Consider the following 57,142-nt stretch of genomic DNA (forward strand, 5'->3'; position numbering starts at 1 on the left):
TTGAACTCCAAATGGTTGGAGTATCAAAAAAACGGTGGGTACTTCAGACCTTCCCTAGGGAAATGGATTTTTTTCATTTGTTTTATATTCAGTATTCCAAGTCACTTCGTGATGACTTCAGCAACCACAGAACCATTCTGGGAGCTGACAAAACGCTCAATATTCGAGTACTACTCCTGGTTTCTCGGCGTACCACTCCTATGCTGGGCAATCGGCTCAATAGTCGTAAAACACTTCCCCAGTCTCTGGATAAAAGCCTCCCGAGGCCCCATCTGGGAACTAAACCGTCGCACCGGCCTGGTCACCGTCTTCGACTACAAAAACAACGGTGAATATAAAAAAAACGGCACCATCGGTGAACTCACCGCCCCGTTCTACGAGTTCGACGCCTACATCGCCACGTCCCCAGACAGTCAGGGCATGCCGATGAACGTGCTCTATCTCGCCCATCGCTACCGCAACATCATGATCAACTTCGGCGCCCTGCTCTGCCCCGGCCCCGAGTCTCAACCCGCGTGCGCCCTGTGGGATTTCATCCAGAACTACATGGATGTCAGCCGCCCACTCCCGGACCTGCCCCAATACGAGGAATACCGCCACCTCGATCCGACCACCGCCGAATACGACCGCCTCGTCGGCCGCAACCCGCGCTTCTGGATCGACATGGACGATGCAACGTTTAAACAAGCGGTCAAGGAGATGCATCAACGCGTCGCCAACATTGACACGTTTCGACGGCCAAACTTGATGGCGGCATATGTGACGTATGTCGATTGATCGCAGTGTTGGAGCTTTTCTGGTTAACCCGCCAACGGATCGCACGCCATTTGATAAGTCCTACAAAAAACCAAACTTCGACAGCGTGGGCGAACTTCATTGGACTGACGAATTTACCAATAAATCGCGGAACAGCAACTAATGACTCACGATTCTTATTACGCAGAGACTGCTTATGGAGTTAGCGAAGTACCTCAGCAAGAGCGATCATCTGAACGATCTTGGATTATGCGCTTTGCTAAGATCAGGTTACCTTGGGGCAACACCGATGAAGTATGCCCTATTAGTTTTGTTGAGGATTACTCGCCAAACGATCTTCGACATCAAGAAAAAATCGAAAGAGAGCGCGATGAGCAAATAGCCGCAGGAACCTATTCGTCCAGCCCTTACGAGCTTATTGATTTTCACATGAAGGACGACCACGAGCGCTTTAGGTACGCACTTCTCCCGGCAAGCTCTCATTTCTGGATATACATGTCCGGCGTAGGACGTGTTTTATTTTTTCTATTTTTTATAGTCAGCATTCCTACTTATTTTTTAGGAATCTCAACAGGAAATGAACCTGTATGGGAATCCACCAAAACCATGTTTAACGTTTTCTTTTTCTGGATTCTAGGCCTACCACTCCTATGCTGGGCAATCGGCTCAATAGTCATCAAACACTTCTCCAGTCTCTGGCTAAAACCCTCCCGAGGCCCCATCTAGGAACTCAACCGCCGCACCGGCCTGGTCACCGTCTTCGACTACAAAAACAACGGTGAATATAAAAAGAACGGCACCATCGGTGAACTCACCGCCCCGTTCTACGAGTTCGACGCCTACATCGCCACGTCCCCGGACAGTCAGGGCATGCCGATGAACGTGCTTTACCTCGCCCATCGCTACCGCAACATCATGATCAACTTCGGGGCATTACTCTGCCCCGGCCCCGAGTCTCAACCCGCGTGCGCCCTGTGGGATTTCATCCAGAACTACATGGATGTCAGCCGTCCACTCCCGGACCTGCCCCAATACGAGGAATACCGTCACCTCGACCCCACCACCGCCGAATACGACCGTCTCGTCGGCCGTAATCCGCGTTTCTGGATCGACATGGACGATGCGACGTTCAAGCAGGTGGTCAAGGAGATGCATCAACGCGTCGCCAACATTGACACGTTTCGACGGCCTAATTTGATGGCCGCATATGTAACGTATGTCGATTAATCACCCGCCACCCGACAACGCGGCGCTGCTCACTGATAATCCGCATGTGCCCGCAAGCACCAACGATTACGCAATCATCAACGTGCGCCACAAGAAGTCTGGAGCCATGGCTTCGCGGGTGTCGTTGTACCGGGAAGGCGTCATGAAAGTACGCAAGGAGTTTGATCCGCCATGGCCGTGAGAGTCCGGCGCGAGTCGCCACCGCTGAGCAGCGTGAAACCTGATTGCCGGGTACAACTGAATGAATGCAGGGGGCCGCTTCGCGACCCAACGGGGGCAAGCCCCCTCGTCACAAAAAGCCCCTGACCACCGGGGATGGGCCTGACTGAAGAGCTTTTAGCTGTTACTCAATCCCCACCTGATTACGCCCATTGTTCTTCGCCAGATACAGCCCCTTGTCCGCCGCCGAGATCAGTTGCCGGCAATCACTGCCCTGCTGCGGGGTGATGGTCGACAGGCCGATGCTGATGGTCAGGTTCGAACCTTCGGCCGGGAACACGTGGGGAATCTTCAACCCGGCCACGGTCTGGCGGAGTTTTTCCGCCACCAACCGCGCGCCGCCCGGGGAGGTGTTGGGCAGGACCAGGGCAAATTCTTCGCCGCCGTAACGGGCCGGCAGGTCTGAAGGTCGGGCGCTGGCGTCGCGGATCGCGGTGGCGACTTTGCGCAGGGCTTCGTCGCCTTCGAGGTGGCCGAAGCTGTCGTTGTAGGACTTGAAGTAGTCCACGTCGATCATCAGCAACGACAGTTGAGTCTGGTCCCGCAATGAACGTCGCCACTCCAATTCCAGGTATTCGTCGAAGTGCCGACGGTTCGACAGGCCGGTGAGGCCGTCGGAGTTCATCAGGCGCTGCAAGACCAGGTTGGTATCGAGCAACTGCTGCTGGCTGACCCGCAACGCGCGATACGCGGCGTCCCGTTGCAGCAACGTCATGTAGGAGCGCGAGTGATAGCGGATGCGCGCCACCAGTTCGATGTTGTCCGGCAGCTTGACCAGGTAATCGTTGGCCCCGGCCGCGAACGCCGCGCTTTTGATCAACGGGTCTTCCTTGGTCGACAGGACGATGATCGGAATGTCTTTGGTCGCCGGGTGATTACGGTACTCACGCACCAGGGTCAGCCCGTCCAGGCCGGGCATCACCAGGTCCTGGAGGATCACCGTCGGCTTGATCCGGATCGCCTGGGCAATGGCCTGGTGCGGGTCGGCGCAGAAGTGGAAGTCGATGTTTTCTTCGTTCGACAGACCGCGCCGAACCGCCTCGCCGATCATCGCCTGATCGTCTACCAACAACACCATGGCGGCGTTTTCGTCGGTTTTGAAGTCGTCGAGCTGTAAGTCATTCATGTGCGGTCACCTGAGTACTGCCGGGGCCAGGATTGCTGTGAAAAGAGTTCATTTAGGGAAAATCTCCAGCAATCGTGGCGCTATCTTGTCCAGTGGGCGAATTTCCACGGCGGCGTCGATGGCCGCAGCCGCTTTCGGCATGCCGTACACCGCACTGCTGTTCTGGTCCTGAGCGATGGTCAGGTAACCCTGTTGGCGCATGAGTTTAAGCCCCTGCGCGCCATCGCGCCCCATACCGGTCAGCAAAACGCCCACGGCGTCGCCGTTCCAGTAGCTGGCCACACTCTCGAAAAACACATCGATCGAGGGCCGGTAGATCTCGTTGACCGGTTCGGCGGTGTACGCCAGCGTCCCGTTTTTCAACAAGCGAATATGGTGGTTGGTGCCGGCCAGCAACACCGTGCCGGCCTGGGGCGGCTCGCCTTCCTGGGCCAGGCGCACGTTGAGGCCGCTGGCGCTGCTGAGCCATTCGGCCATGCCGGCGGCGAACACCTGGTCAACGTGTTGCACCAGCACAATGGCCGCCGAAAAATCCTGCGGCAAGCCCTTGAGCAACACTTCCAGCGCCGCCGGCCCGCCCGCAGAGGAACCGATAGCGACCAGTTTTTGCCGGGAGCCCGAATTGCGCGCCGGACTCGGCGCCGCGCGCACCCGGTTGCCCTTGTCGCCGATCAGCCAACCGATGTTGAGAATCTTGCGCAGCAACGGCGCCGCCGCCTCTGCCGGATTGCCGGCCCCGATCGCCGGTGTATCGACCACGTCCAGCGCACCGTGGCCCATGGCTTCGAACACCCGGTGCACGTTCTGCTGACGGTCGACGGTGACGATCACGATAGCGCACGGGGTTTCGGCCATGATCCGCCGGGTCGCCTCCACGCCATCCATCACCGGCATGATCAGGTCCATCAGGATCAGGTCCGGGGTGTTCTCGGCGCACAGTTGCACCGCCTCGGCGCCATTGTTGGCGACCCAGATCACCTGATGCGCCGGCTCGAATGCCAGGGCGCGGCGCAGGGCCTCCACGGCCATAGGCATGTCGTTGACGATAGCGATTTTCATGCCCGTGCTCCTCCGATGAGCTCAACCACTGCATCAAGCAGGGCATCGTCATGAAAACTGGCTTTGGCTAGATAATAGTCGGCTCCGGCGTCCAGTCCACGACGACGGTCTTCTTCGCGATCCTTGTAGGACACCACCATAACCGGCAGCGATTGCAAACGGTTGTCCCGGCGCAATAAAGACACCAGTTCGATGCCGTCCATGCGCGGCATGTCGATGTCGGTGATCAACAGGTCGAAATCCTCCGAACGCAAGGCGTTCCAGCCATCCATGCCGTCCACCGCCACCGCCACGTCGTAACCGCGATTGAGCAGCAGCTTGCGCTGCAACTCGCGCACGGTCAGGGAATCGTCCACCACCAGAATCCGCTTGCGCGCCACTTCGGCGGCCTGGTTGCTGTGCCGGGCAATACGCTCCAGACGCCCGGTGTTGAGCAATTTGTCCACCGAACGCAGCATGTCTTCGACGTCGACGATCAACACCACCGAACCGTCGTCGAGCAACGCCCCGGCGGAAATATCCTGAATCTTGCCCAGCCGCTCATCCAGCGGCAAGACAACCAGCGTGCGCTCGCCGATAAAGCGTTCGACCGCCACGCCGTAGATCGCGTCACGCTCGCGAATCACCACGACTTTAAGGGTTTGCTGGCTTCCCTGACTCACCGGGCGCTGCAACAACTGGCTGGCCGCCACTAGCCCGACGTGCCGGCCCTCGTGCCAGAAATGCTGGCGACCTTCGAGCTGGACGATGTCCTCGGGCTCCAGGTCGCACATGCGCTCGATGTGGGCCAGCGGGAAAGCGTAGGCCTCGTCGCCGACTTCCACCACCAGGCTGCGCACCACCGACAGGGTCAGCGGCACTTCCAGATGAAAGCGACTGCCCTCACCCGCCGTCTGCTCCAGCACCACTGCGCCGCGCAACTGCCGGACCATGTGCTGAACCGCGTCGAGGCCCACGCCACGCCCGGAGACCTCGGTGACCTTGTCCCGCAAGCTGAAACCCGGCAGGAACAGGAACGTCAGCAACTCTTCTTCGCTCAACTGCGCCGCCGTTTCCGCTGGGGATAACTGCCGCTCGATGATGCTGCGGCGGACCTTCTCCAGATCGACGCCGTTGCCGTCATCACTCAGTTCCAGCACCAGCAGACCGGCCTGGTGGGACGCGCGCAGACGGATCAGACCTTCCGCCGGTTTGCCGGCCAATAGCCGTTGTTCCGGGGTTTCGATGCCGTGGTCCACGGCGTTGCGCAGCAGATGCGTCAACGGCGCTTCGAGTTTTTCCAGGACGTCGCGATCCACCTGGGTCTTCTCGCCTTCGATCTCCAGACGCACCTGTTTGCCCAAGTCGCGACCGAGGTCGCGGACCATCCGCACTTGCCCGGTCAGCACGTCGGCAAATGGCCGCATGCGACAGGCCAGGGCCGTGTCGTACAACACCTGTGCGCGCTGACTGGCGTGCCAGGCGAATTCATCCAGTTCGGCGTTTTTTTCCACCAGCAGTTGCTGGGATTCGGCCAACAATCGACGGGCATCGTCCAGCGCTTCCTGGGCTTCCAGGCTCAAGGCATGGTCCTTGAGGTGGACGTTGAGGTTTTCCAGGGCGCGCAGGCCGTTGCTCTGGGTGCGTTTGAGGCGCTGCATGGTGGCCAGGTGCGGCTTGAGCCGCAGGGTTTCCACCAGGGATTTGCTCGACAGGTCGAGCAGGCTGTTCAGTCGTTCGGCGGTGACCCGCAGCACCCGCTCGCCGTTTTCGGTGGTGCGTTTGGTCTTGCGCGGCGGTTCGACAGGCGCGACGGTTACCGGTTCGACGACCGGGACCGGCACCTCGACTGTTGGCGGCTCAAGTTGAAGTTCGGCCATGAACGGCGCGATGGGCGTACTGATCGGTGGCGCGAGCGCCATCGGATCGAGCAAGCGCCCCATCAATGCAACATAAGCGTCGATCTCGACAGCCGACGGTGCATTGCTCGGCGTCGCGATACGCATCAACAGGTCAGTGCCCTGCAACAACGCATCGATGTGCTCGGGCCGCAGATAAAGCCGCCCTTCCTGAGCGCTGACCAGGCAATCCTCCATCACATGGGACACGCTGACCCCGGCATCCACACCGACAATCCGCGCCGCGCCCTTGAGCGAGTGCGCCGCGCGCATGCACGATTCCAGGTGATCGGCCTGGGTCGGGTCGCGTTCAAGGGCCAACAGGCCGGCGCTCAGCACTTGGGTCTGGGCCTCGGCTTCGAGGCTGAACAGCTCCAGCAAAGAGGCGTCGCGCATTTGCTCGGGGGTCATGTGAGGCTCCGGGTCACGGCGGACAGCAGCTGTTCTTCATCCAGCCAACGCAGGCTCCGACCTTTGAATGGCAACACGCCCCGGGTGTATTTGGCGCTGGCCTGGGCACCAGACTGTGACGCGGCATCGAGGAGGCGTTGGTCGATGGCGTGAATCCCGTCCACCTCGTCCACCGGAACCACCACCGGACCGCCCCGGGCGGCGATGATCAACATGCGCGGCATCACCCGCGCCCCGGTGGCCACGTTGTTGGTGGCATCGAGGCCGAGCAATTCCACCAGCGACAGGCACGCCACCAGAGCGCCGCGCACATTCGCCACGCCGAGCAAGGCCCGGGAGCGCTGGTGCGGCAAGGAATGAATGGTTTGCAGCGGAGCCACTTCCACCAGGCTGCGAGTGGCCAGGCCCAGCCATTCTTCGCCAAGACGAAACATCAGCAACGAACGGGTTTTGACGTCGGCCTCGACCACTGCCGAGACTTGCCCGCGATCTTCCTGCTGCAAGGCATAGCGGTCGAGCAAACGGGTGGCGGCGGCCGAATACACCGCGCAATTACGGCAGTGAATGTGCTCGCTCAGCAGCGGGCAGGACTTGTCGCCGTGGATACCGATGCGGTTCCAGCAGTCGTCGATGGCCTGGGCATCTTCATGGGTGACGCTCAAAGTGTCGGAGGCGTTCATCGTTTACGCTCACTGTCGGCGGCGCGCTCGCTGCGGGCGGCGCGTTCCTGCAATCGTCTGGCGCCCGCCGTGTCGCCCTGGGATTGCAGCAACGCGGCCAGGTGCATCAACGCGTCGGGGTGTTGCGGTTCGAGGTACAACGCCTTGCGATAAAAGCCCTGGGCCTCAAGCGCGCTGCCGGCGACATCGCTGAGCAGCCCCAGCCAATAAAACACCTGGGCCACCGGTTCATGGCTGCGCAAATAACTGTCGCACGCGGCCCGGGCTTCGGCACTTTTACCTTCGTTGGCCAACGCGGCGATGTTCGCCAGCAATTTCGCGGCGTCGGGGTTGGCCGATTTAAGGGTTGTGGGCAGCGGCGCGACGCTGGCAAACGGGCGACTGCGCACCGGTGGCGGGGTCACGCTGCGCACCGGTTGGCGCACCGGCAGCGGCGTCGGGACGAAGGTCGGAAATGGCTCGGGCTCCGGCGCACTTTGACGGCTGAACGCAAATGACTGCGGGATGCCGATCGAGCGCATGCCGAAACGCCCGAGCAAACTGCCCTCGGCCGGGCCGATGAACAGCACGCCATCGACGTGGGTCAGGCGCTTGAGCACTTCGAAGACTTGTTGCTGGGTCGGCTGGTCGAAATAGATCAGCAGGTTGCGACAGAACACAAAATCATAGGGCGCCTCACCGGCCAGCAAGGCCGGGTCCAGCAGGTTGCCGACCTGCAAACGCACCTGTTCCAGCACCCGTTCGCTGAGTCGATAGCCTTCGTCTTCGGCGCTGAAATGCCGTTCACGAAACGCGATGTCCTGACCGCGAAAGGAGTTCTTGCCATACACCGCACGCTTGGCTTTTTCTACCGAGAGCGGACTGACATCCATGCCGTCGACCTTGAACTGGTGCGGTTTTAGCCCCGCATCCAGCAACGCCATGGCGATGGAATAGGGTTCTTCGCCAGTGGAACACGGCAAGCTGAGAATCCGCAGAGCGCGCATGTTATTGATGTCGGCCAGGCGTTTGGCCGCCAGTTTAGCCAAGGTAGCGAAGGATTCCGGGTAACGGAAAAACCAGGTTTCCGGGACGATCACCCCTTCGATCAGTGCCTGCTGCTCGTCTCTCGAGCCTTGCAGTGTGTGCCAGTACTCATCGGCCGAAAGTGCAGCGGAGGCTGTCATGCGCTGACGCACCGCGCGCTCGATAATCGCCGGCCCCACGGACGCGACGTCGAGGCCGATGCGATCCTTGAGGAAATCGAAAAACCGCTGATCGCTGCTCATGGCCGCTCCTCAAGCAGCGTCAGGTCCAGGGGTTGCGCGGGGAACAGCAGCGCCCGCACTTGATCGTCGAGCAGATCGGCGACCCGCACCCATTGCAGCAAACCTTGGGCATCCTTGCGCACCGGACCGAGGTACGGTGCCTGGGGGTTGTCCAGGCCATAAGGCTGAAAATCCTCCGGGTTGCAGCGCAGGGTATCGGTGGCCTGTTCCAGGATCAGCCCGAGCAACTGCGCGGGCGCCGCCTCGTTCGGGCGATAGTGCACCAGCACCAGCCGCGTACTGGTGCGGGCCTGGGCCGGCTGGCCGAAGGTCAGCGCACTGAGGTCGATCACCGGCACCACCGCGCCGCGATAGGCGAACACGCCGGCCACCCAGGCCGGCGCCCGGGCGATCGGCTTCAAGGGCAGGCGCGGCAGCACTTCCGCCACTTCGATGGCTTGCAGGGCGTAACGTTCGTTGCCGATGCGAAACACCAGGTAAAGCGCGTGCTTGGCCGGTGTCACGGCGGTGCGCTTGGCCGCGAGGTCGCTCATCAGACTTTGAATCGCGAGACGCCGCCACGCAGCCCGACGGCCACCTGGCTCAGTTCGTCGATGGCGAAACTGGCCTGGCGCAGGGATTCGACGGTCTGGCTGCTGGCATCGCCCAATTGCACCAGCGCATGGTTGATCTGTTCGGCGCCAGTGGCCTGGGCCTGCATGCCTTCGTTGACCATCAACACCCGTGGCGCCAAGGCCTGGACCTGATGAATGATCTGCGACAGTTGCTCACCGACCTGCTGCACTTCGGACATGCCGCGACGCACTTCTTCGGAGAACTTGTCCATGCCCATGACCCCCGCCGACACCGCCGACTGGATCTCGCGCACCATCTGTTCGATGTCATAAGTCGCGACGGCGGTCTGATCCGCCAGACGTCGTACTTCGGTTGCGACCACGGCAAACCCGCGACCGTACTCACCGGCCTTCTCGGCCTCAATCGCGGCGTTGAGCGACAGCAGGTTGGTCTGGTCGGCTACCTTGACGATAGTCACCACCACTTGGTTGATGTTGCCGGCCTTCTCGTTGAGGATCGCCAGTTTGGCGTTGACCAGATCGGCCGCGCCCATCACCGAGTGCATGGTCTCTTCCATGCGCGCCAGGCCTTGCTGCCCGGAACCGGCCAGCACCGAAGCCTGATCGGCGGCGGTGGAGACTTCGGTCATGGTGCGCACCAGGTCACGGGACGTGGCAGCGATTTCACGGGACGTCGCACCGATTTCGGTGGTGGTGGCGGCGGTTTCAGTGGCGGTGGCTTGTTGTTGCTTGGAGGTGGCGGCGATTTCGGTGACCGACGTAGTGACCTGTACCGAGGAGCGTTGCGCCTGGGATACCAGCGCCGTCAGCTCGGTCATCATGTCGTTGAAGCCGGTTTCCACGGCACCGAATTCGTCTTTGCGGTCCAGGTTCAAGCGACCGCTGAGATCACCGGTGCGCATGATTTCAAGGATCTGCACGATGCGATTCATCGGTGCCATGATCGCCCGCATCAGCAGCAAACCGCAGAAGCCGGCGGCCAACACCGCGATCAACAGGGAAACGCCCATGCTGACTTTCGCCGCCGTCACGGCGTCGCCGATGGCCAGGGTGGAGTTCTGGGCCAGGTCGCGATTGCGTTCGATTATTTCGTTGAGCTGTGCGCGACCCCGTTCCCAGGCAGGCCCCAGGTCTTGCAGTAACAACAGGCGGGCCTGTTCGAACTCTTTACGCTGATAAAGATCGAGAACCTTGCTCATTACCTGGTTGTAGGCTTGATGACGGGCTTCAAACTCGTCAAATGATTGCTGATCGACCGAATCGAAAATGGTGGTGCGGTAATTGGCCATTTCGTCGTCCAAGTGCTTTTCGAAGCCCTTGTAAGCCGCCAATTGTTCCGGGGTGATGTCTTGATGCGCGGACAGCCCGACGATTTTCTGCGTCAGGACATAACCGTCGACCCAGGCACTGCGAATCATCGAACTGAAATACACCCCTGGCACAGCGTCAGTGCGAACCTTTTCCTCGCTGGATTCGACCTTCAGCAGGCGTGAATACGAGACGACAACCATCAGCAACATGATGGCGATAATGACCGCAAAGCTCGCCAAGATGCGTTGGCGCAACGTCCAGTTCTTCACAGTATGTCCTCGGGGCCATTTTCAAATGCTGGGGAGTATAGCTGAGGGCGGTGTTTCATTTATAAGACGGATGCTCGCCACCCAACATCCAGCGGTAAATAACCCGGATGGGCTCTGGGAAGGGACTTTCCGCTAGATGTGGGGCGGGTTGCCAGTGGTGATTTGGCAGAAAGGGACGGTGGATTGGTCATTGGGAAGATGTGGCGGAGCGAATGACGCCTTCGCGGGCAAGCCTCGCTCCTGCGGGATTTGAATTGATCTCCGATTCGGTGAACGACATTAATCCTGTAGGAGCGAGGCTTGCCCGCGAAGGCGATCGAAGGGATTACACCGAAGCCTGGCGCACCTGCTTCTCCAATTCAGCCTTCAAACCCGGCTCAAGCTTGAGCTGGCGCGCCAGTTCATCGAGGTAGGCCTTCTCCATGAAGTTCTCCTCGTCCACCAGCATCACGCTGGCGATGTACATCTCGGCGGCCATTTCCGGGGTGCTGGCGGCGCGGGCGACATCGGTCGGGTCCAGGGGTTTGTTGAGTTCGGCGTGCAGCCATTGCTGCAACTCCCGGTCGTTATCGAGCTTGGTGAATTCGCCCTCGATCAACGCACGCTCACGCTCATCGACATGCCCGTCAGCCTTGGCTGCCGCCACCAAGGCCTTGAGAATCGCCTGGCTGTGTTGTTCAACCTGCGCCGCCGGCAAGCGGTCGATGGTTTGCGGTTCGTGCTTCGGCGCCGTGCCCTGCTGGGCCTGCCAGTTGCCGTAAGCCTTGTAGGCAATCACGCCCAGCGCCGCGAGGCCGCCGTAGGTCAGCACTTTGCCGCCGACACTGCGGCCCTTCTTGCTCCCCAGCAACAGGCCCATCGCGCCGGCCGCCAGAGCACCGCCGCCGGCGCCCGAGAGCAAGCCACCGAGGCCGCCCGAGCCGCCACTGCCGCCGAGCAAGCCACCCAACCCACCGCCGGAAGCCTTGTTCTGATGGCTACCAGTCTTGTTCTGCAACAAGTCCTGACCGGACTTGAGTAGCTGATCGAGCAAACCACGGGTGTTCATTTACTGCCTCCACGCATTCGGGGTAACCGGGTCATTAAGGCCACCAGCCTAGTTCGAAAGTGCCCGGCGCCTGCTCGCGAGAGTGCTTCCAGATGTTGCTCGCCGTTTGGAGCCCGGCACGGCCCCTCAGAAAAAAAGATATACACTCGAACAAATCTATAAAAACCGCCCACCGGGTACTTTCCCCATGATGACCTTGCGTCAGATCCGTCATTTCATCGCCGTGGCCGAGACCGGTTCGATCTCCGCCGCCGCGCAAACCGCGTTCATTTCCCAATCGACCCTGACCCTGGCCATCCAGCAACTGGAGCAGGAAATCGGCGTCAGCCTGTTCAACCGACACGCCAAGGGCATGACGCTTACGCATCAGGGCCACCAATTCCTGCGCCAGGCGCACCTGATTCTGGCGACGGTGGACAACGCCAAACGCAGCCTCCAGCAAAGCACCGATCAAGTCGCCGGGCAGTTGATCGTCGGTGTAACCAGTCTCGTCGCCGGTTATTACCTGGCGGATTTGCTCACCCGTTTTCAGCGCGCCTACCCCAACGTCGAAATCCGCGTGATGGAGGACGAGCGCCCGTACATCGAGCATTTGCTGGTCAGCGGCGAGATCGATGTCGGCGTGCTGATCCTCTCCAACCTTGAAGACCGCCACGCCTTGCAAACCGAAGTGCTGACCCATTCGCCCCATCGTTTGTGGCTGCCGGCCCAGCACCCGCTGCTGGAACACGACAGCATCAACCTCGCTGACGTGACCCGCGAGCCGTTGATTCAACTGAACGTCGATGAAATGGACCGCAACGCCCAGCGCATGTGGTCGGCGGCGTCGCTGCAACCGCGCATCACGCTGAGAACCGCGTCGACGGAAGCCGTACGAAGTCTTGTTGCGGCCGGATTGGGCGTGTCGATCCAGCCCGACATGACCTATCGCCCCTGGTCATTGGAGGGCGACATCATCGAAGCGCGACCGATTGCCGACCTCAGCCAGACCCTCGACGTCGGCCTGGCCTGGCGCCGTGGCACCGCCCGGCCGGCGCTGGTGGACCCGTTCCTGACCGTCGCCCGCGAGCAGCCCCACGGCGGACGCAAGCCATCTATTTAATCGAACGCCACCTTCAGTATTTAGTATTTGTCGACCTCGGGCCTGCGCACTAGTCTTGTTACATCTATATAAGACGGCCGGGCCCCTGTCACTGGGAGCACCATGGCCACACAAGAAAAGAGAACCCGAAAAATGGCTGGCGCGCAGACTCCGTTGTTCACCGCGTTGTTGATCGATGGCGAATTGGTCGCGGGCCAGGGCTTTGTCGAACCGATCCTCAACCCCGCCACCGGTGAAGTGCTGACCCACATCGCCGAAGCCAGCACCGAGCAAGTCGAAGCCGCGATTCTCGCCGCCCACCACGCCTTCGCCAGTTGGTCACGAACCACGCCGCAGCAACGCTCCAACCTGTTGCTGGAGATCGCCAACGCCATCGAAAAAAACGCCGACCTGCTCGCCCGCCTCGAATCCCTGAACTGCGGCAAGCCGTTGCACCTGGCCCGTCAGGACGATTTGAGCGCCACGGTTGATGTGTTCCGCTTCTTCGCCGGCGCCGTGCGTTGCCAGACAGGCCAACTCAGCGGTGAATACCTGCCGGGCTACACCAGCATGGTCCGCCGCGATCCGATTGGCGTCGTCGCCTCCATCGCACCGTGGAACTACCCGATCATGATGGCCGCGTGGAAAATCGCCCCGGCCCTGGCCGCCGGCAACACCCTGGTGTTCAAACCGTCCGAACACACGCCGCTTTCGATTCTGGCCCTGGCGCCCGCGCTGGCCGAAATCCTGCCACGCGGGGTGATCAACATCATCTGCGGTGGCGGCGAAGGCGTTGGCAGTCATTTGGTCAGTCACCCGAAAATCCGCATGGTCTCGCTGACCGGCGATATCGTCACCGGGCAAAAAATCCTTCAGGCCGCCGCGAAAACCCTCAAGCGCACGCACCTCGAACTCGGCGGCAAAGCCCCGGTGATCGTCTGCAATGACGCGGACATTCAGTCCGTGGTCGAAGGCGTGCGCACTTACGGCTATTACAACGCCGGTCAGGACTGCACGGCGGCGTGCCGGATTTATGCACAGGCCGGGATTCACGACCGCTTGGTGGCAGAACTCGGCGCGGCGGTCAGCAGCCTGCGCTTCGCCGGCAAACGCGACGCCGACAACGAGATCGGCCCACTGATCAGCACCCGCCAGCGCGACCGCGTGGCCAGTTTTGTCGAACGCGCCCTCGGTCAGCCGCACATCGAACGCGTCACCGGCGCCGCCGTGCATTCGGGCGCCGGTTTCTATTACCAGCCGACCTTGCTCGCCGGTTGCAAGCAGAGCGACGAAATCGTCCAGCGCGAAGTGTTCGGGCCGGTGGTCACCGTGACCCGCTTCGATGAACTGTCACAAGCGGTGGACTGGGCCAACGACTCGGAATACGGCCTCGCCTCGTCGGTCTGGACCCAGAACCTCGACAAAGCCATGCAGGTGGCGGCGCGCTTGCAGTACGGCTGCACCTGGATCAACAGCCATTTCATGCTGGTCAGCGAAATGCCCCATGGCGGCCTGAAGCGCTCGGGCTACGGCAAAGACTTATCCAGCGATTCGCTTCAGGACTACAGCGTGGTGCGGCACATCATGGCCCGCCACGGCCAGCATCTCTGACTACGCTAATAACAAGCCGCTAACGGCATGCTTCACCACGTTCACAACTGCCCCGACCATAATTAAAGAAGAGGGAAACCCCATGTTCGTGCACAAGACCGCACTGCTCAGTGCAATCACCACCGCGCTGCTGGCCAGTGCCAGTATCCAGGCCGCCGAACCGCTGAAAGCCGTCGGTGCCGGCGAAGGTCAGTTGGATATCGTCGCCTGGCCGGGCTACATCGAACGTGGCGAGAGCGACAAGGCCTACGACTGGGTCACCGGTTTCGAGAAGGAAACCGGCTGCAAGGTCAATGTGAAAACCGCCGCCACCTCCGATGAAATGGTCAGCCTGATGGCCAAGGGCGGTTACGACCTGGTGACCGCGTCCGGCGATGCGTCGCTGCGTTTGATCGTCGGCAAACGTGTGCAACCGATCAACACCGCGTTGATCCCGAACTGGAAAGGCCTCGACCCGCGCCTCAAAGATGCGCCGTGGTACGTGGTCAACAAGCAGACTTACGGCACCCCATACCAGTGGGGCCCGAACGTGCTGATGTACAACACCAACGTGTTCAAAACCGCGCCGACCAGTTGGAACGTGGTGTTTGACGCGCAAAACCTGCCGGACGGCAAGCCGAACAAGGGCCGCGTGCAGGCCTATGACGGCCCGATCTACATCGCCGACGCCGCGCTGTACCTGAAAACCACCAAGCCGGAACTGGGTATCCAGAGCCCGTACGAGCTGACCGAAACCCAGTACAAAGCCGTGCTCGATATGCTGCGCGCCCAGCAACCGTTGATCCATCGCTACTGGCACGACACCACCGTGCAGATGAGTGACTTCAAAAACGAAGGCGTGGTGGCGTCCAGTGCCTGGCCGTATCAGGTCAACGGCCTGATGAACGAGAAGCAGCCGATCGCGTCGACCATCCCGAAAGAAGGCGCCACCGGGTGGGCCGACACCACGATGCTGCACGCCGAGGCCAAGCACCCGAACTGCGCCTACAAGTGGATGGATTGGTCGCTGCAACCGAAGGTCCAGGGTGACGTCGCGGCGTGGTTCGGCTCGTTGCCAGCGGTGCCGGCGGCGTGCACTGGCAGTGAATTGCTCGGCGCCGAGGGTTGCAAGACCAACGGTTTCGACCAGTTCGAGAAAATCGCCTTCTGGAAAACCCCGCAGGCTGAAGGTGGCAAGTTCGTGCCGTACAGCCGCTGGACCCAGGATTACATCGCAATCATGGGCGGTCGTTAAGCCTTCTTAAGATCAAAAGATCGCAGCCTGCGGCAGCTCCTACGCCGACCGCAGGCACCGCCGATCTCGCGCCTTCTGCAAATCCCGTAGGCGCTGCCGAAGGCTGCGATCTTTTCACAGCACACTCGATTCGTTTTGTAGAAAGCGCGCCTTTTTGGAGCACCGCACCATGACGCTTGCAGTCCAGTTCACCAACGTTTCCCGTCAGTTCGGCGAAGTGAAAGCCGTTGACCGGGTTTCCATCGATATCCAGGACGGCGAGTTCTTTTCCATGCTCGGCCCTTCCGGCTCGGGCAAAACCACTTGTTTGCGCCTGATCGCCGGTTTTGAACAACCGAGCGCGGGTTCCATCCGCATTCATGGCGAAGAAGCCGCCGGGCTGCCGCCGTATCAACGTGACGTGAACACCGTTTTCCAGGATTACGCGCTGTTCCCGCACATGAACGTTCGCGACAACGTCGCCTACGGTTTGAAAGTCAAAGGCGTCGGTAAAGCCGAACGCCATAAGCGTGCCGAAGAAGCCCTGGAGATGGTCGCCCTCGGCGGCTATGGCGAGCGCAAACCGGTGCAACTGTCCGGCGGCCAGCGCCAACGGGTGGCCCTGGCCCGCGCCCTGGTCAATCGCCCGCGCGTGTTGCTGCTCGACGAACCGCTCGGGGCGCTGGACTTGAAGCTGCGCGAGCAAATGCAGAGCGAACTGAAGAAGCTGCAACGCCAGCTCGGCATCACCTTCATCTTCGTCACCCACGACCAGACCGAAGCGCTGTCGATGTCCGACCGCGTCGCCGTGTTCAACAAGGGCCGCATCGAACAGGTCGACACCCCGCGCAACCTCTACATGAAACCGGCGACCACATTTGTTGCCGAGTTCGTCGGCACCTCCAACGTGATTCGCGGTGAGCTGGCGCGGCAGTTGAGCGGCAACCCACAGCCGTTTTCGATTCGCCCGGAACACGTGCGCTTCGCCGAGGGTCCGCTGGCCAGTCATGAAATCGAAGTCAGCGGTTTGCTGCACGACATCCAGTACCAGGGCAGCGCCACGCGCTACGAAGTGAAACTGGAAAACGGCCAGACCCTAAACATCAGCCAGGCCAACAGCCAATGGCTGGACACCAGCGCCCAGCACCAGACCGGGCAACGCATCAGCGCACGTTGGGCACGCGAGGCGATGATCCCGTTGCACGACAATGTTGCAGGCGGGGTGTGACATGAACACCTTGGCTATCTCTCCATCGTCAGCCAGCGGTTCGCCGTTGCGCCGGTTTTCCAACCTGCTGTATCGCCGGCCCAACTTCTACCTGTCGCTGCTGCTGGTGCCGCCGCTGCTGTGGTTCGGCGCGATCTACCTCGGCTCGTTGCTGGTGCTGTTGTGGCAGGGTTTCTACACCTTCGATGACTTCACCATGGCGGTCACCCCTGACCTGACCCTGGCGAACTTCGCTGCGCTGTTCCAGCCGTCGAACTTCGACATCATTCTGCGCACGCTGAGCATAGCGATTGTCGTATCGATCGCCAGCGCCATCGTCGCGTTCCCGATTGCCTACTACATGGCGCGCTACACAACCGGCAAGACCAAGGCGTTTTTCTACATCGCGGTGATGATGCCGATGTGGGCCAGTTACATCGTCAAGGCCTACGCCTGGACCTTGCTGCTGGCCAAAGGCGGCGTGGCGCAGTGGTTCGTTCAACACATGGGTTTGGAGCCGGTGTTGCAGTTCGTGCTCGGCATTCCCGGCGTGGGCGGCAGTACCTTGTCGACCTCGCACTTGGGCCGGTTCATGGTGTTTGTCTACATCTGGCTGCCGTTCATGATCCTGCCGATCCAGGCCTCGCTGGAACGCCTGCCGCCGTCGCTGCTGCAAGCCTCTGCCGACCTTGGCGCCAAGCCGCGCCAGACCTTTATGCAGGTGATTTTGCCGCTGTCGATTCCGGGCATTGCCGCTGGTTCGATCTTCACGTTCTCGCTGACGTTGGGCGACTTCATCGTCCCGCAACTGGTGGGCCCGCCGGGCTACTTCGTCGGCAGCATGGTCTACGCCCAGCAAGGTGCAATCGGCAACATGCCGATGGCCGCCGCGTTCACGCTGGTGCCGATTGTGTTGATCGCCATTTACCTGACCATCGTTAAACGCATGGGGGCCTTCGATGCGCTCTAAGCCAATCAAACAGGGCGACCAGGCCTCCCTGGGCCTGAAAATCGCTGCGTGGGGCGGGTTGGTGTTTCTGCACTTCCCGATCCTGATCATCTTCCTGTACGCCTTCAACACCGAAGAGGCGGCGTTCAGCTTTCCGCCCAAGGGCTTCACCCTGCACTGGTTTAGCGTGGCGTTTTCGCGCCCCGACGTACTGGAAGCGATCAAGCTCTCGGCGCAAATCGCCGCCATCGCCACGCTGATTGCGATGGTCCTCGGCACGCTGGCGTCGGCGGCGTTGTACCGCCGGGAATTCTTCGGCAAGCAAGGCATCTCGCTGATGCTGATCCTGCCGATTGCGCTGCCGGGGATCATCACCGGGATCGCGCTGCTGGCGACGTTCAAGACCTTGGGGATCGAACCGGGGATGTTCACCATCATCGTCGGCCACGCGACCTTCTGTGTGGTGATCGTCTACAACAACGTTATCGCCCGGTTGCGCCGCACGTCCCACAGCTTGATCGAGGCCTCGATGGACCTCGGCGCCGATGGCTGGCAGACCTTCCGCTACATCGTCCTGCCCAACCTCGGCTCGGCGTTGCTGGCCGGCGGCATGCTCGCGTTTGCGCTGTCCTTCGACGAAATCATCGTCACCACCTTCACCGCCGGCCATGAACGCACCCTGCCGCTGTGGCTGCTCAACCAGCTCAGCCGCCCACGGGACGTGCCGGTAACCAACGTCGTCGCGATGCTGGTGATGATGGTGACCATGCTGCCGATCCTCGGCGCGTATTACCTGACCCGTGGCGGCGAGAGTGTGGCGGGCAGCGGCGGGAAATAACTGACAACCCCTTTCTCAATGTGGAAACCGAATCCTGTAGGAGCGAGGCTTGCCCGCGAAGCTTTTAGCGCACTTGAGGACGCCTTCGCGGGCAAGCCTCGCTCCTACAAGGGATTCGGTTCTGACAGAAAAATAATAGTTTCGATGAGGACAACGTCATGCAAACCAAACTCTTGATCAACGGCCAACTGATCGACGGCGAAGGCCCCGCCCAACCGGTGTTCAACCCGGCGCTCGGCCGTGTGCTGGTGGAAATCAACGAAGCCAGCGAAGCCCAGGTCGACGCCGCCGTGCGCGCCGCCGACAACGCCTTCGAAGCCTGGTCGCAAACCCCGCCGAAAGACCGCTCGCTGCTGCTGCTCAAACTCGCCGACGCCATCGAAGCCCACGGCGAAGAGCTGGCCAAACTGGAATCGGACAACTGCGGCAAACCCTACAGCGCCGCGCTCAACGACGAGATCCCGGCGATTGCCGACGTGTTCCGCTTCTTCGCCGGCGCCAGCCGTTGCATGAGCGGTTCGGCGGGCGGTGAGTACCTGGCCGGCCACACCTCGATGATCCGCCGCGACCCGGTGGGCGTGATCGCCTCCATCGCGCCGTGGAACTACCCGTTGATGATGGTTGCCTGGAAAATCGCCCCGGCCCTGGCTGCCGGTAATACCGTGGTGCTCAAGCCGTCGGAACAAACCCCGCTGACCGCGTTACGTCTGGTGGAACTGGCGTCGGAAATCTTCCCGGCCGGCGTACTCAATCTGGTGTTCGGTCGTGGTCCTACGGTGGGCAGTCCGCTGGTCACGCACCCGAAAGTGCGCATGGTCTCGCTCACCGGCTCCATCGCTACCGGCGCGAACATCATTTCCAGCACCGCCGACAGCGTCAAACGCATGCACATGGAACTGGGCGGCAAGGCCCCGGTGATCATCTTCGACGACGCCGATATCGACGCTGCCGTGGAAGGTATTCGCACCTTCGGTTTCTACAATGCCGGTCAGGATTGCACCGCTGCCTGCCGCATCTACGCCCAGGCCGGCATCTACGAAAAATTCGTCGAGAAGCTTGGCGCGGCAGTGAGCACCATCAAATACGGTTTGCAGGATGACCCTGAAACCGAGCTCGGTCCGCTGATCACCGCGCAACATCGCGACCGCGTGGCCGGGTTTGTCGAACGTGCCGTGGCGCAGTCGCACATCCGCTTGGTCACGGGCGGCAAGGCTGTGGAAGGCAATGGTTTCTTCTTCGAACCGACGGTGTTGGCCGATGCGCAGCAGGATGACGAAATCGTCCGTCGCGAGGTATTTGGGCCGGTGGTGTCGGTGACGAAATTCAACGATGAAGCGCAGGTATTGGGCTGGGCCAATGATTCGGACTACGGCTTGGCGTCGTCGGTCTGGACTGCGGACGTCGGTCGCGCCCATCGCCTGGCCGCACGTTTGCAATATGGCTGCACCTGGGTGAATACGCACTTCATGCTGGTCAGCGAAATGCCCCACGGCGGTCAGAAATTGTCCGGTTACGGGAAGGACATGTCGATGTACGGGCTGGAGGACTACACCACTGTTCGGCATGTGATGTTTAAACATTAAAAAGCGAAAAGATCGCAGCCTTCGGCAGCTCCTACAGGAGTTGCGTCAGGCGCGATACCTGCGGTGTATGCGGTTGGTGTAGGAGCTGCCGCAGGCTGCGATCTTTTCAGCAGACACACGGAAGTTGTCGGCGATTTACCACAAGGCCTCACCGCAATTCAAAACAATAACCACCGACCCGGGCGGCGCCGTTATGGCTCCGCCACGGTTTCGGACATCCGAAATCTGCCGATTTTCCGGAGCTGACAGACCATGAGTGCATTACCCGAACTCTCCCCCGCCGTTGCCGACAGCGATGCCGAACAACTGCGCAAACTGGGCTACACCTCAAACTTCAATCGCAGCATGAGCCTGTGGGAAAACTTCGCCCTGGGCTTCACTTACCTTTCGCCGGTCGTCGGGGTTTATACCTTGTTCGGCCTGTGCCTGGCCGCTGGCGGGCCACCGATGTTCTGGGCCTATTTACTGGTCGGTTGCGGCCAGTTGCTGGTGTGCCTGATCTTCGGTGAAGTGGTGTCGCAATTCCCGATTTCCGGCGGCGTCTACCCTTGGGCGCGCCGCTTGGTGGGCAAAAAATGGGCGTGGATGGTCGGCTGGATCTACTCCATCGCCCTGTGCGTGACCATCGCCGCCGTGGCCGTCGGCGCCGGTCCGTACCTGGCCGCGATGATGGGTTTTGAACCGAGCAACAACACCAACATCGTCATCGCGTTGTTCCTCACGCTGTTCGCCACCCTGGTCAACCTCAGCGGCACCAAAGTGCTGGCGCGGATCGCCATGTTTGGCTTCCTCTGCGAACTGATCGGCGCGGTCGTCGTGGGTGTGTATCTGCTGGTGTTTGAACGCCATCAACCGATCAGCGTCTTGTTCAACACCTTCGACATCCGCATCGACGGCTCCTACCTTCCGGCGTTCCTCACCGCTTCGCTGGCGGGGATGTTCCTGTACTACGGCTTCGAAGCCTGCGGCGACGTGGCTGAAGAAACCCCAAACCCGAGCAAGCAAATCCCGATTGCCATGCGCATGACGATTTACATCGGCGGCATCTCGGCGATGTTCGCTTGCCTGGCACTGATCCTCGCCGTGCCGGATATGCAAGCGGTGATCAACGGCACCGATAAAGACCCGGTCACCACCATCCTCAACAACGCCTTCGGCCCGGTAGGCTCGAAAGTGGTGATGGGCGTGGTCATGATTTCCTTCATCTCCTGCGTCATCAGCCTGCAAGCGGCGGCGAGTCGTCTGTTGTATTCCTACGCCCGGGATGAAATGGTTATCGGCAGCAAGTTGCTGAAGAAGATTTCGCCTACGACTCAGGTGCCGGTTGCGGCGCTGTTTGTATCAGGTGTCCTACCCGCATTGATCATCGTGCTTGGATTTTTCCTGCAAGATGCGGTGGCGACCATTGTCAGCTTCGCCGCCATCGGCATCTATTTGGCGTTCCAGATGATCGTATTGGCCGCGCTCTACGCACGAATGAAAGGCTGGAAACCAAGTGGCAAATTCACCCTGGGTGCTTGGGGCTTGCCGGTGAACATTGGAGCACTGGTTTATGGCGTTGGCGCGATCATCAACATGGCTTGGCCACGTACGCCGGATGCGGCTTGGTATATCAACTATGCGATGGTGCTGAGTACGGCCATTGTGATTGGGTTGGGGCTGATCTACATGTGGCTTGCCAAGCCTTACGACCACGGGACTGCGCCTGCGGGGGATGCTTGGAAGGTTAGTCGGTAAATGAGGTTGCCCAGCCCGTAGTGATGCGGGCTGGGTTGTTAGATGGGTTGTGGTTTGGAGAGGGTTTCGAATTCGTCCATCAGAAGATGGATTTCGGTGCTGGGGTTGGGTTCGCCGCTTATAGCAACGTCCTCGATAATCTTTGGCGCTAAAGTTCTCGCCTTTTGAAATGGCTCGCCCAATAGTCGTGCGAAATAGTTGGTGTCATTTCCCTTTTCGTATTTTTCCATGCGGGGCTTTTCTCTTAGGCTCTTGGCCACCAAGTCACCTGGAGAATGCTTCCCGACCGCTCGAAATGGCTTTCGATTGAAGCCGAAGTGCAGAAGCAGCCAAAACTCGAAGCACGGGTACGAAGCAATAACTTTTATTTTCGGGTGCGGCTTCGCCAGATTTATTGCCCTCCCAAAACAAAGATGCGTATCGCGATCCAACGCACAAAACACCTTGTCGAAGCCTTTCTGCCGGGCGATGGCTGTTTCGACAATGCCACTTGGGTGTGTGACGCCGCAGTGGGCAATTTCCACTTGAGCATTGGCACGGAAATGAAATGCAGCTTCCTCCAGATATCGTTTTCCTGACTTGCTGTCTTCACAAAGGATCAGCACCTTGGGTTGTGGCTTAAACCGTGGAGCCTTTCGATCAAATAACCGTATCGAACGCGCCATGATCAACCTCGCCTTATCAACGGCAACCCGCGATAACGGCCTTCAAAGTAACGTTTCTCGACGTCCTCCCCTTCCCGTCCTTCAAAATCATGAACAGAAAAAAGACGGGTTGCACCGTTAGCATCTCGCTCAGTGATCCAGAACTGATCGCGCCGAAGCGCTTTGGCGTTCATTAGATGAGTGTCGTGAGTGGTAAAGATCAGTTGAGTATCCGGTCCACTGCCAAGGTGCTTTGCAATCAAGTCATCGACTATTGAGGGGTGAAGGCTGCTGTCCAATTCATCGACAGCCAGTATTCCGCTCCCATCGGCGTGATTGATCATGAACCAGGGTAACCAAAAGCCGATCAGGTTTTTCGTACCGCCGGACTCCTCGGAAAAATCAAACTCGGCTGTGCCTAAAAGACTTGTATGGGTCAGGGTTACTTTGTCTTTTTGCGCCGCAGCGAAGAACGCTTTCAGGGTGAGTTTTTTGGTGCTCTGAACCGACTCGGTGTCTTCGGTGTTGAGTTGAATAGCGGACACCGGAATATCCACGGCTCTTAGAAAGTCTCGTAAATCCTGTGTGCCGTCTGATGCCATCCGAAGGAATCTGATGGATGCAGCGGACAGCCCCATCATGTTGTTCTGCTCGATAACCAGTAGACCGGTTTGGAACCAGCTAAATGGGCTGCACAACTGGGTCAAATCTTCACTGCTGTTCGCGACGGCTTGCGAAATAAAGAGTGTCTTCGGGTTCGTCAAACGCCGCCACGCGTTATGCACATCTTTCCCCCCTTCAAGGCTTGCCCCAAAAACATACTGCTCGCCCTCCTCCACAAAACGACGCTGATACAGCAGTGTCTCCTTGCCTCTGGGATACGAAACCAGATGCTCCTCGATAATCCGCTGCGCAGTCATGCGCAGAACAAATCGATAGCGGAGTCCTCGTTGAATAAAGTTGTATTCAAAGAAGCTCGGTTCATTTTGAAGTTGCGGGTCAAAACGAAAGGGCGAGGCGGGTAGCGGTTGATCGTTCAAGGACGGTGGCGCGGCAAGCAGTTGACCCATGATTCCCATCGCCCGGATAAGCGAAGATTTACCCGATGCATTCGGACCGTAGATTGCAGCCACCTTTAGCAAATCCGGCAGTTTTTCTCCAATCACGGGTGGTGCGAACAGGTTGCGCTTTTTGCTCAAGCGCGGCGTCGCAGCCATGGACAGGGTTTGCTTGTCCCGGAAGGAGCGATAGTTGGATACGGAAAATTCGATCAGCATGCAGCGAACCCGCAGTTCATTCCTGAAAGACCAAAAAATAAAGGAAAAAACAGCCGTTTGGCGCAGTTGCGCTGTAGCTCATGCAAAAACAGGAAATTCCTACAGACCGAGCCTTCCGATAAAAGCTCCAATTCCTACAACACACGGCGCCAGAGTAGACTTGGCGCCGCGAGCGCCTGGACGATAGGCTTTACCTCGTCGCTGCCAAATCAGCGACCCGGGGTCGAAGCCGGAACATTATCAACATGGCGCATCCGCGCCCCCATATGAACTGAGGCGTTTTTTGCCGTTCAGCTTCGCTTATATGGTGGGCCGTGTGGCGCGGGCCTCTCGGCTTACATGTTGATCGAGAATGTTCCGACTTCGAACGCCGCACGGTCCGCCACCCAAATCTGTCGAAGGATTAGTGGCGGCTCCTTTCTCAACATGGAGTCGCAAAATGATTGATCCCAAATTACATCAGCGTGAAATCCATCCGTACTTCACCCCAACCGTCTTCACCCGCCACAACCGCTTCCTCCACACGCTCATGCAAGACAACCAAGCCTGGTTCTGCGTCCAGGACCTCGGTCGGCTAATGGGCCGTCCAATGGACGAACGCCTCACCCTGAAACTCGATCCCGATCAGCGCCGAAACGTTCGGCTGCTGAAAAGCGGCAATCCCGTCGAATCCTTGATGGTCAGCGAATCAGGCATGTACGCCCTTCTCGTCCACCACTTCATCCCGGAAAATCGAAACCTGCGCCAATGGCTGAGCAATGAAGTCATCCCGATGCTGCGTGAGTCGAACGCGGCACCTGTGGATAACATTCCGAGCCTGAGTTCGTTGCAATGGGCCGGCATCTCGGTGCCGCTGCTGCACTGGCAGCATCAGGCCTGGATCAAGTGGCGGGATATGCCTGATCTGATGCAGGTACAACGCCCGTTCAAGATCATGGGTACTTGCAGTTGAAGGTCAGGTAAATGCAAAACCTGTGGGAGCGGGCTTGCTCGCGAATGCGGTGGGTCAATTACTATCAATGTCGACTGACACGCCCTCTTCGCGAGCAAGCCCGCTCCCACAGGGATTCTGGTGTGACAGACAAAATTAAAAAGGGGCAGACTTTGCACTCCGCCCCTTTGGTATCCCCCTCCGCTCAAAACCTCGAAACACTCCTCATCGCATCAACCAGATACCTCATCGCAATCCGATCACTCTCGGACAGCTCCCGATACCGCTCCACCAACTTCATCTCCTCGGAATTGAGCCGGCGCCTGCGCCGCCCCGTGCTCAGGCATGGAAATATCCCTAGCAGTTCGGTGATGCCTTGTACTTTCGACATGGACGATGTCCTTCTAATACGTCAAAGAAAACTTCAGAAAACCGCATCGCCCTCTACTTTTTTCAGCAAACGCTTGGTGCGCGCTGAACCCACCGGCCTGAAGGGCCGAAACCGGCTATGCCCATAGAATAGGAATTAAATCGGCGCTGAAAAGTGGTTTTTAGAGTAATTAGTCGAAAAAGGCACAAATGCCTTATAAAACAGAAAGTGCTGTGGGAAACGTTACCGGACATGTCTTGTTTCATTGCCGCAACATCGTTGTGCTATCAATCATTTTTTCTCAACAACCGAACGGTTTAAGCTATTTGGCATCTGTTTAAAGTCCGTTGCGTTTGGCCGAAGGCATGTCCGAACCTCCATTTCTGATCCAGCACGTGCCAGGAACGGCGCGGGATTGTTCACGACAGGTTGTACCTATGCACCGCAGGAATTTGCTCAAAGCGTCCATGGCCATCGCGGCTTACACCGGTTTATCGGCCACCGGACTCTTGGCCGCCCGAGCCTGGGCCGGCAATGGCGCGGCGGATGGCGACGCCCAGGCGTTCGACTTCGAAGCGCTGAAAATCCAGGCCAAGCAACTCGCCACCAACCGTTATCAGGACACCAAGCAGGTGCTGCCGCCGACCCTGGCAAGCATGACGCCGCAGAACTTCAATGCGATTCAGTACGACGGCAAGCATTCGCTATGGAACGAGCTGAACGGCCAACTGGACGTGCAGTTTTTCCATGTCGGCATGGGCTTCAAGCAACCGGTGCGCATGTACAGCGTCGATCCCAAGACGCGTCAGGCGCGCGAGGTGCATTTCCGCCCGTCGCTGTTCAACTATGAAAAAACCACCGTCGACACCAAGCAGCTCACCGGTGACCTGGGCTTCTCCGGGTTCAAGCTGTTCAAGGCCCCGGAACTGGACAAGCACGACGTGCTGTCTTTCCTTGGCGCCAGCTATTTCCGCGCCGTGGATTCCACTGGCCAATATGGCCTCTCGGCTCGTGGCCTGGCGATCGACACCTACGCCAAGAAACGTGAGGAATTCCCGGACTTCACCAAGTTCTGGTTCGAGACGCCGGACAAGGACAGTACCCGTTTCGTGGTCTACGCCCTGCTCGATTCACCTAGCGCCACCGGGGCCTATCGTTTCGACATCGACTGCCAGGCCAATCAAGTGGTGATGGGCATCGACGCTCATATCAATGCGCGCACTGCCATCGAACAACTGGGCATCGCGCCGATGACCAGCATGTTCAGCTGCGGCACTCATGAGCGGCGCATGTGCGACACCATCCACCCGCAAATCCACGACTCCGATCGCCTGGCCATGTGGCGCGGCAATGGCGAGTGGATCTGCCGTCCGCTGAACAACCCGGCGACCTTGCAGTTCAACGCTTTCGCCGACACCGACCCGAAAGGGTTCGGCCTGGTGCAGACCGATCATGAGTTCGCCAGTTATCAGGACACCGTTGATTGGTACAGCAAGCGCCCGAGCCTGTGGGTAGAACCGACAACCGCGTGGGGCGAAGGCTCTATCGATCTGTTGGAAATTCCTACCACCGGCGAGACCCTGGATAACATCGTCGCGTTCTGGACGCCGAAGAAACCGGTAGCCGCCGGCGACTCGCTGAATTACGGCTACAAGCTGTACTGGAGCGCCCTGCCGCCGGTCGGCACACCGCTGGCGCGGGTCAACGCGACCCGTTCGGGCATGGGCGGTTTCGTTGAAGGCTGGGCACCGGGCGAGCATTACCCGGAAGTCTGGGCCCGCCGGTTTGCGGTGGACTTCACCGGTGGCGGTCTGGACCGCTTGCCAGAGGGTGCGGGGATCGAGCCGGTGGTCACGTGCTCCAACGGCGAGGTGAAGGACTTCAACGTGCTGGTGCTCGATGACATCAAGGGTTACCGGATTACGTTTGACTGGTACCCGACCAATGACAGCGTTGCACCGGTAGAACTGCGGTTGTTTATTCGCACCAACGACCGGACGTTGAGTGAAACCTGGTTGTACCAGTATTTCCCGCCGGCGCCGGATAAGCGTAAGTACACGTGATGTAGCCAAATCAAAAGATCGCAGCCTGCGGCAGCTCCTACATGGGAATCGCATTTCTCTGTAGGAGCTGCCGCAGGCTGCGATCTTTTGACCCTGAAAACGCAAAAGCCCCGACCAAACCGGCCAGGGCTTTTTGTTTTACGGCGTTATTTAGTCCCGCAAATCCGACTCATGAATCGGCTGATCCCGATGGGTCGCACGCTGATACTGCGCCGGCCACACCGCTTTACGCCCACCCAGATCATCATCGGCATGCAGCGGCCAGTACGGATCGCGCAACAACTCCCGAGCCAGGAAGATAATGTCCGCCTGACAGGTCCGCAGAATGTGCTCAGCCTGCGCCGGCTCGGTAATCATTCCTACGGTGCCGGTGGCGATGCCTGACTCCTTGCGCACGCGCTCAGCGAAGCGGGTTTGATACCCCGGGCCTGTAGGAATTTCCGCATTGGCCGCCGTGCCGCCCGACGACACGTCGATCAAATCCACCCCCAGGTCCTTGAGGCGTCGCGCCAGTTCCACGGTTTCATCCGGGTTCCAGCCGTCTTCCACCCAATCGGTGGCCGATACCCGCACAAACAGCGGCAGTTCTTCCGGCCAGACCGCGCGCACCGCTTCGGTGACTTGCAGTACCAACCGAATGCGATTCTCGAACGAACCGCCATATTGATCACGCCGCTGATTGCTCAGGGGCGAGAGAAACTGGTGCAGCAGATAACCGTGCGCGGCGTGGATCTCGACCACTTTGAAACCGGCAACCAGTGAGCGTTTGGCCGCCTCGACAAAGGCCTGAATGACTTCAGCAATCTGCCCTTCATCCAGTTGTTTGGGCGGTGTGTGCTGTGGGTCGAAGGCAATCGGCGAAGGCCCGACCGGAGTCCAGCCGCCATCCTCCGGTTTGACGCTGCCGTGTTTGCCAAGCCACGGCCGATGGGTGCTGGCCTTGCGCCCGGCGTGGGCCAGTTGAATGCCGGCGACCGCACCTTGGGCGGCGATAAACCGGGTGATGCGTTGCAGCGGTTCGATCTGTTCGTCATTCCACAAGCCGAGGTCCTCGGCGGTGATGCGGCCATCGGCGGTGATGGCCGTGGCTTCGGTAAAAATCAGACCGGCCCCGCCGACGGCGCGACTGCCGAGGTGGACCAAATGCCAGTCATTGGCCAGCCCATCGACGCTGGAGTACTGGCACATTGGCGATACGGCAATGCGGTTGAGCAGGGTCAATTGGCGAAGGGTATAGGGTTCAAGCAGCAGACTCATGGGGCACCTCTCGAATCAGTGGGCAGGCTCCAGGGTTCTGTTTGAAAAGTCGACGAGTGACAGGAAAAGGTGCAGCACCCGCCCCCGCGGGCAAAAAATTCGACAAGACGTCACAAGGCCAATCAAGCAGTGCTTAGAGCCTAGTCGACAACGGGGGATGAGGGAGGGTTCCGGGGATATTTGGCGCCGGGGTGATCGCTATCGCGGGCAAGCCTTGCTCCTACAGACGGCGTACAACCTGTAGGAGCGAGGCTTGCCCGCGAAGGGGTCAGCGCGGTTCGATGTGGGCAATCATCAACTGCACGGTCTCGTTGCCGCGAAACTCGTTGAGGTCGAGTTTGTAGGCCAATTCCACCCATTTGATGGTCGGGTTCGGCCAGATATCGCGATCAATCCCGAAAGCGATGCCATCGAGCTTCACCGAGCCACATTCACTTTTCAGCACCACTTTCAGGTGCCGCTCGCCGACCACGCGTTGCTCGACCAACTGGAACACACCGTGGAACAGCGGCTCAGGGAAGTGCTGCCCCCAAGGACCGGCGTGGCGCAAGGCACGAGCCAGTTCCAGGTGAAATTCCTCGACCGCCAACGTGCCATCCGACAGCAGGCGTCCGGTCAGGTCTTCTTCGCGCAATTGCCGACGCACTTCAGCGTCAAAGGCTTCGGCGAACAGCGGAAAATTCGCTTCCGGCAACGTCAGACCCGCCGCCATCGCATGGCCGCCGTACTTACTGATCAGGTTCGGATGCTGCGCCGCGACCACGCTCAAGGCGTCGCGAATATGGAAGCCCTGGACCGAGCGCCCCGAGCCCTTGAGCATGCCCTCGCCCGCATCGGCAAAGGCAATGGTCGGGCGGAAATAGCGTTCTTTCATCCGCGAGGCGAGGATGCCGATAACGCCCTGGTGCCACTCGGGATCGAACAGGCACAAGCCGAACGGCATCGATTCCACCGGCAAGTCCTTGAGCTGGGCCAGCGCTTCACGCTGCATGCCCTGCTCGATGGATTTGCGGTCCTGGTTCATGCCGTCGAGCTGGGCCGCCATTTCCCGGGCGCCCGCCGCGTCTTCGGTGAGCAGGCATTCGATGCCCAGGCTCATGTCATCCAGGCGCCCCGCCGCGTTCAGGCGCGGGCCGACGATAAAACCCAAATCCGTGGAAGTGATGCGCGTGTGGTCACGCTTGGCAACTTCGAGGATCGCCTTGATCCCCGGCCGGGCGCGACCGGCGCGAATCCGTTCCAGGCCTTGGTGCACCAGGATACGGTTGTTGGCATCCAGCGGCACCACGTCGGCGACGCTGCCCAGCGCCACCAGATCAAGCAATTCGCCGATGTTCGGCTGCGGCTTGCTCTCGTACCAACCGAGGCTGCGCAAGCGTGCGCGCAGGGCCATCAGCACGTAGAAGATCACGCCGACGCCGGCCAGCGCCTTGCTCGGAAACTCACAACCTGGCTGGTTCGGGTTGACGATGGCATCGGCCAGCGGCAGTTCATCGCCGGGCAAGTGGTGATCGGTGACCAACACCTTGAGCCCGGCCTTTTTCGCCGCAGCCACGCCTTCGACGCTGGAAATGCCGTTGTCCACGGTAATCAGCAGGTGCGGCGTGCGGGTCAGCGCCACTTCGACGATTTCCGGGGTCAGGCCATAGCCGTACTCGAAACGGTTCGGCACCAGATAGTCGACGTGGGCTGCGCCGAGCAACTGCAAACCGAGCATGCCGACGGTACTGGCCGTCGCGCCATCGGCGTCGAAGTCGCCGACGATCAGAATCCGCTGACGCTGCTCCAGCGCCGTTACCAGCAAATCCACCGCCGCATCGATGCCCTTGAGCTGCTGGAACGGAATCAGCCGCGCCAGGCTCTTGTCCAGTTCAGCCTCGCTCTGCACACCACGCGCCGCGTACAAACGGGTCAGCAGCGGTGGCAGATCACCGAGGAATGGCAGGGTATCGGGCAACAGGCGAGGTTCGATGCGCATGGGGTGACAGGTGCTTCTCTGGAATACGTAGGATAAAACCGGATGAAACGTGAGAACGGCGAATAATCAGCCGCGTTCGCCGCTCAGCCACTGCAACTGGACTTCGTGTTGACCACGGTCGTCGGTGACGAAAATCGTCCCTTCGCTGATCATCACGTCCCACTTGATAACGCGGGGCATGTCTTTGGCCAGGGTTTCCAGCACGTCTTGCGGCACCGCCGCGATGTGCACGTTTTTCAGGTTCTTGATCGCCGGGATCACTTTGGTTTCCCAGACTCGCAAGCTGCCATAAGCCAGCAGGCTGGTGCGCTCGGTGCGACGGGAGCACCAGGTCAGGCGATCGGCGTCCGGCTGGCCGACTTCGATCCAGTGCAGGACACGGTCATCCAGGCTTTTTTCCCACAGGGCCGGTTCATCCACGTCTGACAGACCACGACCAAACGATAGCTGCTCGTTGTACCAGAAGGCGTAGGCCAGCAGCCGCACGGTCATGCGCTCTTCGGTTTCCGAAGGGTGACGGGCGATGGTCTGCTTCACGCTCTCGTAGACGCTGCGGTCGAGGTCGGTAAGGTTCAGTTCAAACTTGTAGGTCGTGGACGGCTGGGCCATGAACGGGCTTCTTGATACGAGGAAAGGCGGCAAGTCTAACCGATGCAGTAGGCAATCAGAGAATTGACGACCATCAACCTTGGGCGACTGACACTAGGCTATGTTAAAACGCACTACTTAAAAGACTTTGTCCTACAGGAACCTACATGCCACTCACCGGAAAACCGCTCTCAGGTCTGAAAGTCATCGAATTGGGTACGTTGATTGCCGGGCCGTTTGCCTCGCGCATTTGCGGTGAGTTTGGTGCCGAAGTGATCAAGATCGAATCCCCGGACGGCGGTGATCCGTTGCGCAAATGGCGCAAGCTGTATGAAGGCACTTCGCTGTGGTGGTTCGTCCAGGCGCGCAATAAAAAGTCCCTGACCCTGAACCTCAAGCACCCTGACGGCTTGGCGATTCTGAAAAAACTGCTCAGCGAAGCGGACATCCTGATCGAGAACTTCCGTCCTGGCGTGTTGGAAAAACTCGGCCTGGGCTGGGACGTCTTGCATGCGCTGAACCCGAAACTGGTGATGGTTCGGCTTTCGGGCTTCGGCCAGACCGGGCCGATGAAAGATCAGCCAGGGTTTGGCGCGGTCGGCGAATCCATGGGCGGCCTGCGCTACATCACCGGGTTCGAAGACCGACCGCCGGTACGCACCGGAATCTCCATCGGCGACTCGATTGCCGCGCTCTGGGGCGTGATCGGCGCGCTGATGGCATTGCGTCATCGCGAGGTCAACGGCGGCCTCGGCCAAGTGGTCGATGTGGCGCTGTATGAGGCGATTTTCGCCATGATGGAAAGCATGGTCCCGGAGTTCGACGTATTCGGTTTCATCCGCGAACGCACCGGCAACATCATGCCCGGCATCACACCCTCCTCCATCCACACCAGTGCTGACGGCAAACACGTGCAGATCGGCGCCAATGGCGATGCGATTTTCAAACGTTTCATGCTGATCATCGGCCGGGAAGACCTGGCCAACGACCCGGTGCTGGCCAGCAACGATGGCCGCGACAGTCGCCGTGACGAGATTTACGGGGTGATTGATCGTTGGGTCAATTCGCTGCCGCTCGACAGCGTGATTGCGCAATTGAATCAGGCCGAAGTCCCAGCCAGCCGGATTTTCAGCGCCGAAGACATGTTCAGCGATCCGCAGTACCTGGCCCGGGAAATGTTCCTGCACGCCAAGCTGCCGGACGGCAAGGACTTCAAGATGCCGGGGATCGTGCCGAAACTCTCTGAGACACCCGGCACGTCTGAATGGGTCGGACCGGAACTGGGTGAGCACAATGCGCAGGTACTCCACGATCTTGGCTATGACGAGAGGCAGATCGCACAACTGCGTGAAAACGGGGCCATCTAAGCTGAAGCGCCTGCGATCGACCTTCATCAATCGCGCCAGCGGCAGGCATGCACTGGCGCTTTTCGGGCTGCTGGTCGGCCTGATATCACCCGTGTCGGCACACCCGAAAGAGACGCTGGTCTGGCTGTTGCGCGACTTGCCGCCACTGACGATCTTCGAAGGCCCGGAAAAAGGCCAAGGGGTCGTCGATCAACTGATGCCGCTGTTGATCGCCGGTATGCCGCAATACGATCACACGCTGATGCGGGTCAACCGCGCCCGTGGCATGCAGATGCTTCGTGAGGAATCGTTCACCTGTGATCCGTCGCTGGTCTGGAGCAAGGCGCGGGAACAGTGGATCGTGTTTTCCATTCCGGTGTTCCGGGCGGTCAGCAATGGCCTGGTTGTCCGGCAGGAAGATCGACCGGAACTGGAGCCATTCCTGGTGAATGGCGAGGTCGATCTGGCGGCGCTGCTGGCCAGTGGCGAGAAGAAGGTCGGGACTGTTGCCGAGCGCAGTTACGGGCAGTTTGTCGACGTCTTGCTGCAACAAGCGCCCGCGAATGCGCTGACACTCCATTATGGCAACGACGCACTGGGCAGCCTGTTGCAGATGCAGCGCCTGGGGCGATTGCTCTCGGTCTTGGGCTACTGGCCGGAGATCCGTTACCTGGCCCAGCAAGAACATATTGCCGACAGCGAGTTGGCGTTTTATCCGGTCAAGGGCACCGACACCTACATTTCCACATACATCGGCTGCTCAAAGACCCCTCAGGGCCAGCAGGACATCAGCGAGATCAATCAACTGTTGCGCACCCTGCCCCACGAACGCTTGGCTCATGCCTATGCCGACTGGCTCGACCCGCAACGGCGCAACGACTATCTGGAACAAGCCAAGGCCTTTTTCGAGCATCCGACTGAGCAATGACAAATTCCGGACAAAAGAAACCCCGAGAAGTGGGGAGACGACTCGGGGTTAAACGTGGTCTACATAAAGACCAGTAGCAGCAAGCTACAAGCACCGGAGCACAATGCTTGATCCTGCTGTTACAACGTCTGACTGACCTTGGAGCAGGAAGGTTCCCACAAAAACCAATTCAATTTCAGCGGGCCAGGATCTTGTCCTGGGCCGCATTGCGCAAAGCCGCGATCACACAGGGCTCCAGGCGTCCTTCAGCGATCAGCACGTCGCGGTGCAAACCGTCGACGACATCCGTCAGTTGCCACTTGTCACTCAACTGCGCCTGATTGAATGCACGTTCAACCACAATGGCACCGGCCGCGCTCTTCAGGGTCACCAGGCATTCGCCATGGGCACCGGAAGGGGTCAACGTAACCTGATACGGGCTCAGAGCCTCACCGAGCAATAGACTGATACTTTCCATCTCGATCACCACTCAATAGTCCGAAAACAAAGTGCCTGGGAGGGCGTGTCTACAGTAAATGACCCCTGGCCCGAGAAGAAAGTTCTGGATACCGACCTGCGTCTCTGGTCGAAAGAGCATGCGCCGCAAAGATGACAGGGAAAAAACAGCTGACCTCAGGCCCTGGCTTGAAGTGTCGATTGCGCTTGATAGCTGTCCAGCAGCCCGCGCATCAACACCGCGGAAACGGGGCTGTGCAGGTGCCCCAGCAGCCTGACGTCACTGTCGGCCAGCAGGGCCGTCAAGTCTGACATGACACTCGACGCCACGCTCCCCAGCAGAATCAGCGCACGGGCCTCACGGTGCTGCGCCAGATGTCGCACCAGTGCCACCCCGTCGCCCCCCTGGAGTTGCGGATCGCAGAGCGCGATGTCGACCGCGCCCCTGTGTTCCAGGGAACATCGCGCCTGGGCCATCGACGACGCCGCCAGCACGTCATACACGCCAATGGCGTTGAGCATCTGGTGCAACGCCATCATCCGGAACGGGTTGTGTTCAAGTATCAGAATCTTGAGCGAGCGCATGGGCGACCCCTGAGACGACAATCGCGGACTCTCACCGCAGTTGCCAACCACTCTAGGGGAGCTTCCTTCAGCGTCCCATCAGAAAAGTAGTCGCACCCTATAGGACAATTCCTAAACTTGTGAGGAGCGCTGACAGGCACACGAACCTCGGCGCTGACCGATATCGGTCCACCCTCCCAGCAATCCGCGCAGTTGACCGTCGGCACTGTAAAACGGCACCGTCCACTGATAGACGTCCCGAACCCCGTTATTGAACTTCAACTGCCGCTGGCTGAACCGGGTCTTGCGCGTATCGAGTTGGGCCATGAACTCGGCGTGCAGCATTTCGGCGGAGTCCCCGGGCATGACGTCGACGTCGATCAGCCGCCGCCCCTGCACCTGGTCGAAGCGGATGGACAGGCTCTCCTCATAGCTCTTGTTGCACATGATCAACCGCCCCTCCAGATCGCGGACGAACATGGGATCGGGCATCGCATCGATCAATGCATGCTGGAACGCCAGCTGATCGCTGAGGTCTTTCTCGGCGTCCCGGCGCTGCTTGATCAGTGCCGCCAGCCGCCGGTTCCAGAGCAAGGACAGCAGGCTGAACAGGCTGACGATGAACATCCCCCAACACCCCCATTGGGCGAAGCGCTGCCAAACGGAAAGCGCTGGATTGGGGGCAATGCCATCGAGCCACTTCAGGCGGATGGCCCGTAACTCGGTCGGAGGGAAGGCTTCAAGTGCCTTGTTGAGAATGCTCAAGAGCTGCGGCTGTCCTTTTCGTACAGCCAGATGGTCGGCTTCCCACGAACCCTCCACGGTATGCCCTACTTTCAACTGCCCGAGCGGATAAAGCTGCGCACCGGTTTCGTTCTCGATGGTGGCATAGGCCTCGCCGCTTTCGACCAGCGCCCGGGCCTCGGCGTAGGTCTTGACCGAACGTACTTCGATGGCCGGATAGTCACGGCGAATGGTTTCCAGCAGTGCGTGCCGGGCGGGCAGCACCAAAACCCGTTTGGACAGCTGATCCAGGGACTGCAACAGCGGCGCCCCGGCGTGCCCGACCATGACCCAGGCAGAGCCGCCGAAGGCATGGCTGAAATCCAGAAACCGCTTGCGCTCGTCATTCACCGCCAGAGTGGTGCTCATGTCTGCGCCGCCGCTTTCCAGGCGCCCGAGTAACTGGTCGGTGGAAAACGATTCTTCATGGACGAAATGCAGCCCGGTCATCGCACTGATGCGGTTGAGCACATCATTGTTCAAACCATTCCAGTGCCCGTGCTCATCCTTGAACAGGTACAGCGGATACTGCGTCGAGGCGACGATGACCTTCGGGTTCTCGCGTATCCATTGGCGCTCCTGGGCACTGAGCTCAATGGCGTTGACGGTTACCGAGGACGTGGCCTCATAACCCACCAGTTGTGCAGCCCGTGCGGACGATGCGAGGCCCAGTGCACCCAACAAAAAAACCCAGCACATGGCTGGTTTCAACCCTCTAAAAAACAACATTGCCACTTCCTTCGCGATCAAATCGCCCGTCCTTCAGGGGCGAAAACGCGACAAGTGTGGCACGCAGAAACAAGAAAGCCCGTCAGGAGACGGGCTTCAAAATGTGACAGCGTTGCGGGCTTAAAGTGGCTTGCCGCGGTTGCCATGCTGGCTGACAAAGGCCTGCACGGCTTTCAGGTCGTTTGGCAAAACGGTGCAGCGCTCTTCTCGCTCAAACAAATCAGAAAGATGTGCAGGCAGTTCGAGCGCTTTTCCTACACCGGCTTTTTCCACCGCGTCCGGGAATTTGACCGGATGGGCGGTGCCCAGGATCACCATCGGGATGTCCAGGCTGCGACGGCATTCGCGAGCCGCTTTAACGCCGATTGCAGTGTGCGGGTCCAGCAACTCGCCAGTCTGCTCGAAAACCTCGGCAATGGTTTCGCAGGTTTGTGCGTCATCCACGGCCAGGGAATCGAACAGCTTGCGGGCTTCGGTCCAGCGCTCTTGCTCGACACTGAAACCGCCACCCTGCTTGAAGCTGTCCATCAAACCGGCAATCGCCGCGCCATTACGACCGTGCAGGTCGAACAGCAGGCGTTCGAAGTTCGACGAGACCATGATGTCCATGGACGGCGACAACGTGGCGTGCAGGGTTTCCTTGACGTACTGATTGCCGCTCATGAAGCGGTGCAGGATGTCGTTGCGGTTGGTGGCGACGATCAACTGGTTGATCGGCAGGCCCATGTTGCGCGCCAGGTAACCGGCGAAGATGTCGCCGAAGTTGCCGGTCGGCACCGAGAACGACACCGAACGCGCCGGGCCGCCCAGTTGCAGGGCTGCGTGGAAGTAGTAAACGATCTGGGCCATGATCCGCGCCCAGTTGATCGAGTTCACGGCCACCAGACGCGTGCCTTTGAGGAAGCTCTGGTCAGCGAAGCTGTTCTTGACCATTTCCTGGCAGTCATCGAAGTTGCCTTCGATGGCGATGTTGTGGATGTTCTCGCCATAGATCGTGGTCATCTGGCGGCGCTGCACTTCGGACACACGGTTGTGCGGGTGCAGGATGAAGATGTCGACGTTTTCGCAGTGCTTGCAGCCTTCGATGGCGGCCGAACCGGTATCACCGGAGGTGGCGCCAACAATCACCACGCGCTCGCCGCGTTTTTCCAGCACGTAGTCGAGCAGGCGACCGAGCAGTTGCAGGGCAAAGTCCTTGAACGCCAGGGTCGGGCCGTGGAACAGCTCCAACACCCATTCGTTGCCGTTCAATTGACGCAACGGCGCCACGGCGCTGTGCGAGAACACACCGTAGGTTTCTTCAAGGATCTTTTTGAAATCGGCGTCGGGGATGCTGCCGGCCACGAACGGGCGCATCACCCTGAAGGCCAGTTCGTGATACGGCAGGCCGGCCCAGGAAGCGATTTCTTCCTGGGTGAAACGTGGCAGGCATTCCGGCACATACAGGCCGCCGTCCGTGGCCAGACCGGCCAGCAGAACGTCTTCGAAATTCAGGGCCGGTGCCTGGCCGCGAGTACTGATATAGCGCATAGGGGCAAACCTTCGGTTTGAGCTGCAAGTTGCAAGCTATAAGCGGCAAGACAAAAGCAGATCAGCTTTTACTTGCCGCGTGAAGCTTGCCACTTGCCGCTGCTTCAATTTAGTTCAGGTGCTCGACGCGAATCCGCACCACCGGACCGACCACACCCGCCAGTGTTTCCAGGGCAGTGATGGCGTCGTTCATGTGCTGTTCCAGCACACGGTGGGTCAGCAGGATCATCGGCACCAGGCCGTCGTGTTCCTCGACTTCCTTCTGCATGATCGATTCGATGTTGATGCCGCGCTCCGACAGGATGCTCGCCACTTGGGCCAGTACACCTGGATGATCCTTGGCCTGAATCCGCAAGTAGTAAGCACTTTCGCACGCTTCGATCGGCAGGATCGGGTGCGCCGACAGCGAATCCGGCTGGAAGGCCAGATGCGGCACACGGTTTTCCGGGTCCGAGGTCATGGCGCGAACCACGTCCACCAGGTCGGCGATCACCGACGAAGCGGTCGGCTCCATGCCGGCGCCAGCGCCGTAGAACAGGGTCGAACCCGCCGCATCGCCGTTGACCATCACCGCGTTCATCACGCCGTTGACGTTGGCGATCAGGCGATCGGCCGGGATCAGCGTCGGGTGCACACGCAACTCGATACCGGCCGCGGTGCTGCGCGCCACGCCCAGGTGCTTGATGCGATAGCCCAGCGCTTCGGCGTAGTTCACGTCAGCAGTGGTCAGCTTGGTGATGCCTTCGGTGTAAGCCTTGTCGAATTGCAGCGGAATGCCGAACGCAATGGAGGCCAGGATCGTCAGCTTGTGGGCCGCGTCGATGCCTTCAACGTCGAACGTTGGATCGGCTTCGGCGTAACCCAGGGCTTGCGCCTCGGCGAGGACGTCTTCGAAGGTGCGACCCTTCTCACGCATCTCGGTGAGGATGAAGTTGCCGGTGCCGTTGATGATCCCGGCGACCCAGTTGATACGGTTGGCGGACAAGCCTTCACGAATCGCCTTGATCACCGGAATGCCACCGGCCACAGCCGCTTCGAACGCAACGATCACGCCCTTCTCGCGTGCCTTGGCGAAAATTTCATTACCGTGAACGGCAATCAGTGCCTTGTTCGCGGTGACCACATGCTTGCCATTCTCGATGGCCTTGAGTACCAGCTCGCGGGCAACGGTATAGCCGCCCATCAGCTCTATAACGATGTCGATCTCAGGGTTCGTGGCCACTTCGAAGACATCGTTGGTAATCGCAATACCGGTCGTCTGGAACTGAGGCTTTGGCGTGCGCATGGCAATTTGTGCCACTTCGATTCCACGCCCGGCACGACGAGCAATTTCCTCGGCGTTGCGCTGAAGTACGTTGAAGGTTCCGCCACCGACGGTCCCTAACCCACAGATGCCTACTTTGACCGGTTTCACTGTGAACTCCCCATAAAACGGCCGACTCAAGGCCGGCCGTGAAAACAGCCGCGTGCTCGCGGCTCTCTATTAATGGCCCGGCTCATGTTGCCGCCGGACCATGATCGTCAATGGCTGACCGTGACGATGCGAATTTACTTCGCGCCCAGCGCCAGTTTGGCGACTTGTGGCGCAGGCTGGTAGCCCGGAATGACCTGACCGTCAGCCAAAACGATGGCCGGCGTGCCGTTCACGCCGATCGACTGACCGAGGGCGAACTGCTTGGAAACCGGGTTATCGCACTTGGCGGCCTTGATTTCCTTGCCATCGACCATCTTGTCCATCGCCGCTTTCTTGTCTTTCGAGCACCAGACCGCTTGCAGTTGTTCGTCACCCGGCGAGCCCAGGCCCTGGCGCGGGAACGCCACGTAACGCACTTCGATGCCGCGCTTGTTCAGCTCCGGCACTTCGGCGTGCAGCTTGTGGCAGTACGGGCAGGTGGTGTCGGTGAACACGGTGATGTGCGACTTGGTTTCGCCAATCGCCGGGTAGACCACGGTTTCGGCAACCGGGATGTCGTTGATCAGTTTGGAAATGCCCAGGCGTTCGGTTTTCTCGGTCAGGTTGACCGGTTTACCGTCCTTGAGCTGGAACAGGTAGCCCTGAACCACGTACTGACCGTCGGCGCTAGCGTAGAGCACGCGGCTGCCTTTGAGTTTGACTTCGTACAGACCGGCCAGCGGGCTGGCGCTGATGGTTTCGATCGGGGTTTCAAGCTGGAGGCTTTCCAGGCTTTTACGAATGGCTTTGTCGGCCGCGTCATCAGCGACGGCAAAGGTACTGACCAACGCAATGGCGGCGGCGGCGAAAATCTGGGTCAGACGCATGAGAACTCCTGAAGGCGGACAAATGGAACGATCAGAACGCCCGTGCCGAAACACCGGGTCATAACCGCCCATCGTGCAAACCCGCAAAGCCTACCACATAAGGCTCCGGTGGCCGAATGCGGGAGATGCAGACATCCATGATCCTTTGTGTAGGAGCTGCCGAAGGCTGCGATCTTTTGATGTTGATTTTAAAGATCAAAAGATCGCAGCCTTCGGCAACTCCTGCAAAGTGCTGTATTCAGCCTCTGGGATGGTGTTTGGCGTGCAGGTCTTGCAAACGGGCGCGGGCAACATGAGTGTAGATCTGGGTGGTGGACAGGTCGCTGTGGCCGAGCAGCATTTGCACCACGCGCAAGTCGGCGCCGTGGTTGAGCAGGTGCGTGGCGAAGGCGTGGCGCAGGGTGTGGGGCGACAGCGACTTGGCGATCCCGGCGACTTTGGCCTGGTGCTTGATCCGATGCCAGAAGGTCTGGCGGGTCATTTGTTCGCCGCGCTGGCTCGGGAACATCACATCGCTGGGCCGCCCGCCGAGCAGTTCGCCACGGCCATCGCGCAGGTAGCGCTCGACCCACACAATCGCCTCCTCGCCCATTGGCACCAGCCGTTCCTTACTGCCCTTGCCCATCACCCGCAGCACGCCCTGGCGCAGGTTGACCTGTTCCAGGGTCAGGCTGATCAGCTCGGTCACCCGCAAGCCGCAAGCGTAAAGCACTTCAAGCATGGCCCGGTCGCGCTGGCCGATGGCTTCGCTCAGGTCCGGGGCTTTTAGCAGAGCTTCCACGTCCGCTTCCGACAAGGATTTGGGCAATGGCCTACCGAGTTGCGGCATGTCGACACGCAATGTCGGATCGACGGCGATCAGCTTTTCCCGCAGCAGATAGCGATAAAAGCCACGCACGCCGGAGAGAAATCTGGCGGTGGAACGGGGTTTGTAGTTTTGCTCCAGGCGCCAGGCCAGGTGATCGAGGATCAGCTCACGACCGGCGTTGATCAGCTCCAGGTTTTTTTCCTGCAGCCAGCCGTGGAATAGCGCCAGATCACTGCGATAGGCATCGCGGGTGTTGTCGGAAAGGCCTTTCTCCAGCCACAGGGCGTCGAGGAATTGGTCTATCAGGGGGTGGTCAATGGCGGGCATAGAGGCTCAGGTTGCGGGGAAACTGGCAGCAAGTCTTTCATAGCCTGCTCAGGCTTTATAGAGCCTGATGTAGACGCGGTGCTTGAAAGATCGATCGCGGGCAAGCCTCGCGCCTACAGGATTGATCGGTTTTCGATTCTGTAGGAGCGAGGCTTGCCCGCGAACATCGCAACTCGGTGCCGGACCAGAAATGCACTCCCGGCAGCCCCCCATAAATCGCAGGCAACAAAAAAGCAGCCCGTAGGCTGCTTTTTTCTGCATCGGAAGCTGGACTTAAGCCAGTTTTTCCTTGATGCGAGCTGCTTTACCGGACAGGTCACGCAGGTAGTACAGCTTGGCTTTACGTACGTCACCGCGACGTTTAACGGCCATGCTGTCGATTTGCGGGCTGTAGGTCTGGAAAGTACGCTCTACGCCAACACCGTTGGAGATTTTACGAACGGTGAAAGCACTGTTTACGCCGCGGTTACGCTTGGCGATAACAACACCTTCGAACGCTTGCAGACGCGAACGGTCGCCTTCCTTCACTTTCACCTGAACGACAATGGTGTCGCCCGGGGCAAAGGTAGGGATCTCTTTGGTCATCTGCTCTGCTTCGAGTGCAAGGATGATTTTGTTAGTCATGCTGTGCTCCTAAGGTAAATCGTCGGATCTACCATCGATACGTTGTTAACTATCGTCCCGCTCGCGGATGTATTCCTCGAGCAGCTTCTTCTCTTCTCCAGAAAGCGAGCGGCTTTCCAGAAGATCGGCGCGTCGTTCAAAGGTCCTACCAAGGGACTGCTGTAAACGCCAACGCCGGATATGCGCGTGATTGCCACTTAGCAACACGTCGGGAACACGCTGATCCGCATACACCTCAGGTCGGGTGTAGTGCGGGCAATCCAGCAAACCATCCGTAAAGGAATCTTCCTCGGCGGAGTCCGCATGCCCTAAAGCTCCAGGCAGCAGTCGTGTAACCGCATCGATCAGGACCATCGCCGGCAGCTCGCCGCCAGACAGTACATAGTCGCCAATCGACCACTCTTCATCGACATGAGCTTCAATAAAACGCTCGTCAATGCCTTCATAGCGGCCGGCAATCAGGATCAATGCATCCAGATTCGCCAACTCGCGCACCGCCGACTGAGTCAGTTGGCGGCCTTGGGGGGACAGGTAAATTACCTTCGCCGCCTCCCCGGCTGCTGCTTTGGCCTGAACCAGAGCATCTTCCAGGGGCTTGATCTTCATCACCATGCCCGGGCCACCGCCAAATGGGCGATCGTCCACAGTGTGATGTCGATCCGTCGTGTAGTCTCGCGGATTCCAACAGGTGAGCTGCAACAGCCCCTGTTTCACCGCACGACTGGTGATGCCGTACTCGCTGATGGCGGAGAACATCTCGGGAAACAAACTGATCACTTCTACGCGCAAGTTAGCCACGCTTAGAAGTCCGCATCCCATTCCACCTTCATCTCGCCTGCGGCAAGGTCGACTGCCAACACGCATTGCTCGGTATAGGGCAACAGGCGTTCGCGATCATCCAGGCTGCCAGCGCAAGGCTTGACCACCATTACATCATTGGCGCCGGTTTCCAGAAGATGATCGATCTTCCCGAGCAATTGCCCGAGTTGGTCAATAACCTTCAGACCTTCGAGCTGGTACCAGTAGTACTCGCCGTCGGTCAATTCAGGGAACAGGTTGCGCGGCACGCAGATCTCATAACCGGCCAGAAGACGAGCTTCTTCACGGTCATCAAGATCCTTGAGCTTTGCGACCAGGAACTTGTCGTTCCCTCGTCCGCTGACCAGCTCAACCTGTTTAACGCTGCCTTCGCGCTTGAGCGTCCAGGTTTTGTATTGCAACAGGTTTTCAGTCGGATCAGTAAAGGAGTAAACCTTCACTTCGCCGCGAACGCCGTGAACAGAATAAATCTTGCCGATAACGATCAAATCATCAGCAATGGCAGGCGTCGCGTTCATATTGCTCAGGCCGCAGCCTTAGATGCATCCTTCAACAACTGAGCAACACGCTCAGAAGGTTGTGCACCAACGCTCAGCCAGTAGGCTACGCGCTCTTGGTTCACGGACAGACGAACTTCTTGACCACGAGCAACAGGGTTGAAGAAACCAACCTGTTCCTTGTGCGAACCGTCGCGCGGGTTGCGGCTGTCGGTTACGGTCAAGTGGTAAAACGGGCGCTTTTTGGAGCCGCCAAGGGCAAGACGGATTGTTAGCATGTGAACATCGTTCCTGTAGTCGGTGCTGCAAATCTAAAGGCACAGCGGGCATAGGTGCCCGAAAGGCCGCATATTCTAAGGAATATCCGGACTTTTGCAAATGTCTTTTTCCGACGGCCTTTCGGTCGTCATCCAGATTTGCTATAGAGCCGTCGTTGAAAACGGCCAGTCAGCTCCCGCCAAGTGCGGGTTTGCTGGAGATCCCACTTCCCTGTGGGGTTGCGTCAACATCGCTGCCGACGCGAATTCTTTACATTTTCGGCATGCCGCCGCCGGGCAACATACCGCCCATGCCGCGCATCATTTTGGCCATTCCGCCTTTTGCGGAGAATTTCTTCATCATCTTCTGCATCTGTTTGTGTTGCTTGATCAAGCGACCGATGTCCTGCACCTGGGTGCCGGAACCCATGGCGATCCGGCGTTTGCGCGAACCGCTGATCAGCTCAGGGTCGCGGCGCTCGGCCGGGGTCATGGAATTGATGATGGCTTCCATCTGCTTGAATTGCTTCTCTGCCGCGCCCTGGGCATTGCCCATTTGCGCCAGGTTCACGCCGCCGATGTTCGGCAGTTTGTCCATGAGGCCGCCGAGGCCGCCCATGTTTTTCATCTGTTGCAACTGATCGCGGAAGTCTTCGAGGTCGAAGCCCTTGCCCTTCTTCAGCTTCTTGGCCAGTTTGTCGGCCTTGTCCTTGTCGAGGGTCGCTTCGGCCTGTTCGATCAGGCTGAGCACGTCGCCCATGCCGAGGATGCGCGAAGCAATACGCTCAGGGTGGAACGGTTCGAGCGCTTCGCTCTTCTCGCCCATACCGATGAACTTGATCGGCTTGCCGGTGATGGCGCGGACCGACAGCGCGGCACCGCCACGGGCATCGCCGTCGACCTTGGTCAGGATCACACCGGTCAGCGGCAGCGCATCACCGAAGGCCTTGGCCGTATTGGCGGCGTCCTGGCCGGTCATGGCGTCGACCACGAACAGGGTTTCGACCGGATTGATCGCGGCATGCAGCGCCTTGATCTCGCCCATCATCTCTTCGTCGATGTGCAGACGACCGGCGGTGTCGACGATGACCACGTCGATGAATTTCAGTTTTGCTTCTTTAATAGCCGCTTGCGCGATCTCGACCGGCTTCTGGCTCAGGTCGGACGGGAAGAAGGTAACACCGACTTCAGCCGCGAGCATTTCCAGCTGTTTGATTGCCGCCGGACGGTAAACGTCGGCCGACACAACCATCACCGACTTCTTCTTGCGCTCTTTAAGGAAGCGCGCGAGTTTGCCGGCGGTGGTGGTTTTACCCGCGCCCTGCAAACCGGCCATCAATACGACGGCGGGCGGAACGGCGCTCAGGTTCAGGTCTTCGTTGGCCGCGCCCATCAGGCTTTCGAGTTCGGCCTGGACGATCTTCACGAAGGCCTGGCCCGGCGTCAGGCTGCGCGACACCTCGGTGCCGACGGCGCGTTCCTTGACCGAATTGACGAAGTCCTTGACCACCGGCAGGGCGACGTCGGCTTCAAGCAACGCCATGCGCACTTCGCGCAGGGTGTCTTTGATGTTGTCCTCGGTCAGCTTGGCCTTGCCGGTGACATGGCGCAGCGTCTGCGAGAGACGGTCGGTTAAGTTTTCAAACATTGCGCGATCCTTTCAGGCCCTGTGTAGACCGGGATAATGGCGGCCCAGACCGGAATAAACATGTGCTCGGCGAGCCTGCGGCGTGGGCAGGTCGCGGATTATAGCGAAGACTGCGGCCGGCGGACACCTCGCTGTCAGGTTCTATGGTCTTTCGTGCCATGTGGGTTCTATGCCAAACTCAGCGCCTTTCGGGCTTGCCTAACAGGATTTATGCTCCCCTTGTCACCGAGTTTGATTACTACCCTCGCCGCCGCCTGCTTTTATGCCGCTGCGACCCTCTATCAGGGCACTCGTCTGGCCACTGGTGCCAAGGCGAACAAGCGCCTGCTGGTCACGCTCGGCGTGCTCGCCGTGCTGGCTCACAGCGCCAGCCTGTTCACGCATCTGCTGACGCCGATTGGCCTGGGCCTGGATTTCTTCAGTGCCGCCAGCCTGATTGCCGCCGCGGTCATCGCGCTGACGTTGCTGGCCTGCTCGCGGATTCCGGTGGAGAACCTGCTGGTCTTGCTGTTCCCGCTAGGGGCCGCCACCGTACTACTGGCGCAGTTCGCCCCCGCCGGGACGGTGCAGATCATTGATGAAGAGCCGGGCATCCTCGCCCACATCCTCTTGTCGATCCTCGCCTACGGCATGTTCACCATCGCGGTGTTCCAGGCCTTGCTGCTGCTGGTGCAAGACCACCAGCTCAAAAACAAGCACCCGTCCGGGCTGATCAAAAACTTCCCCCCGCTGCAAACCATGGAAAGCCTGTTGTTCGGCTTTCTCTGGGCCGGCTGGACGCTGCTGTCGCTGTCGCTGATCTCGGGCTGGCTGTTCGTCGAGAACCTGTTCGCCCAGCACCTGGTGCACAAAACCCTGCTGGCCTGCCTGGCCTGGATCGTCTTCAGCGTATTGCTGTGGGGTCGTACCCGCCTCGGCTGGCGCGGGCACAAGGCGATCCGCTGGACCCTCGCCGGTTTCTGCCTGCTGATGCTGGCCTATTTCGGCAGCAAGCTGGTTCGTGAATACATTCTGCACATCTGACGGGCGGCAATAATGGACGACTTGCCCATAGGGCCGATGCTCGCAGTGATGGCCCTGCTGATTTTATGGTCGGGGCTGTTTACCGCCATCGAAGTCGCGCACCAGCACCTGCTGGCCCAACGCACCGCCACCCGCGCCAGCGACAAGCCGGTGGCGAAGCTGAGCTTTGCGCTCAACAGCCTGATTTTCTGCAACACCCTGTGTCGGGCGCTGGTGATGGTCATCGGCACGCTGCTGGCGATGTTCACCTGGGCGCAAAACGGTCCATGGGCCGCCTGCATTGGCGCCGGCGTAATGTTGCTGGTGTTCGCCGATTACCTGCCGCGCACCCTCGCCGTGCGCTACCCGGACGCGATCCTGAACCTGGGCAACACCCTGCTCGGCGCACCGCTGAAAATCATCTACCCCGCCGCCTGGCTGCTCAATGGCTTCAGCCAATTGCTGCTGCGGCCATTTGCCCGCAAGGTCAACGTGGTGCAACAGAGCGAAGACGAAGCGCCGGCAGACCGTCACGACGATCACGAACACGCCGCCAGCCGCCCCCATGCACTGGCGGGCATCCACGCACTGGACAACATCACGGTCAATGACATTCTGGTCCCGCGCAGCGACGTTGACGGAATCAACCTCGACGACAGCCTCGAAGAAATCATCGAGCAATTGCGCAAAAACCGCCGCACGCGCCTGCCGGTGTTTCATAGCGACATCAATCAGGTCGAAGCGGTGCTCAATACCCGGCAAATCCGCCATTTACTGCCGGACGCCAGCCTGACCATCGAAGCCTTGCTGGCCGCCAGCCACGAACCCTACTTCGTCCCGGAAAGCACCCCGCTGCAGTTGCAATTGCTCAACTTCCACAAGCAACAGCGGCGCCTGGGCATGGTGGTAGACGAGTACGGCGAAGTGCTCGGCATCGTCACGCTGGAAGACATTCTTGAAGAGATCGTTGGCGAATTCGAAAGCGAGCACAGCCTCGACAACCCGCACATTCATCCGCAGGCCGACGGCCGACTGGTGATCGAAGGTGCGGCGTCGATTCGCGAGCTGAACAAGAGCCTGGGCTGGCACCTGCCCAGCGACGGGCCGAAAACCCTGAACGGCCTGGTGACCGAGGCGCTGGAGACCATTCCGGACAGCGCGGTGTGCCTGAAGATCGGGCGTTATCGGTTGGAGATTCTTGAGACCGAAGACAACCGGGTGACTCGCGTGATGGTGTGGCATACCAGTTCGGTGCCGGCGGTTGTGCCCGTCCGTTAGATTGTTAAAAGATCGCAGCCTTCGGCAGCTCCTACATTTGAAACGCATTCCCCTGTAGGAGCTGCCGAAGGCTGCGATCTTTTTGCCCCTTGTTCGATCGTTAGCCACCTTCCTATAATCGAGCCGCTTACCCAAGCCTCGCCCCACCCCGTGCTACCCGCACACCGCTGCAAACCCACATCCCTGGGTGTTCGACCATAATAATTCGCTCCACTGGAGCATGACTGTCAGGGATCACCGCATGACCACCCGCACCGCTTACAGCGACACCGCGCCTGCCCAACCGACGAACTCCGCCACCCGCGTGGCCACCGCGAGTTTTATCGGCACCGCTATCGAGTTCTACGACTTCTACGTCTACGCCACCGCTGCCGCGCTGGTGATCGGGCCGGTGTTCTTTCCGCAGACCTCCGGCACTGCTCAGATGCTCTCGGCGTTTCTCACGTTTGGCATTGCCTTCCTGGCGCGGCCATTGGGTTCGGCGCTGTTCGGCCACTTTGGTGACCGTATCGGGCGCAAATCGACCCTGGTTGCGTCGTTGCTGCTAATGGGTGTCTGCACCACGCTGATCGGCGTGCTGCCAGGTTACGACAGCATCGGGGCCTGGGCGCCGATCCTGCTGTGCGTGTTGCGCTTCGGCCAGGGCCTGGGGTTGGGCGGAGAATGGGGCGGCGCGGCGCTGCTGGCGACGGAGAATGCGCCCAAGGGCAAACGCGCCTGGTTCGGCATGTTCCCGCAGCTTGGCCCTTCGATCGGTTTCCTCGCCGCCAATGGCTTGTTCCTGACGCTGGCGATGACGTTGAACGATGAACAGTTCCGCGCCTGGGGGTGGCGGATTCCGTTTCTGCTGAGCGCCGTGCTGGTGATGGTTGGCCTGTACGTGCGCCTCAAACTCCATGAAACCCCGGTGTTTGCCAATGCCATGGCGCGCCAGGAGCGAGTGAAGATTCCACTGGTCGAGCTGTTCAGCCAGTACTGGGCACCGATGTTGTTGGGGGCCGGCTCGATGGTGGTCTGCTACGCGCTGTTCTACATCTCGACGGTGTTTTCCCTGAGTTATGGCGTCTCGACCCTGGGCTACACCCGTGAAACCTTCCTCGCGCTGCTGTGCTTTGCCGTGCTGTTCATGGCCGCCGCGACACCGTTGTCAGCTTGGGCCAGTGACCGTTACGGGCGCAAACCGGTGCTGATCATCGGCGGCGTGCTGGCGATTCTGTCCGGGTTCTTGATGGAACCGCTGCTGACCCACGGCACGACTTGGGGTGTGGCGCTGTTCCTGTGCATTGAGTTGTTTCTGATGGGCGTGACGTTTGCGCCGATGGGCGCGTTGTTGCCGGAACTGTTTCCGACCCACGTTCGCTACACCGGGGCGTCGGCAGCCTACAACCTGGGCGGCATTGTCGGGGCCTCGGCGGCGCCGTTCTTTGCGCAGAAACTGGTGGCGATGGGTGGTTTGAGTTATGTCGGCGGGTATGTGTCGGGGGCGGCGGTGCTGAGCTTGATTGCGGTGCTGTGCCTGAAAGAAACGCGTCACAACGATTTGAATCGTGTGGCCTGACAGACCGCCATCGCGGGCAAGCCTTGCTCCTACAGGTCTTCGTCGCGCCACGATGATGTGAACGACGCAAAACCTGTAGGAGCGAGGCTTGCCCGCGAAGGCATCGCCTCGGTTACAGCTCTACAACGACAGCCTGAGAAGCACGGGTCGCTTTAGCACGAGCAGCCTCGATCGACTCATCCCGCGCCAACGCCACGCCCATGCGGCGCTGGCCGTTAACCTCAGGCTTGCCGAACAAACGCAACGCCGTGTCCGGCTCGCTCAACGCAGCACCCAAATTGGCGAAAGCCGTCTGGGTCGACTGCCCTTCCACCAGAATCACCGCCGACGCAGACGGCCCGAACTGACGAATCAATGGAATCGGCAAGCCCAGAATCGCCCGTGCGTGTAACGCGAACTGCGACAGGTCCTGGGAAATCAGGGTCACCAGACCAGTGTCATGCGGGCGCGGCGAGACTTCGCTGAACCACACCTGATCACCCTTGATGAACAACTCGACGCCAAACAGACCACGGCCACCCAAGGCTTCGGTCACGGCTTTAGCGACGCGTTCGGACTCGGCCAGGGCAATCGGGCTCATGGCTTGTGGCTGCCAGGATTCCTGATAGTCGCCCTTCTCCTGACGGTGACCGACCGGCGCGCAGAACGTAGTGCCGCCAACATGGCGCACGGTCAGCAGGGTGATTTCGTAGTCGAAATCGATGAAGCCTTCGACGATCACCCGACCTTTACCGGCACGCCCGCCTTCCTGGGCGTAATCCCACGCGGTTTTCACGTCGGCGGCGCTGCGCAGCAGGCTCTGGCCTTTGCCCGACGAACTCATCACCGGTTTGACCACGCACGGGAAACCCAAGTCTTCGACGGCTTTGCTGTAGTCCTCGAAGGTGTCGGCGAAGTGGTACGGCGAGGTCGGCAAGTCCAGCTCTTCAGCGGCCAGGCGACGGATGCCTTCGCGGTTCATGGTCAGCAACGTGGCGCGGGCGGTCGGGATCACGGTGAAGCCTTCGGCTTCCAGTTCAACCAGGGTCGCGGTGGCGATGGCTTCGATTTCCGGCACGATGAAGTGCGGCTTCTCGGCTTCGATCACGGCACGCAGGGCCGCGCCGTCGAGCATGTTGATCACATGGCTGCGGTGGGCGACTTGCATGGCCGGCGCGTTGGCGTAGCGGTCCACGGCAATCACTTCAACGCCCAGGCGTTGCAGCTCGATCACCACTTCCTTGCCCAACTCGCCACAGCCACACAGCAATACGCGGGTCGCGGTTGGCGACAATGGAGTTCCGATACGGGTCATCTCAGGTCCTCAAAGAAGCGGATCATCGAGGGTCGCAACGCTGAGCGCGCGTCCCAAAGCGCGGCATTTTACATGAACTGCGGGGTTTGGCTTCAGCCGGCGACGGCCTGTTTGCGCAAGCGCCAGACCATGATCAGCCAAACGGCGGTCACCCCGGCGAACTTCGAGGCCATGGCGGTGAGAATCACCCCTGGCGTGAAAGCGTCGATCAGGCCAAAGAAGATGAACGTATCGAGGGGAATACTCAGGGCCGAACTTATCCACAGGCGATCGTGCAGCGGACGCTTGGTGATGCTGAACACCAGCCAGTCGATGCACTCGGACACCGCGAACGCCGTGGCGCTGGCCAGGGCGATGGACGGATCGGACGTGACGTAGGACAGCACCAGCGCCGCCAGCATCGCGGCGATGGCGCCGTGGCCGAAGCGGGTTTGCACCATGTCGCGCAGGATAAACACCAGGCCGCCCCATGCCGACCAGATGATGTCCAGGTGCGGGGCGGTGGAGAAGGCGAAGTTGATCAGCACGACGCTGCTGATGTAAGCGATCAGAAAGAACATGGGGCGTGGGAATACCTGTCAATTTGGCGCACAGAGTACCGTAGGAGCTGACGAGTGCAACGAGGCTGCAATCTTTTGATCCCGTTCTTCAAAAAACACCATCAAAAGATCGCAGCCTCGTTGCACTCGACAGCTCCTAGCAGCTCCTACCGGCGCCTACAAGTCGGGGGTTTTGCCGATCATCCAGAGCAGGCCGCTGGACTTGGCCCGCTCATGACACAACCCCAACACCTTGCGCCGCTCGGCGTTGTCCATCCGGCTCCAGCGGGTGATTTCTTCCACCGTGCGCTGGCACCCGGTGCAAATATCGTCGTCATCCAGTGCGCAAATGCTCACGCACGGCGAGGGCACAGGGCGTTCGGGGGCGTTCATTCTTCCTGCTCGACCAGATCGCGGGCATAGCGCTGAGAGTTGTGCACATAGTGCGCGGCGCTGGCTTCGAGCATTTTCTTCTGCGGCTCGGTGAGTTCGCGCACGACTTTGCCCGGCGAGCCCATGACCAGCGAACCGTCAGGGATTTCCTTGCCTTCGCCGATCAGCGAGTTGGCGCCGATGATGCAGTTCTTGCCGATTTTCGCGCCGTTGAGGATCACCGCGTTGATACCGATCAGGCTGTAGTCGCCGACGGTGCAACCGTGAAGCATGGCGTTATGGCCGATGGTCACGCCGGTGCCGATGGTCAGCGGGTAGCCCATGTCGGTGTGCATCACGGTACCGTCCTGGACGTTGCTGTTCTTGCCGATCAGGATCAGTTCGTTGTCGCCGCGCAGCACAGCGTTGAACCAGACGTTGGCGCCCTCTTCCAGTTTGACCTTGCCCACCAGCACGGCATTGGGGGCGACCCAGCTCTGTGGATGGGTGTCGACGCGGGCGTCGCCCAGGCGATATTTCATCTTGTTGTCCTCGAGGATCAGGCTGGTTCAGGCCATTCGAACGATGGCTTCAGGTGTGGATAAAACTTTTGGGCGGACGGTGCAGGCTGATGTCGGCGTCGTAAAGCAGGTTGATCAGCTCGACGATCATGATCGCGGTCAAACCCCAGATTTTGTATTCGCCATAACGATAGCTCGGCACGTACCAACTGCGGCCCTGGTAATCGATGCGGTGGGTGTGTTCGCGCGGGTCCTTGCGGAAGAACTCCAGGGGCACGCTGAACACCGCGGCGATCTCGGCATCGTTGGCCAGGTATTCGACGTAATCGGGAATCACGCCGACGTAAGGCGTGACCTTGATGCCGTGCAGAGAGATCAGCGGGCTGAGCGGACCGATCACTTCCACCAGACCGGGCGGCAGGCCGATTTCTTCTTCGGCTTCGCGCAGGGCAGTGAAGATCAGGTCGGGGTCTTCAGGATCGCGGCGCCCGCCCGGGAAGGCGACTTCGCCGCCATGGGTCGAGAGCCCGCTGGCGCGCAGGGTCAGAACCAGTTCCGGTTCATCACTGCGGGTGATCGGCACCAGTACAGCGGCCTCGGGGAAACGCTTGTCAGTTTCCAGGGTGCGTGGCGTGTGGTTGCTTACCCGGTGAAGTAGCTCGTCCAGCATGAGTCTTCTCGATCTGTTGGCCGTAGGGTCTGTTGACGTTTGCTGACGACCGCGTTGCGCGCCAACGCGCGCGCGGCTGCGTTGCGGGATTTGCCAAGGAAACAGACATTAGCTGCATCCCGCGCCTTGCCTCGCACGCGTTGGCACTGCAACGCGGTTCGCCAGCAAACGTCAACAGACCCTATGCATCATGCACCAATCACACCGACCGCCCAACCCCCGAACCACCCCATGTCGCGAAACGACAACTTGCCGACAGACACTGCCGCACGCCAAGATAGGCGCAGCATTCAGGAACCCAAGCATGAAATTTTGCAGTCAGTGCGGCAACCCGGTCACCCAGCGCATTCCCGAAGGCGATTCGCGCCTGCGATTTGTCTGTGATAGCTGTCAGACCATTCACTATCAGAACCCCAATATCGTCGCTGGTTGCGTCGCGACCTGGGGCTCGAAAGTGCTGCTGTGTCGGCGCGCCATCGAGCCGCGACTCGGCTACTGGACCCTGCCCGCCGGCTTCATGGAAAACGGCGAGACCGTCGAGCAGGCCGCCGTGCGCGAGACCGCCGAGGAAGCCTGCGCCCGGGTGCGCAACCTGAACATCTATACGCTGATCGATGTGCCGCACATCAGTCAGGTGCATGTGTTCTTCCGCGCCGAGCTGGTGGACCTGGACTTTTCTGCCGGCCCCGAGAGCCTGGAAGTCATGTTGTTCGAAGAAGCCGACATCCCTTGGTCCGAGCTGGCTTTCCGCACCGTGGGCCGTACCTTAGAATGCTTCTTCGCTGACCGCCGGACGGAGGTCTACCCGGTGCGCTCCGAGTCGATTCCACCACTGACTCAGCCAGCCATCACCTAAGCTCTTACTTGTACTTATAAATAGTCGCGACACCTCTAGGGATATCGTTTCAATGCGCTGGTTGCTTGCCCTGTTTTGCCTGTCGTTCGTGCTCGTGTCCCAGGCTTCCACCGTGGTCACCCTGGATGGCAAACCCATCGATAAAGTGCTGGTGCTCAAATCCGCCCATCAACTGCAATTGATCGCCGACGGCAAGCCGTTGCGCACTTACCGCATCTCCCTGGGCAAACAGCCCAAGGGCGCGAAGCTGATGGAAGGCGACAAACGCACGCCCGAGGGCTTCTATTGGGTGGATTGGCGCAAGGTCAGTGACCGCTACAACCTGGCGATGCACATTTCCTACCCCAACCGCGACGATTCCGAGCGCTCCCGTCGCGAAGGCGTGCAGCCCGGCGGCATGATCATGATCCACGGCACCCCCGACACGTATGACTACCCGGAAAACCTGTTCCATACCCTGGACTGGACCGACGGCTGCATCGCCATGCGCAACATGGACATGCGCGAAGTCTGGGGTTTGGTGCCGGATGGCACGATGATCGAAATTCGGCCGTAGCGCTCCCTCGCCACAAAAGCCTGGATTCGCCTCTGATTTCGTCTTATGCCCCCTACCTTCTGTCGCCCTCCGAAAAAATAAATCAAAAGATCGCAGCCTTCGGCAGCTCCTACAGGGTTGATACCACTCTCACCTGTAGGAGCTGCCGAAGGCTGCGATCTTTGCTTCTGCGATTCCCTCCCGTAATACCACTTAAAGCCAACCCTCACTCAACCCGGCCAGTAGGCCCGGCTTCCCTGTGCCTTGAGCAAAGTGGTCTCATTGACATGGTATTTAAGTGGTATTAGCTTCCGTCCCACAAGCGGGCGACAAAAATCCAACATCCGCATCGGAAACAACCTACATGAATGACATCCAGGCCCTACGTCCTGACGACTCTCAGCCGACGCCGCTGTACCTGCAACTGGCGCGCAATCTGGAAGCGGCGATCCACGCCGGTCAATGGAAAGCCGAGCAGGCCATGCCGTCGGAGCGCAGCCTCAGCGAATCCCTGGGCATCTCTCGCGTCACCGCGCGCAAGGCGTTGGAAGTGTTGTTTGATCAAGGTCTGATCCGCCGCAATCAAGGCTCCGGCACCTTCATCACGCCACGCCTGGAACAACCGCTGTCGCGCCTGTCCGGCTTCAGCGAAATGCTGCGCTTGAAAGGCTTCGTTCCTGGCTCGCAATGGCTGGAACGGGAAATCACCCCGCCGACCCACGAAGAACTGATCCGCCTAGGCCTTTCGCCCAACGACAAGGTCGCGCGGCTCAAGCGCTTGCGCAAAGCCGACGACACGGTGATGGCCATCGAGATGAGCACCCTGCCCGCCTCGATCATTCCCAAACCGCAAGCGGTGGGTGATTCCCTCTACGAATTCCTCGACGGCATCGGCAAACCGATCGTCCGTGCCTTGCAGCACATCCAGGCGATCAACGCCTCGGACGAATTCGCCGCACTGGTGGGCATCGCACCCGGCACCGCCATGTTGCTGATGACCCGGGTCGGTTACCTGGAAGACAACACGCCCATCGAAGTCACCGACACCTACTGCCGCAACGACTACTACGACTTTGTCGCAGAGCTGCGTCGCTAAGACGAGAACCGATCATGTCCGAAGACAACATCCTTACCGCCCACGGCTGGGTTCGCGGCCGGCTGATTCACGAACACGGCAAAGTCGTGTCCATCGAAGGCGTGCCCTGCGATCCGGCCGACAATGACTTGCCTTATTTGCTGCCAGGTTTCATCGACCTGCACGTTCACGGCGGCGGCGGCAAAGACATCATGGAAGGCGCGACAGCCTTCGAAACCATCACCCAAACCCACGTGCGTTTTGGCACGACCTCGCTGCTGGCCACCACCATGACCGCGCCGAGCGCAGAGATTTCCAGCGTGCTCAAAGCCGTCGGCGAGTTCTGCGAGCAGCGGCCCAAAGGCAGCGCCCGAGTGCTCGGCGTGCACCTCGAAGGCCCGTACATCAACCCCGGAAAACTCGGCGCCCAACCGAATTTCGCCCACACCGCGTTGATGGCTGAAGTCGAGGAATACCTGGCCCTGGCGCCGATCCGCGTGATCACCATTGCCCCGGAAATCGCCGGCCACGACGGTTTGATCCGCGCCCTCAGCGCTCGCGGCGTGCGCATGCAAATCGGCCACACCCTCGGCAGTTACGAGGAAGGCGTCGCGGCGCTGGAAGCGGGCGCCAGCAGTTTCACCCACCTCTATAACGCCATGAGCCCGCTGCATCACCGCGAGCCGGGCATCGTCGGCGCGGCCCTCGCTCACGCGAAATACGCCGAACTGATTCCGGACTTGCTGCACGTACACCCCGGCGCCATGCGCGTGGCCCTGCGCTCGATCCCGTGCCTGTATTGCGTCACCGATTCCACCGCTGCGGCGGGGATGCCCGACGGTGAATACAAGCTCGGCAGCCACACCGTGACCAAATGCCTGGGCGGTGTGCGGCTGGCCGACGGCACCTTGGCGGGCAGCACCCTGACCATGGATCAGGCCCTGCGCAACCTGGTGAAGATCGGCTTGCCCATCGCCGAAGCCTCGCAACGCCTGTCGCAATTCCCCGCCGACTACCTCGGCCTCAACGAACGCGGACGCCTGCAACCCGGCGCCTGGGCCGACTGCGTGCGGCTGGATCGCTCACTCACACTGACCGCCGTCATGGTCGAAGGAGAAGACATTGACTTCAAAAATGCTTGAAGAGGCGCTGTCCTCGTTCGAGGCCGTGCAAGCCCAATTGCAGCAACTCGACCCGCAGATGATCGAGATCGCCGGGCGCCTGCGCCGTCAGCCGCCGCAAGTGGCGATGACCGTCGCCCGTGGCAGCTCCGACCATGCGGCGAGTTACTTCGCTTACCTGACCATGCAGCAACTGGGCATTCCGGTGGCGTCGTTGCCGATGTCGGTGGTGACCATGCAACAAGCGCCATTGAAAGTCAGCGGTCAGGTGGCGTTCGGCTTCTCGCAATCGGGACAAAGCCCGGACCTGGTGAACAGCCTGCGGCTGTTGCGCAAACGCGGCGCCCTGAGCATTTCCATGGTCAACGCCGCCGACTCGCCACTGGAAGCAGCCTGTGAATTCAGCCTCCCGTTGTTGGCCGGCACTGAAAGCAGTGTCGCCGCAACCAAGAGCTTCATCGCCACCCTCAGCGCCAGCGCCCGGTTGATCGCCCACTGGAAAGAAGACGTGGAATTACTGGAGGCCGGCAACGCCCTGCCGGAAGGTCTGCGCGACGCGGCGAAACAGGATTGGAGCCTGGCCATCGAGGCCCTGCGCGATTGCCAACGCCTGATGGTGATCGGCCGTGGCGCCGGTTTCGCCATCGCCCAGGAAGCGGCGTTGAAATTCAAGGAAACCTCGGCGATCCAGGCCGAAGCGTTCAGCAGTGCCGAAGTCCGTCACGGCCCGATGGCGTTGATCGGCGAGCACTACCCGCTGCTGGTGTTCGCCCCACGCGGTGCCGAGCAGGCCGGTTTGCTGAGCCTGGCCGCCGACATGCGCCAACGGGGCGCTCGGGTATTGCTCGCGGCGCCGGATGACGTCAGCGAACGCGACCTGACCCTGATCCGCGCCGAACACCCGGCCCTCGATCCGATCCTGGCGATCCAGAGTTTCTACGTGATGGCCGCCGGGCTGGCCGTCGCCCGTGGCATGGACCCGGACCAGCCACGGCACTTGAGCAAAGTAACGCGCACCCACTGATGACGACTGAATACCCCCGGTAGGAGCTGCCGAGTGAAACGAGGCTGCGATCTTTTGATCTTGAAAATCAAAATCAAAATCAAGATCAAGATCAAGATCAAAAGATCGCAGCCTTCGGCAGCTCCTACGGGGGTGAGTGATCCAGACCGAATTGTTTACCGATGAGTACCGAGCCATGCACAACAATAATAAAGAGCTGACCTTAAGCGCCCCGCTCAGCGGCCCGGTGCTCACGCTCGCCAAAGTCCCGGACCCAGTGTTCGCCAGCGGCGCCATGGGCGACGGGATTGCCATCGACCCGCTCAACGACACCCTCCACGCGCCGTGCGCCGGCGTGGTGGTGCATGTCGCCCGCACCGGGCACGCGATCACTTTGCGGGCCGACAACGGTGCCGAATTGCTGCTGCACCTGGGCCTCGACACGGTCGAGTTGCAGGGCGAAGGCTTTTCGATGCTGGTCAAGGAAGGCGCCCGGGTCAGCAACGGCCAGCCGCTGCTGCGCTATGACCTGGACAAAGTCGCGCAGCAGTGCAAAAGCCTGGTCAGCCTGATGATCCTGACCAACAGCC

The 57,142-nt window shown here is 59.9% G+C and carries 55 protein-coding genes (1 of these 55 cut by a window edge); 25 read left to right on the plus strand and 30 right to left on the minus strand.

Going from position 1 to position 57,142, the window contains the following annotated elements; all coding sequences use genetic code 11:
* The 4 genes from V5E99_RS22210 to V5E99_RS22225 all read left to right on the plus strand — a co-directional run.
* Positions 1-777 (plus strand): hypothetical protein (locus tag V5E99_RS22210; RefSeq protein WP_499804397.1); only part of this gene is annotated, 777 nt, incomplete at its 5' end.
* 141 nt (positions 778-918) lie between these two features.
* Positions 919-1,482 (plus strand): hypothetical protein, encoded by a 564-nt coding sequence (locus tag V5E99_RS22215; protein WP_499804398.1) that lies wholly within the window; start codon positions 919-921, stop codon positions 1,480-1,482.
* A gap of 144 nt (positions 1,483-1,626) precedes the next feature.
* On the plus strand, positions 1,627-1,983 hold the full coding sequence (locus V5E99_RS22220) for a hypothetical protein (protein ID WP_499804399.1): 357 nt from the start codon (positions 1,627-1,629) through the stop codon (positions 1,981-1,983).
* The gene (locus tag V5E99_RS22225) at positions 1,973-2,164 is read left to right on the plus strand and encodes a hypothetical protein (RefSeq protein ID WP_499804400.1); all 192 of its coding nucleotides are present in this window, start codon (positions 1,973-1,975) and stop codon (positions 2,162-2,164) included. The genes V5E99_RS22220 and V5E99_RS22225 overlap by 11 nt, the downstream gene beginning before the upstream one ends.
* A gap of 162 nt (positions 2,165-2,326) precedes the next feature.
* On the opposite strand, the gene V5E99_RS22230 is transcribed toward V5E99_RS22225, so the two are convergent.
* From V5E99_RS22230 to V5E99_RS22265, 8 genes are all read right to left on the minus strand, one after another.
* A complete protein-coding gene (locus V5E99_RS22230) occupies positions 2,327-3,328 on the minus strand; it encodes a diguanylate cyclase domain-containing protein (protein ID WP_499804401.1) in 1,002 nt (333 codons plus the stop codon).
* Between the two features lie 48 nt (positions 3,329-3,376).
* On the minus strand, positions 3,377-4,387 hold the full coding sequence (locus V5E99_RS22235) for a chemotaxis response regulator protein-glutamate methylesterase (protein WP_499804402.1): 1,011 nt from the start codon (positions 4,385-4,387) through the stop codon (positions 3,377-3,379).
* Positions 4,384-6,675, minus strand: coding sequence for a hybrid sensor histidine kinase/response regulator (locus V5E99_RS22240; RefSeq protein ID WP_499804403.1), 2,292 nt, complete (start codon positions 6,673-6,675; stop codon positions 4,384-4,386). Before V5E99_RS22240 ends, V5E99_RS22235 begins: the two co-directional genes overlap by 4 nt.
* Positions 6,672-7,355: a chemotaxis protein CheW gene (locus V5E99_RS22245; protein ID WP_499804404.1), complete on the minus strand. Its 684-nt coding sequence runs from the start codon at positions 7,353-7,355 to the stop codon at positions 6,672-6,674. Before V5E99_RS22245 ends, V5E99_RS22240 begins: the two co-directional genes overlap by 4 nt.
* Positions 7,352-8,623 (minus strand): CheR family methyltransferase, encoded by a 1,272-nt coding sequence (locus V5E99_RS22250; protein ID WP_499804405.1) that lies wholly within the window; start codon positions 8,621-8,623, stop codon positions 7,352-7,354. Before V5E99_RS22250 ends, V5E99_RS22245 begins: the two co-directional genes overlap by 4 nt.
* Positions 8,620-9,156, minus strand: coding sequence for a chemotaxis protein CheW (locus tag V5E99_RS22255; RefSeq protein WP_499804406.1), 537 nt, complete (start codon positions 9,154-9,156; stop codon positions 8,620-8,622). The genes V5E99_RS22250 and V5E99_RS22255 overlap by 4 nt, the downstream gene beginning before the upstream one ends.
* Positions 9,156-10,778, minus strand: a complete 1,623-nt coding sequence (locus V5E99_RS22260; protein WP_499804407.1) for a methyl-accepting chemotaxis protein — start codon at positions 10,776-10,778, stop codon at positions 9,156-9,158. Before V5E99_RS22260 ends, V5E99_RS22255 begins: the two co-directional genes overlap by 1 nt.
* A gap of 325 nt (positions 10,779-11,103) precedes the next feature.
* A complete protein-coding gene (locus V5E99_RS22265) occupies positions 11,104-11,826 on the minus strand; it encodes a tellurite resistance TerB family protein (RefSeq protein WP_499804408.1) in 723 nt (240 codons plus the stop codon).
* Positions 11,827-12,013: 187 nt separating this feature from the next.
* Here V5E99_RS22265 and V5E99_RS22270 point away from each other — a divergent pair, with 187 nt between their 5' ends.
* The 8 genes from V5E99_RS22270 to V5E99_RS22305 all read left to right on the plus strand — a co-directional run bounded on the left by V5E99_RS22270 (position 12,014) and on the right by V5E99_RS22305 (position 22,045).
* Positions 12,014-12,928, plus strand: a complete 915-nt coding sequence (locus V5E99_RS22270) for a LysR family transcriptional regulator (RefSeq protein WP_169371442.1) — start codon at positions 12,014-12,016, stop codon at positions 12,926-12,928.
* A 165-nt stretch (positions 12,929-13,093) separates the two neighbouring features.
* Positions 13,094-14,518: a gamma-aminobutyraldehyde dehydrogenase gene (locus V5E99_RS22275; protein WP_499804483.1), complete on the plus strand. Its 1,425-nt coding sequence runs from the start codon at positions 13,094-13,096 to the stop codon at positions 14,516-14,518.
* An 82-nt stretch (positions 14,519-14,600) separates the two neighbouring features.
* Complete coding sequence (gene ydcS, locus V5E99_RS22280; RefSeq protein ID WP_499804409.1) at positions 14,601-15,752, plus strand: putative ABC transporter substrate-binding protein YdcS; 1,152 nt, start codon at positions 14,601-14,603, stop codon at positions 15,750-15,752.
* Positions 15,753-15,921: 169 nt separating this feature from the next.
* Entirely contained in the window at positions 15,922-16,959 is a 1,038-nt protein-coding gene (locus V5E99_RS22285; protein ID WP_499804410.1) for an ABC transporter ATP-binding protein, read from the plus strand.
* Between the two features lies 1 nt (position 16,960).
* Complete coding sequence (locus V5E99_RS22290; protein ID WP_499804411.1) at positions 16,961-17,908, plus strand: ABC transporter permease; 948 nt, start codon at positions 16,961-16,963, stop codon at positions 17,906-17,908.
* The gene (locus V5E99_RS22295) at positions 17,898-18,725 is read left to right on the plus strand and encodes an ABC transporter permease (RefSeq protein WP_499804412.1); all 828 of its coding nucleotides are present in this window, start codon (positions 17,898-17,900) and stop codon (positions 18,723-18,725) included. The genes V5E99_RS22290 and V5E99_RS22295 overlap by 11 nt, the downstream gene beginning before the upstream one ends.
* Before the next feature lie 158 nt (positions 18,726-18,883).
* Positions 18,884-20,308: a gamma-aminobutyraldehyde dehydrogenase gene (locus V5E99_RS22300; RefSeq protein ID WP_499804413.1), complete on the plus strand. Its 1,425-nt coding sequence runs from the start codon at positions 18,884-18,886 to the stop codon at positions 20,306-20,308.
* Between the two features lie 252 nt (positions 20,309-20,560).
* Complete coding sequence (locus V5E99_RS22305; protein ID WP_499804414.1) at positions 20,561-22,045, plus strand: APC family permease; 1,485 nt, start codon at positions 20,561-20,563, stop codon at positions 22,043-22,045.
* Positions 22,046-22,083: 38 nt separating this feature from the next.
* On the opposite strand, the gene V5E99_RS22310 is transcribed toward V5E99_RS22305, so the two are convergent.
* Positions 22,084-22,710 (minus strand): RloB family protein, encoded by a 627-nt coding sequence (locus V5E99_RS22310; protein WP_499804415.1) that lies wholly within the window; start codon positions 22,708-22,710, stop codon positions 22,084-22,086.
* Positions 22,711-22,712: 2 nt separating this feature from the next.
* On the minus strand, positions 22,713-23,966 hold the full coding sequence (locus V5E99_RS22315) for an AAA family ATPase (RefSeq protein WP_499804416.1): 1,254 nt from the start codon (positions 23,964-23,966) through the stop codon (positions 22,713-22,715).
* A 439-nt stretch (positions 23,967-24,405) separates the two neighbouring features.
* Between V5E99_RS22315 and V5E99_RS22320 the strand changes: the two genes are divergently transcribed.
* Together V5E99_RS22320 and V5E99_RS22325 are read left to right on the plus strand one after the other, a co-directional pair.
* A complete protein-coding gene (locus V5E99_RS22320) occupies positions 24,406-24,918 on the plus strand; it encodes a BRO-N domain-containing protein (RefSeq protein ID WP_499804417.1) in 513 nt (170 codons plus the stop codon).
* Between the two features lie 786 nt (positions 24,919-25,704).
* A complete protein-coding gene (locus V5E99_RS22325) occupies positions 25,705-27,330 on the plus strand; it encodes a glucan biosynthesis protein D (protein ID WP_499804418.1) in 1,626 nt (541 codons plus the stop codon).
* Between the two features lie 150 nt (positions 27,331-27,480).
* Here the strand turns inward: V5E99_RS22325 and V5E99_RS22330 are convergent, their stop codons facing one another.
* The 3 genes from V5E99_RS22330 to V5E99_RS22340 form a co-directional block, all read right to left on the minus strand.
* Positions 27,481-28,587, minus strand: a complete 1,107-nt coding sequence (locus V5E99_RS22330) for an NADH:flavin oxidoreductase/NADH oxidase (RefSeq protein ID WP_499804419.1) — start codon at positions 28,585-28,587, stop codon at positions 27,481-27,483.
* A 268-nt stretch (positions 28,588-28,855) separates the two neighbouring features.
* A complete protein-coding gene (gene recJ / locus V5E99_RS22335) occupies positions 28,856-30,565 on the minus strand; it encodes a single-stranded-DNA-specific exonuclease RecJ (protein WP_499804420.1) in 1,710 nt (569 codons plus the stop codon).
* Between the two features lie 66 nt (positions 30,566-30,631).
* Positions 30,632-31,174 carry a YaeQ family protein gene (locus tag V5E99_RS22340; RefSeq protein ID WP_008151638.1) on the minus strand — a complete coding sequence of 181 codons (543 nt, stop codon included), beginning with the start codon at positions 31,172-31,174 and terminating at the stop codon, positions 30,632-30,634.
* Between the two features lie 146 nt (positions 31,175-31,320).
* Between V5E99_RS22340 and V5E99_RS22345 the strand changes: the two genes are divergently transcribed.
* Together V5E99_RS22345 and V5E99_RS22350 are read left to right on the plus strand one after the other, a co-directional pair.
* Positions 31,321-32,520 (plus strand): CaiB/BaiF CoA transferase family protein, encoded by a 1,200-nt coding sequence (locus tag V5E99_RS22345; protein ID WP_499804421.1) that lies wholly within the window; start codon positions 31,321-31,323, stop codon positions 32,518-32,520.
* Positions 32,474-33,427 carry a TIGR02285 family protein gene (locus V5E99_RS22350; RefSeq protein ID WP_499804422.1) on the plus strand — a complete coding sequence of 318 codons (954 nt, stop codon included), beginning with the start codon at positions 32,474-32,476 and terminating at the stop codon, positions 33,425-33,427. The genes V5E99_RS22345 and V5E99_RS22350 overlap by 47 nt, the downstream gene beginning before the upstream one ends.
* Positions 33,428-33,602: 175 nt before the next feature.
* Here the strand turns inward: V5E99_RS22350 and V5E99_RS22355 are convergent, their stop codons facing one another.
* The 12 genes from V5E99_RS22355 to ffh form a co-directional block, all read right to left on the minus strand.
* Positions 33,603-33,884 carry a DUF3509 domain-containing protein gene (locus V5E99_RS22355; protein WP_499804423.1) on the minus strand — a complete coding sequence of 94 codons (282 nt, stop codon included), beginning with the start codon at positions 33,882-33,884 and terminating at the stop codon, positions 33,603-33,605.
* Between the two features lie 155 nt (positions 33,885-34,039).
* Entirely contained in the window at positions 34,040-34,447 is a 408-nt protein-coding gene (locus V5E99_RS22360) for a response regulator (RefSeq protein WP_499804424.1), read from the minus strand.
* Positions 34,448-34,558: 111 nt separating this feature from the next.
* Positions 34,559-35,908: a transporter substrate-binding domain-containing protein gene (locus V5E99_RS22365; protein WP_499804425.1), complete on the minus strand. Its 1,350-nt coding sequence runs from the start codon at positions 35,906-35,908 to the stop codon at positions 34,559-34,561.
* A gap of 150 nt (positions 35,909-36,058) precedes the next feature.
* Complete coding sequence (thrC, locus tag V5E99_RS22370) at positions 36,059-37,468, minus strand: threonine synthase (RefSeq protein WP_499804426.1); 1,410 nt, start codon at positions 37,466-37,468, stop codon at positions 36,059-36,061.
* 109 nt (positions 37,469-37,577) lie between these two features.
* Positions 37,578-38,882 carry a homoserine dehydrogenase gene (locus tag V5E99_RS22375; RefSeq protein ID WP_499804427.1) on the minus strand — a complete coding sequence of 435 codons (1,305 nt, stop codon included), beginning with the start codon at positions 38,880-38,882 and terminating at the stop codon, positions 37,578-37,580.
* 134 nt (positions 38,883-39,016) lie between these two features.
* A complete protein-coding gene (locus V5E99_RS22380) occupies positions 39,017-39,748 on the minus strand; it encodes a DsbC family protein (protein WP_499804428.1) in 732 nt (243 codons plus the stop codon).
* Between the two features lie 238 nt (positions 39,749-39,986).
* Positions 39,987-40,883, minus strand: coding sequence for a site-specific tyrosine recombinase XerD (gene xerD / locus V5E99_RS22385; RefSeq protein WP_499804429.1), 897 nt, complete (start codon positions 40,881-40,883; stop codon positions 39,987-39,989).
* 273 nt (positions 40,884-41,156) lie between these two features.
* Entirely contained in the window at positions 41,157-41,507 is a 351-nt protein-coding gene (rplS, locus tag V5E99_RS22390; RefSeq protein ID WP_003175895.1) for a 50S ribosomal protein L19, read from the minus strand.
* A gap of 45 nt (positions 41,508-41,552) precedes the next feature.
* Positions 41,553-42,296, minus strand: a complete 744-nt coding sequence (trmD, locus tag V5E99_RS22395; protein WP_499804484.1) for a tRNA (guanosine(37)-N1)-methyltransferase TrmD — start codon at positions 42,294-42,296, stop codon at positions 41,553-41,555.
* Between the two features lie 11 nt (positions 42,297-42,307).
* Positions 42,308-42,844: a ribosome maturation factor RimM gene (gene rimM, locus V5E99_RS22400; protein ID WP_499804430.1), complete on the minus strand. Its 537-nt coding sequence runs from the start codon at positions 42,842-42,844 to the stop codon at positions 42,308-42,310.
* A 5-nt stretch (positions 42,845-42,849) separates the two neighbouring features.
* Positions 42,850-43,101 carry a 30S ribosomal protein S16 gene (gene rpsP / locus V5E99_RS22405; RefSeq protein ID WP_010463010.1) on the minus strand — a complete coding sequence of 84 codons (252 nt, stop codon included), beginning with the start codon at positions 43,099-43,101 and terminating at the stop codon, positions 42,850-42,852.
* A gap of 250 nt (positions 43,102-43,351) precedes the next feature.
* Entirely contained in the window at positions 43,352-44,728 is a 1,377-nt protein-coding gene (gene ffh, locus V5E99_RS22410) for a signal recognition particle protein (RefSeq protein ID WP_499804431.1), read from the minus strand.
* A 219-nt stretch (positions 44,729-44,947) separates the two neighbouring features.
* On the opposite strand from ffh, the gene V5E99_RS22415 reads away from it, so the two are divergent.
* From V5E99_RS22415 to V5E99_RS22425, 3 genes are all read left to right on the plus strand, one after another.
* Positions 44,948-45,751: a cytochrome C assembly family protein gene (locus V5E99_RS22415; RefSeq protein ID WP_499804432.1), complete on the plus strand. Its 804-nt coding sequence runs from the start codon at positions 44,948-44,950 to the stop codon at positions 45,749-45,751.
* Positions 45,752-45,763: 12 nt separating this feature from the next.
* The gene (locus tag V5E99_RS22420) at positions 45,764-47,008 is read left to right on the plus strand and encodes a transporter associated domain-containing protein (RefSeq protein ID WP_499804433.1); all 1,245 of its coding nucleotides are present in this window, start codon (positions 45,764-45,766) and stop codon (positions 47,006-47,008) included.
* A gap of 241 nt (positions 47,009-47,249) precedes the next feature.
* The gene (locus V5E99_RS22425; RefSeq protein WP_499804434.1) at positions 47,250-48,566 is read left to right on the plus strand and encodes an MFS transporter; all 1,317 of its coding nucleotides are present in this window, start codon (positions 47,250-47,252) and stop codon (positions 48,564-48,566) included.
* 112 nt (positions 48,567-48,678) lie between these two features.
* On the opposite strand, the gene purT is transcribed toward V5E99_RS22425, so the two are convergent.
* From purT to V5E99_RS22450, 5 genes are all read right to left on the minus strand, one after another.
* Positions 48,679-49,860 (minus strand): formate-dependent phosphoribosylglycinamide formyltransferase, encoded by a 1,182-nt coding sequence (gene purT, locus V5E99_RS22430; RefSeq protein ID WP_499804435.1) that lies wholly within the window; start codon positions 49,858-49,860, stop codon positions 48,679-48,681.
* Between the two features lie 92 nt (positions 49,861-49,952).
* A complete protein-coding gene (locus tag V5E99_RS22435; protein ID WP_499804436.1) occupies positions 49,953-50,420 on the minus strand; it encodes a hypothetical protein in 468 nt (155 codons plus the stop codon).
* 156 nt (positions 50,421-50,576) lie between these two features.
* Positions 50,577-50,792: a DUF1289 domain-containing protein gene (locus V5E99_RS22440; protein WP_499804437.1), complete on the minus strand. Its 216-nt coding sequence runs from the start codon at positions 50,790-50,792 to the stop codon at positions 50,577-50,579.
* Positions 50,789-51,313: a gamma carbonic anhydrase family protein gene (locus tag V5E99_RS22445; protein ID WP_003221962.1), complete on the minus strand. Its 525-nt coding sequence runs from the start codon at positions 51,311-51,313 to the stop codon at positions 50,789-50,791. Before V5E99_RS22445 ends, V5E99_RS22440 begins: the two co-directional genes overlap by 4 nt.
* A 49-nt stretch (positions 51,314-51,362) precedes the next feature.
* Positions 51,363-51,962: a CoA pyrophosphatase gene (locus tag V5E99_RS22450; protein WP_499804438.1), complete on the minus strand. Its 600-nt coding sequence runs from the start codon at positions 51,960-51,962 to the stop codon at positions 51,363-51,365.
* Positions 51,963-52,266: 304 nt separating this feature from the next.
* Here V5E99_RS22450 and V5E99_RS22455 point away from each other — a divergent pair, with 304 nt between their 5' ends.
* The 6 genes from V5E99_RS22455 to ptsP form a co-directional block, all read left to right on the plus strand.
* Positions 52,267-52,818: an NUDIX hydrolase gene (locus tag V5E99_RS22455; RefSeq protein ID WP_499804439.1), complete on the plus strand. Its 552-nt coding sequence runs from the start codon at positions 52,267-52,269 to the stop codon at positions 52,816-52,818.
* 52 nt (positions 52,819-52,870) lie between these two features.
* Positions 52,871-53,374 carry a L,D-transpeptidase family protein gene (locus V5E99_RS22460; RefSeq protein ID WP_499804440.1) on the plus strand — a complete coding sequence of 168 codons (504 nt, stop codon included), beginning with the start codon at positions 52,871-52,873 and terminating at the stop codon, positions 53,372-53,374.
* A gap of 343 nt (positions 53,375-53,717) precedes the next feature.
* Entirely contained in the window at positions 53,718-54,449 is a 732-nt protein-coding gene (locus tag V5E99_RS22465) for a GntR family transcriptional regulator (RefSeq protein WP_499804441.1), read from the plus strand.
* A gap of 14 nt (positions 54,450-54,463) precedes the next feature.
* Positions 54,464-55,570 (plus strand): N-acetylglucosamine-6-phosphate deacetylase, encoded by a 1,107-nt coding sequence (nagA, locus tag V5E99_RS22470; protein ID WP_499804442.1) that lies wholly within the window; start codon positions 54,464-54,466, stop codon positions 55,568-55,570.
* A complete protein-coding gene (locus tag V5E99_RS22475) occupies positions 55,563-56,573 on the plus strand; it encodes an SIS domain-containing protein (RefSeq protein ID WP_499804485.1) in 1,011 nt (336 codons plus the stop codon). The genes nagA and V5E99_RS22475 overlap by 8 nt, the downstream gene beginning before the upstream one ends.
* A gap of 175 nt (positions 56,574-56,748) precedes the next feature.
* Positions 56,749-57,142, plus strand: the 5' portion of a protein-coding gene (ptsP, locus tag V5E99_RS22480) for a phosphoenolpyruvate--protein phosphotransferase (RefSeq protein ID WP_499804443.1). Its footprint extends 2,123 nt past the window's final position; only the first 394 of its 2,517 coding nucleotides appear in the window; the start codon lies at positions 56,749-56,751; its stop codon lies off the right edge, out of view.

This window comes from Janthinobacterium sp. LPB2021202312-11-4 (assembly GCF_037049705.1).
Lineage (GTDB): Bacteria > Pseudomonadota > Gammaproteobacteria > Pseudomonadales > Pseudomonadaceae > Aquipseudomonas.

Coding starts and splice junctions, on each gene's coding strand:
- V5E99_RS22445 (WP_003221962.1), bottom strand. CDS start 51,313: ATGAAATATCGCCTGGGCGACGCCCGCGTCGACACCCATCCACAGAGC.
- V5E99_RS22315 (WP_499804416.1), bottom strand. CDS start 23,966: ATGCTGATCGAATTTTCCGTATCCAACTATCGCTCCTTCCGGGACAAG.
- rimM (WP_499804430.1), bottom strand. CDS start 42,844: ATGAACGCGACGCCTGCCATTGCTGATGATTTGATCGTTATCGGCAAG.
- V5E99_RS22290 (WP_499804411.1), top strand. CDS start 16,961: ATGAACACCTTGGCTATCTCTCCATCGTCAGCCAGCGGTTCGCCGTTG.
- V5E99_RS22355 (WP_499804423.1), bottom strand. CDS start 33,884: ATGGAAAGTATCAGTCTATTGCTCGGTGAGGCTCTGAGCCCGTATCAG.
- V5E99_RS22250 (WP_499804405.1), bottom strand. CDS start 8,623: ATGAGCAGCGATCAGCGGTTTTTCGATTTCCTCAAGGATCGCATCGGC.
- V5E99_RS22440 (WP_499804437.1), bottom strand. CDS start 50,792: ATGAACGCCCCCGAACGCCCTGTGCCCTCGCCGTGCGTGAGCATTTGC.
- rplS (WP_003175895.1), bottom strand. CDS start 41,507: ATGACTAACAAAATCATCCTTGCACTCGAAGCAGAGCAGATGACCAAA.
- V5E99_RS22235 (WP_499804402.1), bottom strand. CDS start 4,387: ATGAAAATCGCTATCGTCAACGACATGCCTATGGCCGTGGAGGCCCTG.
- V5E99_RS22325 (WP_499804418.1), top strand. CDS start 25,705: ATGCACCGCAGGAATTTGCTCAAAGCGTCCATGGCCATCGCGGCTTAC.
- V5E99_RS22330 (WP_499804419.1), bottom strand. CDS start 28,587: ATGAGTCTGCTGCTTGAACCCTATACCCTTCGCCAATTGACCCTGCTC.
- V5E99_RS22340 (WP_008151638.1), bottom strand. CDS start 31,174: ATGGCCCAGCCGTCCACGACCTACAAGTTTGAACTGAACCTTACCGAC.
- V5E99_RS22230 (WP_499804401.1), bottom strand. CDS start 3,328: ATGAATGACTTACAGCTCGACGACTTCAAAACCGACGAAAACGCCGCC.
- V5E99_RS22455 (WP_499804439.1), top strand. CDS start 52,267: ATGAAATTTTGCAGTCAGTGCGGCAACCCGGTCACCCAGCGCATTCCC.
- V5E99_RS22360 (WP_499804424.1), bottom strand. CDS start 34,447: ATGCGCTCGCTCAAGATTCTGATACTTGAACACAACCCGTTCCGGATG.
- recJ (WP_499804420.1), bottom strand. CDS start 30,565: ATGCGCATCGAACCTCGCCTGTTGCCCGATACCCTGCCATTCCTCGGT.
- ydcS (WP_499804409.1), top strand. CDS start 14,601: ATGTTCGTGCACAAGACCGCACTGCTCAGTGCAATCACCACCGCGCTG.
- ffh (WP_499804431.1), bottom strand. CDS start 44,728: ATGTTTGAAAACTTAACCGACCGTCTCTCGCAGACGCTGCGCCATGTC.
- V5E99_RS22240 (WP_499804403.1), bottom strand. CDS start 6,675: ATGACCCCCGAGCAAATGCGCGACGCCTCTTTGCTGGAGCTGTTCAGC.
- V5E99_RS22305 (WP_499804414.1), top strand. CDS start 20,561: ATGAGTGCATTACCCGAACTCTCCCCCGCCGTTGCCGACAGCGATGCC.
- V5E99_RS22245 (WP_499804404.1), bottom strand. CDS start 7,355: ATGAACGCCTCCGACACTTTGAGCGTCACCCATGAAGATGCCCAGGCC.
- purT (WP_499804435.1), bottom strand. CDS start 49,860: ATGACCCGTATCGGAACTCCATTGTCGCCAACCGCGACCCGCGTATTG.
- thrC (WP_499804426.1), bottom strand. CDS start 37,468: ATGCGCTATATCAGTACTCGCGGCCAGGCACCGGCCCTGAATTTCGAA.
- V5E99_RS22220 (WP_499804399.1), top strand. CDS start 1,627: ATGCCGATGAACGTGCTTTACCTCGCCCATCGCTACCGCAACATCATG.
- V5E99_RS22255 (WP_499804406.1), bottom strand. CDS start 9,156: ATGAGCGACCTCGCGGCCAAGCGCACCGCCGTGACACCGGCCAAGCAC.
- V5E99_RS22310 (WP_499804415.1), bottom strand. CDS start 22,710: ATGGCGCGTTCGATACGGTTATTTGATCGAAAGGCTCCACGGTTTAAG.
- V5E99_RS22365 (WP_499804425.1), bottom strand. CDS start 35,908: ATGTGCTGGGTTTTTTTGTTGGGTGCACTGGGCCTCGCATCGTCCGCA.
- V5E99_RS22300 (WP_499804413.1), top strand. CDS start 18,884: ATGCAAACCAAACTCTTGATCAACGGCCAACTGATCGACGGCGAAGGC.
- V5E99_RS22350 (WP_499804422.1), top strand. CDS start 32,474: ATGACGAGAGGCAGATCGCACAACTGCGTGAAAACGGGGCCATCTAAG.
- rpsP (WP_010463010.1), bottom strand. CDS start 43,101: ATGCTAACAATCCGTCTTGCCCTTGGCGGCTCCAAAAAGCGCCCGTTT.
- V5E99_RS22265 (WP_499804408.1), bottom strand. CDS start 11,826: ATGAACACCCGTGGTTTGCTCGATCAGCTACTCAAGTCCGGTCAGGAC.
- V5E99_RS22465 (WP_499804441.1), top strand. CDS start 53,718: ATGAATGACATCCAGGCCCTACGTCCTGACGACTCTCAGCCGACGCCG.
- nagA (WP_499804442.1), top strand. CDS start 54,464: ATGTCCGAAGACAACATCCTTACCGCCCACGGCTGGGTTCGCGGCCGG.
- V5E99_RS22420 (WP_499804433.1), top strand. CDS start 45,764: ATGGACGACTTGCCCATAGGGCCGATGCTCGCAGTGATGGCCCTGCTG.
- V5E99_RS22460 (WP_499804440.1), top strand. CDS start 52,871: ATGCGCTGGTTGCTTGCCCTGTTTTGCCTGTCGTTCGTGCTCGTGTCC.
- V5E99_RS22270 (WP_169371442.1), top strand. CDS start 12,014: ATGATGACCTTGCGTCAGATCCGTCATTTCATCGCCGTGGCCGAGACC.
- V5E99_RS22475 (WP_499804485.1), top strand. CDS start 55,563: ATGCTTGAAGAGGCGCTGTCCTCGTTCGAGGCCGTGCAAGCCCAATTG.
- V5E99_RS22450 (WP_499804438.1), bottom strand. CDS start 51,962: ATGCTGGACGAGCTACTTCACCGGGTAAGCAACCACACGCCACGCACC.
- V5E99_RS22380 (WP_499804428.1), bottom strand. CDS start 39,748: ATGCGTCTGACCCAGATTTTCGCCGCCGCCGCCATTGCGTTGGTCAGT.
- V5E99_RS22435 (WP_499804436.1), bottom strand. CDS start 50,420: ATGTTCTTTCTGATCGCTTACATCAGCAGCGTCGTGCTGATCAACTTC.
- V5E99_RS22285 (WP_499804410.1), top strand. CDS start 15,922: ATGACGCTTGCAGTCCAGTTCACCAACGTTTCCCGTCAGTTCGGCGAA.
- V5E99_RS22225 (WP_499804400.1), top strand. CDS start 1,973: ATGTCGATTAATCACCCGCCACCCGACAACGCGGCGCTGCTCACTGAT.
- V5E99_RS22425 (WP_499804434.1), top strand. CDS start 47,250: ATGACCACCCGCACCGCTTACAGCGACACCGCGCCTGCCCAACCGACG.
- V5E99_RS22295 (WP_499804412.1), top strand. CDS start 17,898: ATGCGCTCTAAGCCAATCAAACAGGGCGACCAGGCCTCCCTGGGCCTG.
- V5E99_RS22215 (WP_499804398.1), top strand. CDS start 919: ATGACTCACGATTCTTATTACGCAGAGACTGCTTATGGAGTTAGCGAA.
- V5E99_RS22320 (WP_499804417.1), top strand. CDS start 24,406: ATGATTGATCCCAAATTACATCAGCGTGAAATCCATCCGTACTTCACC.
- xerD (WP_499804429.1), bottom strand. CDS start 40,883: ATGCCCGCCATTGACCACCCCCTGATAGACCAATTCCTCGACGCCCTG.
- V5E99_RS22345 (WP_499804421.1), top strand. CDS start 31,321: ATGCCACTCACCGGAAAACCGCTCTCAGGTCTGAAAGTCATCGAATTG.